This is a genomic window from Serratia sp. LACPHL-BACT-2024-00286 (assembly GCF_043109535.1).
Lineage (GTDB): Bacteria > Pseudomonadota > Gammaproteobacteria > Enterobacterales > Enterobacteriaceae > Serratia > Serratia sarumanii.
The window spans coordinates 1-57671 of record NZ_JBICNA010000004.1 but is presented as its reverse complement, the minus strand read 5'-3'; the positions used below and the strand labels follow the sequence as shown (position 1 = coordinate 57671).

Annotated in this window: 48 protein-coding genes (1 of these 48 running past the window's edge); 34 read left to right on the top strand and 14 right to left on the bottom strand. The window is 59.8% G+C overall.

The features are described from left to right. Positions 1–1112, bottom strand: the 5' portion of a protein-coding gene (locus tag ACF8MC_RS12945; RefSeq protein ID WP_072627069.1) for an MFS transporter. It extends 127 nt beyond the left edge of the window; the window shows 1112 of its 1239 coding nt (coding positions 1–1112); it begins with the start codon at positions 1110–1112; its stop codon lies off the left edge, out of view. A 177-nt stretch (positions 1113–1289) separates the two neighbouring features. Here ACF8MC_RS12945 and ACF8MC_RS12940 point away from each other — a divergent pair, with 177 nt between their 5' ends. The 5 genes from ACF8MC_RS12940 (at position 1290) to ACF8MC_RS12920 (ending at position 11453) form a co-directional block, all read left to right on the top strand. Beyond that, complete coding sequence (locus ACF8MC_RS12940; protein WP_033654135.1) at positions 1290–1616, top strand: YqcC family protein; 327 nt, start codon at positions 1290–1292, stop codon at positions 1614–1616. A 146-nt stretch (positions 1617–1762) separates the two neighbouring features. Further along, positions 1763–7738 carry an alpha-2-macroglobulin gene (locus ACF8MC_RS12935; RefSeq protein ID WP_164105743.1) on the top strand — a complete coding sequence of 1992 codons (5976 nt, stop codon included), beginning with the start codon at positions 1763–1765 and terminating at the stop codon, positions 7736–7738. 49 nt (positions 7739–7787) lie between these two features. Next, positions 7788–10136: a penicillin-binding protein 1C gene (gene pbpC / locus ACF8MC_RS12930; RefSeq protein ID WP_041036487.1), complete on the top strand. Its 2349-nt coding sequence runs from the start codon at positions 7788–7790 to the stop codon at positions 10134–10136. 60 nt (positions 10137–10196) lie between these two features. Continuing rightward, positions 10197–10967, top strand: coding sequence for a tRNA pseudouridine(65) synthase TruC (truC, locus tag ACF8MC_RS12925; RefSeq protein ID WP_033635741.1), 771 nt, complete (start codon positions 10197–10199; stop codon positions 10965–10967). Positions 10968–11000: 33 nt separating this feature from the next. Then, positions 11001–11453 (top strand): flavodoxin, encoded by a 453-nt coding sequence (locus ACF8MC_RS12920; protein ID WP_016929894.1) that lies wholly within the window; start codon positions 11001–11003, stop codon positions 11451–11453. 57 nt (positions 11454–11510) lie between these two features. Here the strand turns inward: ACF8MC_RS12920 and ACF8MC_RS12915 are convergent, their stop codons facing one another. The 4 genes from ACF8MC_RS12915 to map all read right to left on the bottom strand — a co-directional run bounded on the left by ACF8MC_RS12915 (position 11511) and on the right by map (position 16428). Beyond that, positions 11511–11900, bottom strand: a complete 390-nt coding sequence (locus tag ACF8MC_RS12915) for a DUF3461 family protein (protein WP_004931929.1) — start codon at positions 11898–11900, stop codon at positions 11511–11513. Between the two features lie 129 nt (positions 11901–12029). Then, entirely contained in the window at positions 12030–12854 is an 825-nt protein-coding gene (gene dapD / locus ACF8MC_RS12910; RefSeq protein ID WP_004931932.1) for a 2,3,4,5-tetrahydropyridine-2,6-dicarboxylate N-succinyltransferase, read from the bottom strand. A 42-nt stretch (positions 12855–12896) separates the two neighbouring features. After that, positions 12897–15560 carry a bifunctional uridylyltransferase/uridylyl-removing protein GlnD gene (gene glnD / locus ACF8MC_RS12905; RefSeq protein ID WP_033649826.1) on the bottom strand — a complete coding sequence of 888 codons (2664 nt, stop codon included), beginning with the start codon at positions 15558–15560 and terminating at the stop codon, positions 12897–12899. 73 nt (positions 15561–15633) lie between these two features. Then, on the bottom strand, positions 15634–16428 hold the full coding sequence (gene map / locus ACF8MC_RS12900; protein WP_004931936.1) for a type I methionyl aminopeptidase: 795 nt from the start codon (positions 16426–16428) through the stop codon (positions 15634–15636). A 345-nt stretch (positions 16429–16773) separates the two neighbouring features. On the opposite strand from map, the gene rpsB reads away from it, so the two are divergent. From rpsB to ACF8MC_RS12810, 18 genes are all read left to right on the top strand, one after another. Further along, on the top strand, positions 16774–17499 hold the full coding sequence (gene rpsB / locus ACF8MC_RS12895) for a 30S ribosomal protein S2 (RefSeq protein WP_016929891.1): 726 nt from the start codon (positions 16774–16776) through the stop codon (positions 17497–17499). Positions 17500–17628: 129 nt separating this feature from the next. Continuing rightward, a complete protein-coding gene (gene tsf, locus ACF8MC_RS12890; protein WP_033635739.1) occupies positions 17629–18480 on the top strand; it encodes a translation elongation factor Ts in 852 nt (283 codons plus the stop codon). 148 nt (positions 18481–18628) lie between these two features. Continuing rightward, positions 18629–19354 (top strand): UMP kinase, encoded by a 726-nt coding sequence (gene pyrH, locus ACF8MC_RS12885; protein WP_004931940.1) that lies wholly within the window; start codon positions 18629–18631, stop codon positions 19352–19354. A gap of 119 nt (positions 19355–19473) precedes the next feature. Further along, the gene (frr, locus tag ACF8MC_RS12880; protein WP_004931943.1) at positions 19474–20031 is read left to right on the top strand and encodes a ribosome recycling factor; all 558 of its coding nucleotides are present in this window, start codon (positions 19474–19476) and stop codon (positions 20029–20031) included. 157 nt (positions 20032–20188) lie between these two features. Further along, on the top strand, positions 20189–21385 hold the full coding sequence (gene ispC, locus ACF8MC_RS12875; RefSeq protein ID WP_164105741.1) for a 1-deoxy-D-xylulose-5-phosphate reductoisomerase: 1197 nt from the start codon (positions 20189–20191) through the stop codon (positions 21383–21385). Positions 21386–21662: 277 nt separating this feature from the next. Next, entirely contained in the window at positions 21663–22421 is a 759-nt protein-coding gene (gene ispU, locus ACF8MC_RS12870; RefSeq protein ID WP_063990764.1) for a (2E,6E)-farnesyl-diphosphate-specific ditrans,polycis-undecaprenyl-diphosphate synthase, read from the top strand. Positions 22422–22430: 9 nt separating this feature from the next. Beyond that, positions 22431–23273, top strand: a complete 843-nt coding sequence (gene cdsA, locus ACF8MC_RS12865; RefSeq protein ID WP_063990765.1) for a phosphatidate cytidylyltransferase — start codon at positions 22431–22433, stop codon at positions 23271–23273. 27 nt (positions 23274–23300) lie between these two features. Beyond that, positions 23301–24656, top strand: a complete 1356-nt coding sequence (gene rseP / locus ACF8MC_RS12860; RefSeq protein ID WP_049235404.1) for a sigma E protease regulator RseP — start codon at positions 23301–23303, stop codon at positions 24654–24656. Between the two features lie 35 nt (positions 24657–24691). Then, the gene (gene bamA / locus ACF8MC_RS12855) at positions 24692–27118 is read left to right on the top strand and encodes an outer membrane protein assembly factor BamA (RefSeq protein WP_033635736.1); all 2427 of its coding nucleotides are present in this window, start codon (positions 24692–24694) and stop codon (positions 27116–27118) included. A gap of 156 nt (positions 27119–27274) precedes the next feature. Next, on the top strand, positions 27275–27772 hold the full coding sequence (gene skp / locus ACF8MC_RS12850; protein WP_004931958.1) for a molecular chaperone Skp: 498 nt from the start codon (positions 27275–27277) through the stop codon (positions 27770–27772). Between the two features lie 3 nt (positions 27773–27775). After that, on the top strand, positions 27776–28798 hold the full coding sequence (gene lpxD / locus ACF8MC_RS12845; RefSeq protein ID WP_033635735.1) for a UDP-3-O-(3-hydroxymyristoyl)glucosamine N-acyltransferase: 1023 nt from the start codon (positions 27776–27778) through the stop codon (positions 28796–28798). Positions 28799–28958: 160 nt separating this feature from the next. Continuing rightward, positions 28959–29414 carry a 3-hydroxyacyl-ACP dehydratase FabZ gene (gene fabZ / locus ACF8MC_RS12840; protein WP_004931962.1) on the top strand — a complete coding sequence of 152 codons (456 nt, stop codon included), beginning with the start codon at positions 28959–28961 and terminating at the stop codon, positions 29412–29414. Positions 29415–29417: 3 nt separating this feature from the next. Next, complete coding sequence (gene lpxA / locus ACF8MC_RS12835; protein WP_004931964.1) at positions 29418–30206, top strand: acyl-ACP--UDP-N-acetylglucosamine O-acyltransferase; 789 nt, start codon at positions 29418–29420, stop codon at positions 30204–30206. Between the two features lie 3 nt (positions 30207–30209). After that, positions 30210–31358: a lipid-A-disaccharide synthase gene (gene lpxB, locus ACF8MC_RS12830; RefSeq protein ID WP_033635734.1), complete on the top strand. Its 1149-nt coding sequence runs from the start codon at positions 30210–30212 to the stop codon at positions 31356–31358. Next, on the top strand, positions 31355–31948 hold the full coding sequence (rnhB, locus tag ACF8MC_RS12825; RefSeq protein WP_060438376.1) for a ribonuclease HII: 594 nt from the start codon (positions 31355–31357) through the stop codon (positions 31946–31948). The genes lpxB and rnhB overlap by 4 nt, the downstream gene beginning before the upstream one ends. Positions 31949–32030: 82 nt before the next feature. Next, positions 32031–35519, top strand: coding sequence for a DNA polymerase III subunit alpha (dnaE, locus tag ACF8MC_RS12820; protein ID WP_060388404.1), 3489 nt, complete (start codon positions 32031–32033; stop codon positions 35517–35519). A gap of 12 nt (positions 35520–35531) precedes the next feature. Next, on the top strand, positions 35532–36491 hold the full coding sequence (gene accA, locus ACF8MC_RS12815; protein WP_004931972.1) for an acetyl-CoA carboxylase carboxyl transferase subunit alpha: 960 nt from the start codon (positions 35532–35534) through the stop codon (positions 36489–36491). Between the two features lie 111 nt (positions 36492–36602). After that, positions 36603–38741, top strand: coding sequence for a lysine decarboxylase LdcC (locus ACF8MC_RS12810; RefSeq protein WP_164105739.1), 2139 nt, complete (start codon positions 36603–36605; stop codon positions 38739–38741). A gap of 27 nt (positions 38742–38768) precedes the next feature. Here ACF8MC_RS12810 and ACF8MC_RS12805 read toward each other — a convergent pair whose 3' ends face one another. Continuing rightward, positions 38769–39221: an SgcJ/EcaC family oxidoreductase gene (locus ACF8MC_RS12805; RefSeq protein ID WP_197803296.1), complete on the bottom strand. Its 453-nt coding sequence runs from the start codon at positions 39219–39221 to the stop codon at positions 38769–38771. Positions 39222–39448: 227 nt separating this feature from the next. On the opposite strand from ACF8MC_RS12805, the gene ACF8MC_RS12800 reads away from it, so the two are divergent. The 7 genes from ACF8MC_RS12800 (at position 39449) to ACF8MC_RS12770 (ending at position 48649) form a co-directional block, all read left to right on the top strand. Continuing rightward, a complete protein-coding gene (locus tag ACF8MC_RS12800; protein WP_164105737.1) occupies positions 39449–39838 on the top strand; it encodes a VOC family protein in 390 nt (129 codons plus the stop codon). Between the two features lie 89 nt (positions 39839–39927). Continuing rightward, positions 39928–41481 (top strand): lysine decarboxylation/transport transcriptional activator CadC, encoded by a 1554-nt coding sequence (gene cadC / locus ACF8MC_RS12795; protein WP_041036473.1) that lies wholly within the window; start codon positions 39928–39930, stop codon positions 41479–41481. A gap of 368 nt (positions 41482–41849) precedes the next feature. Then, on the top strand, positions 41850–43193 hold the full coding sequence (cadB, locus tag ACF8MC_RS12790; RefSeq protein WP_041036471.1) for a cadaverine/lysine antiporter: 1344 nt from the start codon (positions 41850–41852) through the stop codon (positions 43191–43193). Between the two features lie 95 nt (positions 43194–43288). Further along, the gene (cadA, locus tag ACF8MC_RS12785) at positions 43289–45427 is read left to right on the top strand and encodes a lysine decarboxylase CadA (protein WP_043139919.1); all 2139 of its coding nucleotides are present in this window, start codon (positions 43289–43291) and stop codon (positions 45425–45427) included. A gap of 68 nt (positions 45428–45495) precedes the next feature. Further along, the gene (dtpD, locus tag ACF8MC_RS12780; protein ID WP_049213637.1) at positions 45496–46947 is read left to right on the top strand and encodes a dipeptide permease DtpD; all 1452 of its coding nucleotides are present in this window, start codon (positions 45496–45498) and stop codon (positions 46945–46947) included. Positions 46948–47003: 56 nt separating this feature from the next. Continuing rightward, positions 47004–48335 carry a tRNA lysidine(34) synthetase TilS gene (tilS, locus tag ACF8MC_RS12775; RefSeq protein ID WP_049213635.1) on the top strand — a complete coding sequence of 444 codons (1332 nt, stop codon included), beginning with the start codon at positions 47004–47006 and terminating at the stop codon, positions 48333–48335. Continuing rightward, a complete protein-coding gene (locus ACF8MC_RS12770; protein WP_033635721.1) occupies positions 48335–48649 on the top strand; it encodes a c-type cytochrome in 315 nt (104 codons plus the stop codon). Before tilS ends, ACF8MC_RS12770 begins: the two co-directional genes overlap by 1 nt. 50 nt (positions 48650–48699) lie before the next feature. Here ACF8MC_RS12770 and rof read toward each other — a convergent pair whose 3' ends face one another. Beyond that, on the bottom strand, positions 48700–48963 hold the full coding sequence (rof, locus tag ACF8MC_RS12765) for a Rho-binding antiterminator (RefSeq protein WP_004931991.1): 264 nt from the start codon (positions 48961–48963) through the stop codon (positions 48700–48702). Continuing rightward, positions 48950–49150 (bottom strand): YaeP family protein, encoded by a 201-nt coding sequence (locus tag ACF8MC_RS12760; RefSeq protein WP_004931993.1) that lies wholly within the window; start codon positions 49148–49150, stop codon positions 48950–48952. The genes rof and ACF8MC_RS12760 overlap by 14 nt, the downstream gene beginning before the upstream one ends. Before the next feature lie 213 nt (positions 49151–49363). Between ACF8MC_RS12760 and ACF8MC_RS12755 the strand changes: the two genes are divergently transcribed. The 3 genes from ACF8MC_RS12755 to nlpE are packed head-to-tail and all read left to right on the top strand — an operon-like array spanning position 49364 to position 51042. Continuing rightward, positions 49364–49912: a YaeQ family protein gene (locus ACF8MC_RS12755; protein WP_033655311.1), complete on the top strand. Its 549-nt coding sequence runs from the start codon at positions 49364–49366 to the stop codon at positions 49910–49912. A 3-nt stretch (positions 49913–49915) separates the two neighbouring features. Then, positions 49916–50329: an alternative ribosome rescue aminoacyl-tRNA hydrolase ArfB gene (arfB, locus tag ACF8MC_RS12750; protein ID WP_028127523.1), complete on the top strand. Its 414-nt coding sequence runs from the start codon at positions 49916–49918 to the stop codon at positions 50327–50329. Between the two features lie 29 nt (positions 50330–50358). Continuing rightward, complete coding sequence (gene nlpE / locus ACF8MC_RS12745; RefSeq protein ID WP_049213632.1) at positions 50359–51042, top strand: envelope stress response activation lipoprotein NlpE; 684 nt, start codon at positions 50359–50361, stop codon at positions 51040–51042. A gap of 60 nt (positions 51043–51102) precedes the next feature. Here nlpE and proS read toward each other — a convergent pair whose 3' ends face one another. The 6 genes from proS to metN form a co-directional block, all read right to left on the bottom strand. Then, positions 51103–52821: a proline--tRNA ligase gene (gene proS / locus ACF8MC_RS12740; protein WP_033655309.1), complete on the bottom strand. Its 1719-nt coding sequence runs from the start codon at positions 52819–52821 to the stop codon at positions 51103–51105. A 120-nt stretch (positions 52822–52941) separates the two neighbouring features. Next, a complete protein-coding gene (tsaA, locus tag ACF8MC_RS12735; RefSeq protein ID WP_033655308.1) occupies positions 52942–53649 on the bottom strand; it encodes a tRNA (N6-threonylcarbamoyladenosine(37)-N6)-methyltransferase TrmO in 708 nt (235 codons plus the stop codon). Next, positions 53646–54050, bottom strand: coding sequence for an Rcs stress response system protein RcsF (gene rcsF / locus ACF8MC_RS12730; RefSeq protein WP_025304011.1), 405 nt, complete (start codon positions 54048–54050; stop codon positions 53646–53648). Before rcsF ends, tsaA begins: the two co-directional genes overlap by 4 nt. Positions 54051–54164: 114 nt before the next feature. Continuing rightward, positions 54165–54980, bottom strand: coding sequence for a MetQ/NlpA family lipoprotein (locus ACF8MC_RS12725; RefSeq protein ID WP_033635716.1), 816 nt, complete (start codon positions 54978–54980; stop codon positions 54165–54167). Positions 54981–55019: 39 nt separating this feature from the next. Continuing rightward, positions 55020–55673, bottom strand: a complete 654-nt coding sequence (locus ACF8MC_RS12720) for a methionine ABC transporter permease MetI (protein ID WP_004932010.1) — start codon at positions 55671–55673, stop codon at positions 55020–55022. Beyond that, a complete protein-coding gene (metN, locus tag ACF8MC_RS12715) occupies positions 55666–56697 on the bottom strand; it encodes a methionine ABC transporter ATP-binding protein MetN (protein ID WP_004932012.1) in 1032 nt (343 codons plus the stop codon). The genes ACF8MC_RS12720 and metN overlap by 8 nt, the downstream gene beginning before the upstream one ends. Positions 56698–56885: 188 nt before the next feature. On the opposite strand from metN, the gene gmhB reads away from it, so the two are divergent. Next, the gene (gmhB, locus tag ACF8MC_RS12710; protein WP_033635715.1) at positions 56886–57449 is read left to right on the top strand and encodes a D-glycero-beta-D-manno-heptose 1,7-bisphosphate 7-phosphatase; all 564 of its coding nucleotides are present in this window, start codon (positions 56886–56888) and stop codon (positions 57447–57449) included. Positions 57450–57671: the final 222 nt, after the last annotated feature.

Here is a 57671-nt window from a genome sequence, read left to right as displayed (position 1 = left end):
ACCAGCGCACCGATCACTAATGGTCCCAGGCCGCCGACGCCGCGCCCGAGATTGAACAGGATGTTCTGCGCGGTGGCGCGCGCCTGCACCGGATAGGTATCGGAAATCAACGCGCCGTAGCCGCCGATCATGCCGTTGACGAACATGCCCATCACGGCGCCGGCGAACAGCATCAGCATCGGATCGCTCAACTGGGCGTAGCCGATCACCATCACCACGGCGCCGATCTGATAAAGCACGAAGATCTTCCAGCGGGCGAAGCGATCGGCCAGCACGCCAAACAGCCAGATGCCGAACGTCATGCCGACCACCGTCACCGCCGTCCACAGGCCGGATTTGGTGAGCGAGAAGCCGAAGTTTTTCGCCAGGTAAGTCGGCATCCAGATCATCAGGCCGTAGTAGCCGAAGTTCTGCACCGAACAGAGAATGAAGATGCCGATGCTGGCCTTGCTGGTGGCGCGATCCTTAAACAGCAGGCGCAGACGCTGCAGGAAGGAGAGCGGTTGCCCGGCGTCTTTCTGCCGTACGAATTCCTCCGGCTCGCCCAAGGTACGGCGGATCAGGAATGACGCCAGCGCCGGCAGCAGGCCGACCAAAAACATGCCGCGCCAGCCGATGTGTTCCAGCAGCAGCGGCGTCAGGAAGGCGGCTGCCAGTACACCCAACTGCCAGCCCATGCCGACGTAAGCCGAAGCGCGGTTGCGCTTCTCTGCCGGCCAGGCTTCGGCGATCAGCGCCATGCCGATGCCGAATTCGCCGCCCAGCCCGATGCCCGCCAGGGTGCGATAGGCCAGCAGATCCCAATACCCTTGCGCCACGGCGCACAGGCCGGTGAACAGTGAAAACATCAGGATGGTGATCGTGAGTACCCGGATACGGCCGAAGCGATCGCTGAGGTGGCCGAAGATCACGCCGCCCAGCACCGCGCCGATCAGCGTCCAGGTGACCAGTGAACCGGCGGCCGATGAGGTTAATCCCAATTCGATGCTGATGGCCGGCAGCATAAAGCCGAGGATCAGCAGGTCAAACCCGTCCATGGCGTAACCGGTGACCGAAGCCAGCATGGCCTTACCGGGCGTCGCGTGGTTTTTTTTCTCTGTTATTACGGACATGAATCTTTATCTGTGTGGTAACTCGGTGGACCTATTGTGCCGCGCGGCGGCGAACGCCACCAGATAAAAACGGCGGGCTGTCTCAGGCGCGCCGAATTTGGGCTATAAAAATGCTATGCTTTGCCGCCTTTCAGCCAGCGCGCTGAATACCATGATGAAAAGAGATCGGGAATGCAGATGAGTATACATAACCAGGTGCGCCGCAGTTTGCAGGCGATTGAACAATCCATGCGCGATCTGGCGCTGTGGCAGGCCGCGCCGCCTGATCATGAGGCCTTCTCCAGCACCGAGCCGTTCTGCATCGACAGCATGTCGGCCGAAGCCTGGCTGCAGTGGGTGTTCTTGCCGCGCATGTATGCGTTGCTGGACGCCGAAGCGCCGCTGCCGACGCGCTTCGCCATTACGCCTTATTTTGAAGAGGCGTTGAAAGATCGTGAACCGAGCAGCCTGCCGCTGCTGGTGTTGCTGCAACAGCTGGATTTGATGTTGAATAAAGCGCCGTAATTCGCCGGCGGCGCGCAGATTTTTGCCGCCCGGCAGTGTAGAGTACTCGCGCGGATGCCGGGCAGGAGAGCCGAAGGCGTCTTTCGGCTCGGTTGAACCGCGGCGGTTGACCGGGGGCTGCATTAGGATGATGAGGTGCTGCAATAATGGATTTATTAAGGTTTATCCTGCGTTTGCCTTTTACCCTGGTTAAGGGCGTTTGCCGCCTGCTGGGCGGGATTTTGTCGCTGTTGGGGCGGTTGCTGAGACCGCTGGTCGGCAACCTCAGCTGGCGTGCGCCGGCCTGGTGGGCTGCGCTGCCGCGCGGTTTTTTGCGGCTCGAAAGCGGCGTGGATAAACACCCGAAAGCGATCGGTTTGGGCTTGCTGCTGTTGGCTGGCGCCGCAGGCGGCGCGTTTTACGGCTGGCACTGGTGGCAAAACCGGCCCCAGCCCATCGAACCGGCGCCGATAGCGGTTCAGGAGATCAGCGCCGAGTTGGCCAACCCCGAGCCGATAGACTACGCCGCCGCCCGGCAGGCGCCGCAAACGGTGAGCCTGACCTTCAGCGGCTCGGCCGCGGCAATAAGCGCGGTGGGTAAAACCGTGAGCGCCGGCATCATCCTCAAACCGGCTGCGGAAGGGCAGTGGGCGTGGCGCAATGAGTCGACGCTGGTGTTCACGCCGAAAAAACCGCTGCCGATGGGCGCGAAATATGACGTAACCCTCGAGCCCGCCACCTTGCTGGCGCCGCAGGTCAAGCTCGCCAAAACCCGCTATGCCTTCACCGTGCCCGCGTTCGATTACCGCCTGGGGCAGGCCGAGTATTACCGCGATCCGCAAGATGCGCAGAAACGCAGCGCGATTTTCAATTTGCAGTTCAATGCGCCGGTCGACGTCGCCAGCTTTGAAAAACAGATTTCGCTGGGATTGAAGGAGGGCAGCGCTTCCTCCGAGAAAAAGCTGAACTTCTCCCTGGTCTATGACGAGAAAAAACTGAACGCCTGGGTGCATTCCGAGCCGCTGCAGGCGCTGGATCAGGGCGGTGCTGTGCATCTGACCGTCGGCAAAGGCGTTAAATCGACGGCGGCCGGCAATGCGGTCGCTGAGGCGAAAAGCAACTGGGTCAAAGTACCGACGCTGTACAGCCTGGCGCTGAGCGACGCCAGCGCCCAGGTGGTGGATACCGACGGCGGCCAAGGGCAGCGTGCGCTGGTGGTCGGCTTCAGCGATGCGGTGAAGGATAAAGAGCTGGCGCGGGCCACCAAAGCCTGGCTGCTGCCGCAGCACGATCCGAGCGATGCCGAGACCGCCAACGATGCTGAAGATTTCTATCAATGGACGGTCGACAGCGTCGGCAAAAACGTGCTGGCGCAGGCGACGGCATTGCCATTGACGCTTAACGAGGCGGAAGAGGCCTACCAGCCGCAGTTCAGCTTCCGCTTTGAAGCTCCGGCGCACCGCTTCGTGCTGATCGAGATAGACAACCAGCTTGTCTCCGTCGGCGGTTACAAAATGCCGAAGAAGGTTTATCGAGTGGTCGAAGTGCCGGAGTTCCCGAAATCGCTGCAGTTCATGTCCGCAGGCTCGCTGCTGTCGGTCAACGGCGACAAACAGATCAGCGTGGCGGCGCGCAACGTGGCGGGCCTGCGGCTGGACATCAAGCGGGTGATCCCGAGTCAGCTGCAGCACATCGTCTCCTTCAAAAGCCGGGAATACTCGTCAACGGAATTCAACCGGCTCAACGATGAGTATTTCACCGAGCATTTCAAATACCAGACGGCGCTCAACAACGAGCGGCCGGGGGAAGTGAACTATCAGGGCATCGATCTTTCCCGCTATCTCTCCACCAACGCCAGTTCGCATCGCGGAGTATTCCTGCTGACGCTGTCCGAATGGCAGCCGAACCGGAAACCGGCGGCGGAAGAGGCGGGCGCCGAGCCAGAACAGGAACCGGACGAGAGCACCGGGGAAGATCAGCCCGACGTCGGCGATTCGCGCTTTGTGGTGGTGACCGATCTGGGCATCGTCGCCAAGAGCTCGCAGGATAAGACGCGCGACGTCTTTGTGCAGTCGATTCAAAGCGGCGCGCCGGTCAGCGGCGCCAACGTGTCGGTGGTGGCCAAAAATGGCGTGACGCTGCTCAGCCAAATCACCGGAGCCGACGGCCACGTGCGTTTCCCGGCGCTCGACGTGTACACCAACGAGCGCCAGCCGGTGATGTTCCTGGTGGAAAAGGAGGGGGATGTCTCCTTCCTGCCGACCGGCAGCTATAACGATCGCGGGCTGGACTTCTCGCGCTTCGACGTTGCCGGTGAACAAACGCCGACCGATCCGCGCACGCTCGGCAGTTACCTGTTCTCCGATCGCGGCGTTTATCGGCCGGGGGATACCTTTAACATCGGCCTGATCACCCGCGCCGCCGACTGGGGCGTTGGCCTGGCCGGCGTGCCGGTGCGCGCCGAAATCCGCGATCCGCGCGACAAGCTGATGACCACCGTGCCGCTGACGCTGGGCGCCAGCGGTTTCAATGAGCTGAGCTATACCACCGATGAAAACTCGCCTACCGGCGAGTGGAACGTCTATCTGTATCTGATCGGCAAAAACAACGATACCTCCACGCTGCTCGGCCATACCGCGGTCAATGTGAAGGAGTTCGAACCGGATCAGCTGAAAGTGAAGCTGGCGCTGACGCCGAACCGCCAGCAAGGCTGGGTCAAACCGTCCGAGCTGAAGGCCAGCATCGATGTGCAGAACCTGTTCGGCACTCCGGCGCAGGATCGCCGCGTGAGCACCAGGCTGACGCTGCGGCCGATGTATCCGAGCTTCGATCGCTTCCCGGATTATGCGTTCTATGAAAATCGGCAAAACAGCGACGGGTTCGAAACCGAGCTGGAAGATCGCACCACCGATGAGCACGGCGCGGCCGATATCCCGCTCGATCTGAAATCCTACGCCGACGCCACTTATCAGCTGCAGCTGCTGTCGGAGGCGTTCGTCGCCGGCGGCGGGCGCTCGGTGGCGGCGACCGCCCGCACGCTGGTTTCGCCTTACGATTACCTGATCGGGGTGAAGGCGGACGGCGATCTGGGCTACATCAACCGCGACGCGGAGCGGCATCTGAACGTGATCGCCATCGATCCGGACCTGAAACAGATCGCCATGCCGAACCTGAAGCAGGTGTTGATCGAGCAGAAATACATTTCGGTGCTGACCAAACAGGATTCGGGCGTTTACAAATACCAGTCGAAGATGAAGGAAGTGCAGCTGTCGGAACAGCCGCTGGCGCTGAGCGCGCAGGGCGCGGATCTGCGGCTGGCGACCGATAAGCCGGGCGACTTCGTGCTGGTGATTGAAGATGCGCAGGGCAAGACGCTCAACCGCGTCGCCTACAGCGTGGCCGGCAACGCCAACCTGAGCCGTTCGCTGGATCGCAACGCCGAACTGAAGCTGAAACTGAACCAGGCGGAATACCAGCCGGGCGAAGAGATCGAGGTGGCGATCAACGCGCCTTATACCGGCAGCGGCTTGATCACCATCGAGAAGGACAGGGTTTACGCCTGGCAGTGGTTCCACACCGACACCACCAGCTCGGTGCAGAAGATCCGCGTGCCGGCCGGCATGGAGGGCAACGGCTACATCAACGTGCAGTTCGTGCGCGATATCAACTCCAGCGAGATCTTCATGAGCCCGCTGAGCTATGGCGTGATGCCGTTCAAGATCAGCACCAAGGCGCGGCAAAACAGCCTCGAGGTGACGGCGCAGGAGGTCATCAAGCCGGGTGAAAACCTGACGATGACGGTCAAGACCGACGCGCCGCAGCAGGTGGCGCTGTTCGCCGTCGATGAGGGCATTCTGCAGGTGGCGCGCTACCGCCTGAAGGATCCGCTGGAGTTCTTCTTCAGCAAGCGCGAACTGAACGTGAGCAGCTCGCAGATCCTCGATCTGATCCTGCCGGAGTTCAGCAAGCTGATGGCGCTGACCGCGGCGCCGGGCGGCGATGCGGGCGAGGGGCTGGATCTCAACCTCAACCCGTTCAAGCGCAAGCGCGACAAGCCGGTGGCCTATTGGTCCGGCATTACCGAGGTCAGCGGCGAGAAGCAGTTCGTCTACCCGGTGCCGGACTACTTCAACGGCAAGATCCGCGTGATGGCGATTTCGGTGACCCCGGAGAAAATCGGCAAGGCGCAAACCGCCGCCACGGTGCGCGACAATTTCATCATGACGCCGAACGTGCCGGCGATGGTGGCGCCGGGTGACGAGTTCGACGTCAGCGTGGGCGTCAGCAACAACCTCGACGGGCTGAACGGCCAGTCGGTGGCCATCAACGTTCTGTTGACGCCGCCGCCGCAGTTGGAGGTGGTGGGCAACGCGACGCAAAGCCTGACGCTGGCGGAAAAACGCGAAGGCGTGATCGCTTTCCGCCTGCGCGCCAAAGCCGTGCTGGGCGATGCGCCGCTGGTGTTCGACGCCCGTTACGGCGACCAGGCCAGCCGCCGCACTGTCAGCACCTCGGTGCGGCCGGCGGCGCCGTACCGTACCCAGTCGGTGATGGGGCGCATGAGCGGCGGCAGCCAGAACGTCGATGGCCTGCGCCAGATGTTTGACGCTTTCGCGCAGCGCCGGGCGGCGGTGTCGAATTCGCCGCTGGTGCTGACCAGCGGGCTGGCGCAATACCTGGCGGATTACCCGTATTACTGTTCCGAGCAGATCGTCAGCCGCTCCATTCCGCTGATGCTGCAGAGCCGCCACCCCGAGATGAAAAGCAGCCTGAGCCAGGCGGAAGTCAGCAAGCAGCTGCGCAACCTGCTTGGCGTGCTGCGCGCGCGCCAGAACGACAGCGGAGCGATCGGCGCCTGGCGTTCGTCGCCGGATGCCGATCCTTTCGTCACGCCTTATGTGGTGCAGTATCTGCTCGAAGCCAAAGCGGCGGGCTACGCCCTGCCGGAAGGCATGCTGGACGAGGCCAACGGCGCATTGCGCGAGCTGGCGGCCAGCGGATTCGACGATCTGTATCTGCTGCGCCTGCGCAGCTGGGCGGTTTACCTGCTGACGCTGCAGGGCGAAGTGACCACCAACTCGCTGGCGGCGGTGCAAGATACGCTGCAAAAACGCTATGGCGAAGGGTGGAAAACCGATCTGAGCGCGCTGTATCTGGCTTCTTCCTATCGGTTGTTGAAGATGGACGACGAAGCCGCCGCGCTGTTGCAACCGAGCTGGCAGCAGCTGAGCAAGGCGTATGACAGCGCCTGGTGGACGCAGAACTATTTCGATCCGCTGGTGCAGGATGCGACGCGGCTGTATCTGATTACCCGTCACTTCCCGGAGAAGGTGGCGTCGATCCCGCCGCAGGTGCTGGAGAATATGGTCAAGGCGCTGAAAGAAGAGCGTTACACCACCTACTCCTCCGCGATGAGCATTCTGGCGCTGGAAAGCTATTCGGCCCAGGTGGCGGCGCAATCCGCCAATGCGGATGCATTGGGCATCGTGCAGGTAGGCAAAGCCGGCGGCGAGCCGCAGCGCATCAGTGAGCTGCAGGGGTTGTTCGTTCAGGGGCAGTTCAACGCCGATGCCACCGCGGTGCGCTTCACCAACGGTGGCAATGCGCCGGCCTGGTATGTGGTGACGCAGGCCGGTTACGACCTGAATGCGCCGCAAAAAGCGCTGTCGCGCGGCATTGAGATCGTCCGCGATTACACCGACGAACAGGGCAAACCGGTGACGCAGGTGACGCTGGGGCAGAAGATCAACGTCCATCTGAAGGTGCGCGCCAACTCGAAAGAGGGGCAGAGCAACCTGGCGATCGTCGATCTGCTGCCGGGCGGGTTCGAAGTGGTGCAGCAAACGCCGCCGGAACCGGCCGACGCCGGCGAGGAGAGCGAAGGCCGCGGCGGTTGGCAGTCGCCGCTGGCCGCCTCTGGCTCCACCTGGGCGCCGGATTACAGCGATATCCGTGAAGATCGGGTGATTATCTACGGCAGCGCCGGCACCGAGGTGCAGGAGTTCGTCTATCAGATCAAGGCCACCAATACCGGCAGCTTTATTGTTCCACCGGCCTACGGCGAAGCCATGTATGACCGTGAAGTGCAGGCGATGTCGGCCGGCGGCGGCAAGCTGGTGGTGGTGCCGGCGGGCAACGACTAGGCCGGCTCCGGCGCCAGGCCAGCGTCTGGCGCCGGGGTGGTGAGAACGTATGAAGATCCTGACCGGGCGCGTGCTGCAAAACGGCTTGATGGCGGTGTTTTTACTGGCGCTGCTGCTGGCCGCGATTCGGCTGTGGCCGCATCCGCCCCTGTGGCAGGGGCTGCCGCAGTCTTCCGTCTATTACGACAGGCACGGCGCGCTGCTGCGCATCACCCTGGCCAACGACGACCGCTACCGGCTGTGGACGCCGCTGGAGCAGGTGTCGCCGTTGGCGGTGCGCGGGCTGCTGCTGCACGAAGACCGCTGGTTCTACTACAACCCCGGTTTTAACCCCGTCAGCCTGATGCGCGGCTTCTGGCGCAGCTATGTCGCCGGCGGCAAAATGCAGGGCGGATCGACCATCAGCATGCAGCTGGCGCGCATGCGCTGGCATCTCAACACCCGCACGCCGGGCGGCAAGCTGCTGCAGGTGCTGCGTGCGGTGCAGCTGGAACTGAGCTACTCCAAGCGCGATATCCTGGAAGCCTACCTGAATTACGCCCCTTACGGCCGCAACATCGAAAGCATCGGCGCCGCCAGCCTGATCTATTTCGCCAAGTCGCCGAAGGATTTGACCCTGCCGGAGGCGCTGACGCTGGCGGTGCTGCCGCAGTCGCCCAGCTACCGTCTGGAGCCGAAAACCGGCGTGCTCGGCGCCGCGTTGACGCAGGCGCGCAACCGTCTGTTCCAGCGCTGGCAGCGGGTTTATCCCACCGACGCCAGCCAGCAAACGCTGTTCCGCCTGCCGCTGGCGCTGCGCCAGCCCGAACAAGTGCCCTATATCGCGCCGCACTTTATCGAACAGCTGCGCCAGCAGACGCAGCAACTGGTGCAGCGCGATACCCGCGTCGACACCACGCTGGACGCCGGGTTGCAGCGGCTGGTTGAGCGGCAGGTCAATGCCTTTATTGCCCGCAACCGCAGCCGCGGCATCCAAAACGCCGCGGTGCTGCTGGTGGACAGCCGCGATATGGGGGTGCGCGCGCTGGTGGGATCGGCGGATTATTACAATCGGCCGATCCAGGGGCAGGTGAACGGCACCAACGCCAAACGCTCGCCGGGTTCGACGCTCAAACCGTTCATCTACGCGCTGGGCATGGAGCAGGGCGTGCTGCATCCGATGACCATCCTGAAGGACGTGCCTTCGTCGTTCGGCGCCTATGCCCCGGAAAATTTCGACCGGCGCTTTCTCGGCCCGGTGACCGCCACCGACGCGCTGAATTTCAGCCGCAACATCCCGGCGGTGTATGTTGCCTCGCAGCTGCGCCAGCCGACCTTTTATCAGTTTTTGCGCCTGACCGGCGTCGCCAATATGGCCAACGAGAGCCACTACGGGCTGTCGCTGGTGCTGGGCGGCGGCGAGGTGACGGCGCAGGAATTGGCGAAGCTGTATGCGCTGCTGGCGAACCGCGGCGAGCTGCGGCCGCTTCGTATGCAGCTGAAAGAGGCCGAATCGACGCCGGTGCGGCTGCTGAGCGAGGAGGCCAGTTTCATCACGCTGGATATGCTGCGTCAGCACCGGCGGCCGGGCGATACGCTGGCGCAGCGTTCTTCTTCGCTGCCGGTGTACTGGAAGACCGGCACTTCCTGGGGCTTTCGCGACGCCTGGAGCGTCGGGATTTTCGGTCCTTACGTGCTGGTGGTGTGGGAAGGCAACTTCGACGGGCGCGGCAACAATGCGTTGGTCGGCGCCGAGGCGGCCGCGCCGCTGTTCTTCAACATCATCGACAGCGTCAATGCCAGCTACCCCGGCCTGCGGGAACCGAAGCACCCGTTCCCCCAACGGCTGCGGCGGGTGGATATTTGCCTCGCCAGCGGCGATCTGCCGACGCCGTGGTGCCAGCAGAAGGGCAAGACCTGGTTTATTCCCGGCAAGTCGCCGATCAAGGTCGACAGCGTCTATCGGCCGGTGGTGCTGGATATTCACAGCGGCGAGGTCGTTTGCCCGCCGTATGACGCGGCGCAGACCCGCACCGAAATCTTTGAGTTCTGGCCTTCCGATCTGGCCAACGTGTTCGCCCAGGCCGGGCTGCCGAAGCGGGCGCCGCCGGTCAACCGCTGCAAGGACAACGGCATCGCCGTCGGCGGCAACGCGCCGCGCATCACTTCGCCGCTGAAAAACACCACCTATACCCTGCGCCAGTCGCAGCAGGGGCGAGATAAAATCGCCTTCAACGCGGTGACGGACGCCGACAGCAAGACGGTGTACTGGTTCGTCGACGATATCTATCTCGGCAGCAGCGCCAGCAAAAAGCCGATCGATTGGCGGCCGATCGACAACGGGCGCTACCGCATTCGGGCGGTGGACGATCGCGGCCGCGCCGATACGCGGCTGGTGACCATCGAATGGGTGAACTAGCGCTGAGCCGCACGCCTGTTATACTCGCGCCCGAAACGGCTATTTACCTGGGAAAGCGATGTGATTGAGATTTTGTATCAGGATGAACACCTGGTGGCGGTGAACAAGCCGTCGGGTTGGTTGGTGCACCGCAGTTGGCTGGATCGTCATGAGACCCGCTTTATGATGCAGACGGTGCGCGATCAGCTCGGGCAGCACGTCTTTACCGTGCACCGTCTCGATCGCCCGACTTCCGGCGTGCTGCTGATGGCGCTCTCCAGCGAGGTGGCGCGTCTGCTGTCGCTGCAGTTCGAGCAGCATCAGGTGCAGAAAACCTACCATGCGGTGGTGCGCGGCTACGTGCAGGAGGGGGCGACCCTCGACTACCCGCTGACGGCGGAGCTGGACAAAATCGCCGATAAACATGCCGATGCCGATAAAGGGCCGCAGCCGGCGGTGACGCACTACCGGCCGCTGGCGCAGGTAGAGATGCCGGTGGCCGTCGGCCGCTACGACAGCGCGCGCTACAGCCTGGTGGAGCTGCAGCCGGAAACCGGCCGCAAGCACCAGCTGCGGCGCCACATGGCGCATCTTCGCCATCCGATCATCGGCGACAGCAAGCACGGCGATCTGCGGCAGAACCGCGGCATGGCGCAGCATTTCGGCTGCCCGCGCCTGATGCTGCACGCCAGCCATTTGCAGCTGACGCACCCGGTGACCGGTGAGGCGCTGCGGGTGACGGCGCGCTGGGACGAAGACTGGCAAGGGGTGATGACGCAGTTCGGCTGGGCGGGAGTATTCCCTGAACTTGCCGGGGTTGAGTTTAGCGCGGCTAACGGTCAGGATAGCTGACAATTTTTAAAGGTAATGAAGGGAGTTGGAGCCATGGCTCAGGTTGGTATCTTCGTGGGAACGGTCTACGGCAATTCGCTGCTGGTGGCGGAAGAGGCGCAAAACATCCTCAGCGAACAGGGCCATGAGGTCAAACTGTTCGAAGAGGGCACGCTGGAGGCCTGGCAGTATTATCGTCAGCACTACGCGCTGGTGATTACCTCCACCACCGGGCAGGGCGATCTGCCGGACAGCATCGCGCCGCTGTTCCACGCCATTCGCGATCAGGTTGGCTATCAGCCGGAGCTGCGCTATGGGCTGATCGCCCTCGGCGACAGCAGCTATGACAACTTCTGCGGCGCCGGGCGCGCGTTCGACGCGCTGCTGCAGGAGCAGGGCGCCACCCGCGTTGGCGAAGTGCTGGAGATCGATGCGATGGAACAGCCGGAGCCGGAAGTGGCCGCCTGCCCGTGGGTCGAGCAGTGGGGCACGCTGCTGCAATCGTAAAGTAAAAAGGCGCCGCGAAAGGGCGCCTTGGCGATGATGCGGATCAACCGATCCGCATTACTTACCGCGGGTGAGTTTTTCCAGATCGGCTTCGATCTCGGCAATCTTGTGCGACACCACGCCTTCGAGATGGCGCAGGTCGTCGAGGATTTTACGCTTCAGATCCACTTCCACCTGATCGCGTTGGCACAGCTGATCCAGTTCGTCGATCACGTAACGCAGGTTCGGGTTGATCTCGTGAATTTCCTTGTAGCCCTGGCCGGCGTTGTCCGCCACCACGGTTTTACGCTGACGCGGGTACTTGAACTTCACGCTCTTGGCGAAGAACTCGCCCTTGTCCTTGCGGAAATAGATCTTGAGGATGTCGTTGTTGGCCTCTTGACGCAGGCTATAGCGATCGACGTCTTCCGGTTGATTGATGCCCAAACTCTTCAAGTTATCGTACATACTGCGCCCTCTTTAGATGTGATCGTTATATTCCACGACTGCGATTATGGCGGAAAGCGAGGTCTGCGACTGTGACTGCCAGCGAAACGCAGACAAAAAAATAGCGGGTGAATCACCCGCTATTTCAATTTAGTCGATAGTGCGCAATAACTCATTAATGCCGACTTTACCGCGCGTTTTGGCGTCGACTTTCTTGACGATCACCGCGCAGTACAGGCTGTAGGAACCGTCTTTCGACGGCAGGTTGCCGGAAACCACCACCGAACCCGCCGGCACGCGGCCGTAATGGATTTCGCCGGTCTCGCGGTCATAAATGCGGGTGCTCTGGCCGAGGTATACGCCCATCGAAATCACCGAGCCTTCTTCCACGATCACGCCTTCCACCACTTCGGAGCGCGCGCCGATGAAGCAGTTGTCTTCGATGATGGTCGGGTTGGCCTGCAGCGGCTCCAGCACGCCGCCGATGCCGACGCCGCCGGACAGGTGAACGTTTTTGCCGATCTGAGCGCAAGAACCGACGGTGGCCCAGGTGTCGACCATGGTGCCTTCGTCGACGTAGGCGCCGATGTTAACGTAAGACGGCATCAGCACGGTGTTGCGCGCGATGAACGCGCCCTGGCGCACGGTGGCCGGCGGCACGACGCGGAAACCTTCCTTCTGGAAGCGCGCTTCGTCGTAGTCGGCGAACTTCATCGGCACCTTGTCGTAGTAGCGGGTTTCCGCGCCGTCCATCACCTTGTTGTCGTTGATGCGGAAAGAGAGCAGCACGGCTTTCTTCAGCCACTGATGGGTGACCCATTGACCGTCGATCTTCTCGGCGACGCGCAGGGCGCCGCTGTCCAGCAGGCCGATCACCTGGTTTACCGCTTCGCGCGTTACGGTGTCTACGTTCGCCGGGGTGATGTCCGCACGGCGCTCGAAGGCGCTTTCAATAACGTTCTGTAATTGCTGCATGCTGTTCTCTTTCCTGATGTTGTCGGTAAAAAGTTACTTGTATCACATTTTATCGTTTGGGGTGAGGGCCTCTGTCAACCGTTGCTCCAACTTTCTGCGCGTTTCCTGGTCGAGCGCGCGCCGCTCGCCGTCGGCCAGGATAAACAAGTCCTCGACCCGCTCGCCGATGGTGGAAATGCGCGCGCCGTGCAGCGACAGCCCCAGGTCTGCGAACACTTCGCCCACCCGCGCCAGCAGGCCGGGCTGGTCGAGTGCGGTCAGCTCTAGGTAGCTGCGGCGATCGGTATGGGTCGGCAGGAAAGTGACCTCGGTCGGCACGCTGAAGTGACGCAGCTTGGAAGAGGGCCGGCGCACGCGCGGCGGCTGATACTCCCGCTGGGTGATGGCCTGCAGCAGCGCCTGGCGGATCGCCGCGTGGCGATCCTGCGCCAGCGGGCTGCCGTCCGGCTCCAGCACGATAAAGGTGTCCATTGCCATACCGTCGCGGTTGGTGAAGATCTGGGCGTCGTGCACGCTCAGGTTGCGGCGATCCATCTCCCCGGCGACGGCGGCGAACAGATAAGGGCGGTCCGGACTCCAGATGAAGATCTCGGTGCCGCCGCGCGTCGCCTGGCGGCTGACCAGCACCAGCGGCTGGGTGGAATCGTGGGCCAGCAGGTGGCGGGCGTGCCAGGCCAGCTGATTCGGCGAGTGGCGCAGGAAATAGTCGGCTCGGCAGCGGCTCCAGATGCGGTGCAGCGCCTCTTCGTCGATGTTGTCCATGCGCAGCAGCGCCAGCGCCTGCAGGCGGTGATGGCGCACGCGTTCGCGCAGATCCGGGCTGTTTTGCATGCCGCGGCGCAGCTGCTTCTCGGTGGCGAAATACAGCTCGCGCAGCAGGCTCTGCTTCCAGCTGTTCCACAGGGTTTCGTTGGTGGCGCAGATGTCGGCCACCGTCAGGCATACCAGATAGCGCAGGCGGGTTTCGCTCTGCACTTCGCTGCTGAACTGCTGGATCACCGTCGGATCCTGGATATCGCGGCGCTGCGCGGTGACCGACATCAGCAGGTGGCAGCGCACCAGCCAGGCCACCAGCTGGGTTTCACGCGAGTTGAGGCCGTGAAGTTCGGCGAACTCCACCACGTCTTCCGCGCCGAGGATCGAGTGGTCGCCGCCGCGCCCTTTGGCGATATCGTGGAACAACGCCGCCAGCAGCAGCAGTTCCGGGTGCGGCAGGCGCGGATACAGCTCCACGCACAGCGGATGGCGCGGCCGAGTCTGGTCGTCAGCGAAACTCTCCAGCTTCTGCAGCACGCGGATGGTGTGTTCATCGACGGTATAGGCGTGGAACAGGTCGAACTGCATCTGCCCGACGATCTTGCCCCACTGCGGCATATAGGCCCACAGCACGCTGTGACGGTGCATCGGCACCAGTGCGCGCGATACCGCGCCGGGATGGCGCAGGATGGCCATAAACAGATCGCGCGCTTCCGGAATGGTGCACAGCGGCTGCTTCAGGTGGCGGCGCGCGTGACGCAGCTGGCGCACGGTGGTGGAATAAATGCCCTTGATCTCGCGGTTGCGCACCATCAGGTAGAACATGCGCATGATGGCCTGCGGCTCGCGGATAAACAGCGTTTCGTCGCGCAGGTCGATCAGATCGCCGCGCAGCTGGAAATCGTCGTTCAGCGGGCGCGGCTTCTCGGTAGCGTCCAGCGCCAGGATGGCCTCGTCGAACAGCTGCAGCAGCATGTGGTTCAGTTCGCTGACGCGCCGCGTCATGCGGTAGAAGTCTTTCATCATGCGCTCGACCGGCTCGTTGCCTTCGCCTTCATAGCGCAGCAGCTGCGCCACGCTGAGCTGGCGATCGAACAGCAGGCGGTTGTCGTAACGCGGCAGCACCAAGTGCAGCGCGAAGCGGATGCGCCACAGGAAGCTCTGGCACTCGTTCAGCTCGTTGCGCTCGGCCTGGGTGAGGAAACCGAAGCCGACCATTTCGTCCAGCGAGGTGGCGCCGAAGTGGCGCCGCGCCACCCACAACAGCGTGTGAATATCGCGCAGGCCGCCGGGGCTGCTTTTGATATCCGGCTCCAGGTTATAGCTGGTGCCGTGGTAGCGCTGATGGCGCTCCTGCTGCTCGTTGATCTTGGCGTGGAAAAACTGCGGCGAAGGCCAGAAGCCGTCGCTGAAGATATGTTTTTGCATCTGCAGGAACAGCGCGACGTCGCCGCAGATCATGCGCGATTCGATCAGGTTGGTGGCCACGGTCAGATCCGCCAACCCTTCCAGCAGGCACTCTTCCAGAGTGCGCACGCTGTGGCCCACTTCCAGCTTGAGATCCCACAGCAGGGTGATGAATTCGCCGACCCGCTGCGACTGCTGTTCCGTCAGCCGGCGCTGGCTGAGCACCAGCACGTCGATGTCCGACAGCGGGTGCAGTTCGCCGCGGCCGTAGCCGCCGACCGCCACCAGCGCGGTTTCCGGGATATCTTCGAAGCCGTAGAACGTCCACAGCCGGCGCAGCAGGCGATCGATAAAGTCGCTGCGCGCCGCCACCAGGCTTTCGGCGCTGGAGCCGGCGTCGAACGCCGCCGCCAGCCACAGCTGGAACTGCTCCAGCCGCTGTTTCAGCATCGGGCAGGTGAGCTCTTCGTCGCCGTAGGTGCTGGGGGAAGCGGGCGGCATCGGCACGGCCGGGGCCGCCTGTTGAAGGAGATTGTCAGACATAGTGCGCAGCCCATAAAAAAGGCCGGCAAAAGCCGGCCTGGTGATATTCTGCACGCGGCGTTCGCCGCGGTGCTTACATCTCGTGCGTAATGATGTTGGGGATGGTGTCATCCTTGCGCAACGTCATTATCTCGCAGCCGTTATCAGTGACCACAATAGTATGCTCATACTGCGCCGACAAGCTGCGATCTTTGGTTTTTACCGTCCAGCCGTCTTTCATGGTGCGAATGCGGTAGTCACCGGCGTTAACCATCGGTTCGATGGTGAAGGCCATGCCCGCCTGCAGCACCACGCCGCCGTCGTCGGCGTCATAGTGCAGCACCTGCGGCTCTTCGTGGAACACTTCGCCGATGCCGTGGCCGCAGTACTCGCGCACCACGGAGAACTTCTCGGCCTCGACGAATTGCTGGATAGCCTTGCCCAGGGTGCGAAGGCGGATGCCCGGCTTGACCATCTTCAGCGCCAGATACAGGCTTTCCTGAGTGACGCGGCACAGGCGCTCGCCCAGAATGGTCGGTTTGCCGACGATGAACATCTTCGAGGTATCGCCGTGGAAGCCGTCTTTAATTACGGTCACGTCGATATTGACGATGTCGCCGTCTTTCAGCGTTTTGTCGTCGCTCGGGATGCCGTGGCACACCACTTCGTTCACCGAGATGCACACGGATTTCGGGAAGCCGTGGTAGCCGAGGCAGGCGGAAATGGCCTGTTGCTCGTTGGTGATGTACTCGTGACAGATACGGTCCAGTTCGCCGGTGGTCACGCCAGGTTTGACGTGCGGCTCGATGATTTCCAGCACTTCGGCGGCCAGGCGGCCGGCCACGCGCATTTTTTGGATGTCATCAGGTGTTTTAATTGAGATTGCCATGAAATTCGTCCGCAGGTGTCGTTATCGTCGACAATAAGAAGCAGTGACTTATGGTATCAGCCCGGCCGGAGGCTGCCAAATTTCATTTCCCGATGCCCGGCGCAAAGCAACAAAAGTTGGTGTCGGCAGCGGGTTTATGGTATAAAGCGCGCCGGCGATCCGCGACTTGGTTCTTGTGACCTGGCAGGAATTGGCCGAAAATACTTTAACTGCACTCATTTTGTGTAAATAACACACACGTATCGGCACATCCGCCGGGGTGCCCTGAGGTGACTTGTCGCCGCCAGGGTCGGCGTTATGGGATACGTGGAGGCATAACCCCAATTAATCTATAGAGGTTTAATCATGGCAACTGTTTCCATGCGCGACATGCTCAAGGCTGGTGTTCACTTCGGTCACCAGACCCGTTACTGGAACCCGAAAATGAAGCCTTTCATCTTCGGCGCTCGTAACAAGGTTCACATCATCAACCTGGAGCAGACCGTACCAATGTTCAACGCCGCTCTGGCTGAACTGAGCAAGATCTCTTCCCGTAAAGGCAAGATCCTGTTCGTTGGTACCAAACGCGCAGCAAGCGAAGCGGTAAAAGACGCTGCGAACAGCTGTGACCAGTTCTTCGTGAACCACCGCTGGTTGGGCGGCATGCTGACTAACTGGAAAACCGTTCGTCAGTCCATCAAGCGTTTGAAAGATCTGGAAATCCAGTCTCAAGACGGCACCCTGGACAAGCTGACCAAGAAAGAAGCGCTGATGCGCACTCGTGAACTGGCCAAGCTGGAAAACTCCCTGGGCGGTATCAAAGATATGGGCGGTCTGCCAGACGCACTGTTCGTTATCGATGCCGATCACGAGCACATCGCGATCAAAGAAGCCAACAACCTGGGTATCCCGGTATTCTCTATCGTTGATACCAACTCCAACCCAGACGGCGTTGACTTCATCATCCCTGGTAACGACGACGCAATCCGTGCAGTAAACCTGTACCTGACTGCCGTTGCTGCCGCTGTGCGTGAAGGTCGTTCTCAAGATCTGGCCGTTCAGGCGGAAGAAGGCTTCGTAGAAGCTGAATAATAAGGCAAGCTCGTCACTGAGCCCTTATTAACCAGGTATTGACATATGTTGGTTAGGGGGGCCTGTAAAGGCCCCCTTTGCTTATCTGAATGAGAACTGTCTCCACGCGAGATAACCGAGGAAAAATAAATGGCTGATATTACCGCTGCCCTGGTAAAAGAACTGCGCGAGCGTACCGGCGCTGGCATGATGGATTGCAAGAAGGCGCTGGTTGAATCCAACGGCGACATCGAACTGGCAATCGAAAACATGCGTAAGTCCGGTGCGATCAAAGCCGCTAAAAAAGCAGGCAACGTAGCTGCTGACGGCGTGATCAAAACCAAGATCGAAGGCAACTACGGCATCATTCTGGAAGTTAACTGCCAGACTGACTTCGTAGCGAAAGACGCCGGTTTCCAGGCGTTCGCCGACAAAGTGCTGGATGCGGCCATGGCCGGCAAAATCACTGACGTTGACGTGCTGAAAGCACAGTTCGAAGAAGAGCGCGTAGCGCTGGTGGCAAAAATCGGCGAAAACATCAACATTCGTCGCGTTGCTTCCCTGGAAGGCGAAGTGCTGGGCAGCTACCTGCACGGCGCGCGTATCGGCGTACTGGTTGCGGCTAAAGGCGCTGACGAAGAGCTGGTTAAGCAAATCGCAATGCACATTGCGGCGAGCAAGCCAGAGTTCGTGAAGCCAGAAGACGTGTCTGCTGAAGTGGTAGAAAAAGAGTACCAGGTTCAGCTGGACATCGCCATGCAGTCCGGCAAGCCGAAAGAAATCGCAGAGAAAATGGTTGAAGGCCGCATGAAGAAATTCACCGGCGAAGTTTCTCTGACCGGTCAGCCTTTCGTTATGGATCCGAGCAAATCCGTTGCTCAGGTGCTGAAAGAGCACAACGCTGACGTGACCAACTTCATTCGCTTCGAAGTGGGCGAAGGCATCGAGAAAGTCGAAACCGACTTCGCTGCTGAAGTTGCCGCGATGAGCAAACAGTCTTAATGACTGTCGATGGAACCGCCGTCTGGCGGTTCCATACTATCCAGCCAGAATTACACCGGTGGCAGGTCCTGCAGCGTGATACTCACCTCAGGCGCGTTTCATCGGCTGAAATCCCCAATACTAATACTGCTTCTTAGGACAGAACACCATGGCAACCAATGCAAAACCCGTATATCAGCGTATTCTGCTTAAACTGAGTGGCGAAGCCCTGCAAGGTGCAGAAGGTTTTGGTATCGACGCCAGCGTTTTGGATCGCATGGCTCAGGAAGTGAAAGAGCTGGTCGAACTGGGAATTCAGGTCGGTGTAGTTATTGGCGGCGGGAACCTGTTCCGCGGCGCGGGCCTGGCGCAAGCCGGCATGAACCGCGTAGTGGGCGACCACATGGGAATGCTGGCTACCGTGATGAACGGCCTGGCTATGCGTGATGCACTGCACCGTGCCTATGTGAACGCCCGCCTGATGTCGGCGATCCCGCTGAACGGCGTATGTGACAATTACAGTTGGGCAGAGGCTATCAGCCTGCTGCGCAACAACCGCGTGGTGATCTTCTCCGCCGGTACCGGCAACCCGTTCTTCACCACCGATTCCGCCGCTTGCCTGCGCGGTATCGAGATCGAAGCGGACGTGGTGCTGAAAGCCACCAAAGTGGATGGCGTATACTCCGCCGATCCGGTGAAAAACCCGGATGCGACGCTGTATGAACAATTAACCTATCAGGACGTGCTGGAGCGCGAGCTGAAAGTGATGGATCTGGCTGCGTTTACGCTGGCCCGCGATCACGGCTTGCCGATCCGCGTGTTCAACATGAACAAGCCTGGCGCGCTGCGCCGTGTGGTGATGGGTGAGAACGAAGGTACGCTGATCAGCAAATAAGGCTGTTCACACCCCTTTTTCGGCGCGCGTGACGCCAGGCGCCGCGCGCTCTCCGAGTACGATTACGGGCTATACTTGAGTATCGCCTGCCAAGTAACCAGCTTCCAAGGGTTTGCAACGTGACTAATGAAATCAGAAAAGATGCTGATTCACGCATGGAAAAAAGCGTAGAAGCATTCAAAAACCAAATCAGCAAGATCCGTACCGGCCGTGCTTCTCCAAGCATTCTGGACGGCATCATGGTGGAATACTACGGTGCCGCTACGCCGCTGCGTCAGCTGGCCAACGTGACCGTGGAAGACTCCCGCACGCTGAAAATCAACGTGTTCGACCGCAGCCTGAGCCAGGCCGTTGAGAAAGCGATCATGAGCTCCGATCTGGGCCTCAACCCGTCTTCCGCCGGTTCTGACATTCGCGTTCCGCTGCCTCCGCTGACCGAAGAACGTCGTAAGGATCTGATCAAGATCGTGCGCGGCGAAGCCGAGCAGGGCCGCGTAGCGGTGCGTAACGTGCGTCGCGACGCCAACGACAAGGTCAAGGCGCTGCTGAAAGACAAAGAGATCAGCGAAGACGAAGAACGTCGTTCACAAGACGAGATTCAGAAAATGACCGACGCTTACATCAAGCTAGTCGACGCCGCGCTGGCGGAGAAAGAAAAAGAGCTGATGGATTTCTAATCAGCATCGCGCAGAAAAAAAGCGTCGCCTGGGCGGCGCTTTGTTTTTTGTGGCGCAGATCCCGTTTCATCGTACTGAAAGATCATGGACAAGCGGTGTCCAAGGTTCCACACTGGAACACCTCCGATCTCATCAGACAGTTATTCAGAGTGAACTCATGAAGCAACTGACCATTCTTGGCTCGACCGGCTCGGTAGGGACCAGCACCCTGGCCGTGGTCAGGGCGAATCCCGACCGTTTTGCGATCAAAGCGCTGGTGGCCGGCCGTAACGTCGCGGTCATGGCGCAGCAATGCATGGAATTCCGGCCCGCCTTCGCCGCGATGGCGGATGAAAGCGCCGCGCGTGAGCTGCGTGCTGTTCTGGCGGAAAACGGCGTCGCTACCGAAGTCTTGGCCGGAGAACAAGCGGCCTGCGAGCTGGCCGCTTTGGACGATGTCGATCAGGTGACGGCGGCGATCGTCGGCGCTGCGGGGCTGTTGCCGACGCTGGCGGCGATCCGCGCAGGCAAGCAGGTACTGCTGGCCAACAAAGAGTCGCTGGTCACCTGCGGCCGTCTGTTTATGGATGCGGTGCGGCATAGCCAGGCGCAGTTGCTGCCGCTCGACAGCGAGCACAACGCGATTTTTCAGAGTTTGCCTGAGAGTATTCAGCGTCAGTTGGGATACTCTTCCCTGGACAGTCATGGTGTTTCGCGCATCGTGCTTACCGGCTCCGGCGGCCCGTTCCGCACCACGCCGCTGGAGCAGTTCGCCGCGATGACCCCGGATCAAGCCTGCGCCCACCCGAACTGGTCGATGGGCCGCAAGATCTCGGTGGACTCCGCCACCATGATGAACAAAGGTCTGGAATACATTGAGGCCCGCTGGCTGTTTAACGCCTCGGCCGAGCAAATGGAAGTGATCCTGCATCCGCAGTCGGTGATTCACTCGATGGTGCGTTACGCCGACGGCAGCGTGCTGGCGCAGCTGGGTACGCCGGATATGCGCACGCCGATCGCTCACGCGATGGCGTATCCGCAGCGCGTGAACTCCGGCGTCGAAGCGCTGGACTTCTGCCGCATCGGTTCGTTGACCTTCGCCGAACCGGAGCGCGAGCGTTATCCTTGCCTGTATCTGGCGATCGAAGCGTTCGATGCCGGCCAGGCGGCGACCACTGCGCTGAACGCGGCCAACGAAATCGCCGTGGCGGCATTTTTGCAGCAGCAGATTCGCTTCACCGACATCGCGGCGGTCAACCGCCAGGTGGTGGAGGGTCTCGCGCTGCAGGAACCGACCTGCATCGAAGCGGTCTTAGACATTGACCGCCAGGCGCGCGCCGCCGCCGAGGAGCGCGTTCGCGCGCTGCGCGGTTGAGCACGGCGATTATCCGATTTTGCTCGTAATTCACGCGTGCCGCAGCGGGGCCGTTTGTTCATGCCCCGCTGAGGTGGTATAGTCTGCGCCACCTGTCAGCGGTTATACCGTTGAATTATGGCCCGATTGGCGCCTTGTGCGTCAATAGCGACCCGGCTGCGCCGGGCATCGCGAGGGCAGGCTGAAAGCCGTGTCGGGCACACGGCTTTTTTTGCGCGTAAGGGCCTGATGTTCCGGAAAGGCAGTTATATTTCTATTGAGGAAATAAGTACGAGTTATGTCGTCCGCAAACCAACAAGAGGCTAATCCATCTTCCCCGGGGCCGCGTCATGTCGCCATCATCATGGACGGTAACGGACGCTGGGCCAAACGTCAGGGCAAGTTACGTGTCTTCGGTCATAAAGCAGGGGTGAAATCGGTTCGCCGCGCGGTCAGTTTTGCCGCCAGCCACCATTTAGATGCGCTCACGCTTTATGCCTTCAGCAGCGAAAACTGGAACCGTCCGGTGCAGGAAGTCTCCGCCCTGATGGAGCTTTTTGTCCGCGCTCTGGATAGTGAAGTAAAAAGCCTGCATAAACATAACGTCAGGCTGCGGGTGATCGGCGATATCAGCCGCTTCAGCGCGCGTTTGCAGGAGCGGATCCGCCGCTCTGAAGCACTGACGGAAAATAACGATGGCCTGACGCTCAATATCGCTGCCAACTACGGTGGCCGTTGGGATATCATTCAGGGAGTAAAGGAACTGGCCGAACAGGTACGGGTAGGGGAGTTGCACCCGGATCAGATCAGCGAGGAATTATTGAGCGAGCGGGTTTGCATGAGCGACCTGGCGCCGGTGGATCTGGTTATCCGCACCGGTGGCGAGCATCGCATCAGTAACTTCCTGCTGTGGCAAATCGCCTATGCTGAACTTTACTTTACTGATGTGCTCTGGCCTGATTTCGATGAACTTGTCTTTGAAGGTGCGCTGAATGCATTTGCACAACGTGAGCGCCGCTTCGGGGGAACAACACCTATCGGCGCCGATGCGTCCTAGGGAGAACTTTTGCTGAAGTATCGCCTCATAACTGCTCTGATTTTAATCCCGATCGTTATCGCGGCGCTGTTCCTGTTGCCGCCGCTGGCCTTTGCTCTGGTAACGCTCGTCGTGTGCATGTTAGCAGCCTGGGAGTGGGGCCAACTGGCCGGTTTTACCTCCCGTTCGCAGCGCATCTGGCTGGCGATACTGTGCGGTTTTCTGCTGGCGCTGATGATGCTCAGCGTCCCCGCTTACCATCAATCCGTGCCGCAGATAAGCGGCTCGCTGTGGCTGTCGCTGGCCTGGTGGCTGGCGGCGCTGCTGCTGGTGTTGTTCTATCCAGGCTCGGCCGCCATCTGGCGCAATTCTCGCCCGCTGCGCCTGCTGTTCGGCCTGCTGACCATCGTGCCGTTCTTCTGGGGCATGCTGGCGCTGCGCCAGTTCGGCTACGAGCAAAACCCGTTTACCGGCGCCTGGTGGCTGCTGTACGTGATGCTGCTGGTGTGGGGCGCGGATTCCGGCGCCTACATGTTCGGCAAGCTGTTCGGCAAGCATAAGCTGGCACCGAAGGTCTCGCCGGGTAAAACCTGGGAAGGGCTGATTGGCGGGCTGCTGACGTCGGCGGTCATTTCCTGGCTGTTCGGCCGCTACGCGCCACTTAACGTGGTGCCGACCACGCTGTTGGCCTGTTCGGTGCTCGCCGCGCTGGCTTCGGTGCTGGGCGATTTGACCGAAAGCATGTTTAAACGCGAAGCGGGCATCAAGGACAGCGGTCATTTGATCCCCGGTCACGGCGGCATATTGGATCGTATCGACAGCCTGACTGCGGCGGTGCCGGTGTTTGCCTGCCTGATGCTGTTGGTGTTTTAATCCGTCGATGACGGAAAGTGAGGGATGATGGTCAGCGTGCTTTGGAACCTGGTGGCGTTTCTGATTGCGCTCGGTATTTTGATTACCGTGCACGAGTTCGGACACTTTTGGGTTGCCCGTCGTTGCGGCGTGCGCGTTGAACGCTTCTCCATCGGCTTTGGCCGGGCGCTGTGGCGCCGTACCGATCGCCAGGGTACCGAGTACGTCATCGCTTTGATTCCGCTTGGCGGCTACGTGAAGATGCTGGACGAGCGCGTGGAGTCGGTGGCGCCGGAAATCCGCCATCAGGCCTTCAACAACAAAACCGTCTGGCAGCGCGCGGCCATCATCAGCGCCGGCCCCATCGCCAACTTCCTGTTTGCTATCCTTGCCTATTGGCTGGTGTTCATCATCGGCGTGCCGAGTTTCCGCCCGGTGATCGGCGAAATCGCGCCGCAATCCATCGCCGCCAAGGCCGAAATTTCGTCTGGCATGGAACTAAAGTCGGTTGACGGCATCGAAACGCCTGATTGGGAATCAGTTCGTCTGGCGCTGGTGGCGAAGATTGGCGATGCGCAAACCGAAGTCGGCGTCGCGCCGTTCGGTTCTTCGCAGGTGGTGACAAAAACCCTGGATTTGCGCCAGTGGAACTTTGAACCGGACAAGCAGGATCCCGTTGTCGCGCTGGGCATTATGCCGCGCGGCCCGCAGATAGAATCCGTGTTGGCGGAAGTGCAGCCTAACTCGGCGGCGCAAAAGGCGGGTTTACAAGCGGGGGACAGGATCGTTAAAGTCGATGGTCAGCCGTTGGGTCGTTGGCAGACGCTGGTGAAGCGTATCCACGATGGCCCGGGGCAGCCGCTGGCTTTGGAGATTGAAAGAAACGGCGCCCCCTTGTCTTTGACGCTGATACCGGATACAAAGCCGGTGGGAAAAGACAAATCGGTGGGTTTTGCAGGCATCATTCCAAAAGTGCTGCCGCTGCCGGACGAGTATAAGACGATTCGCCAGTATGGACCGTTCCCGGCGCTGTATCAGGCCGGCGACAAGACCTGGCAGCTGATGCGGCTGACGGTCAACATGCTGGGCAAATTAATAACCGGTGATGTTAAGCTGAACAACCTGAGTGGCCCGATCTCGATTGCACAGGGAGCTGGGGCGTCAGCCGGAGTCGGGTTCGTGTATTATCTGATGTTCCTGGCGTTGATTAGCGTCAACCTGGGTATCATCAACCTGTTCCCATTACCGGTGTTAGATGGTGGGCATCTCCTCTTCCTGGCGATAGAAAAGCTGAAGGGTGGGCCGGTTTCCGAGCGAGTACAGGACTACAGCTACCGCATAGGTTCTATCGTGCTGGTGTTGTTGATGGGTCTTGCACTTTTCAATGATTTTTCCCGCCTCTAGGGGCGGGGATAGGTTAGGAAGAACGCATAACAACGATGGCGATGAAAAAGTTGCTCATAGCGTCGCTGCTGTTTGGCAGCGCCACCGTATACGGTGCAGACGGGTTCGTAGTGAAAGATATTCATTTCGAAGGCCTGCAGCGAGTCGCCGTCGGTGCGGCGTTACTCAACATGCCGGTTCGCGTCGGCGATACCGTCACTGACGATGACATCAGTAATACCATTCGTGCCTTGTTTGCCACCGGCAACTTCGAGGACGTGCGCGTACTGCGCGATGGTAATACCTTGATCGTGCAGGTGAAGGAACGTCCTACCATCGCCAGCATCACTTTCTCCGGCAACAAGTCGGTGAAAGATGACATGCTCAAGCAGAACCTGGAAGCCTCCGGCGTCCGGGTGGGCGAGGCGCTCGACCGCACCACGATCTCCAGCATTGAAAAAGGGCTGGAAGACTTCTACTACAGCGTCGGTAAATACAGCGCCTCGGTGAAAGCCGTAGTCACGCCGCTGCCGCGCAACCGTGTCGACCTGAAACTGGTGTTCACGGAAGGGGTCTCCGCCAAGATTCAACAAATCAACATCGTCGGCAACCATGCCTTCACCAACGACGAACTGATCTCGCGCTTCCAGCTGCGTGACGAAGTGCCGTGGTGGAACCTGGTCGGCGATCGCAAATACCAGAAGCAGAAACTGGCGGGCGATCTCGAAACCCTGCGCAGCTTCTATCTGGATCGCGGCTATGCCCGCTTCAACATCGATTCTACCCAGGTGAGCCTGACGCCGGATAAAAAAGGCATCTACATCACCATCAACATCACCGAAGGCGATCAGTACAAGCTTTCCGATGTTGTCGTGAACGGCAACCTGGCCGGCCACTCGGCGGAAGTCGCTCAGATCACCAAAATCGAACCGGGCGAGCTGTACAACGGCAGCAAGGTGACCAAAATGGAAGACAACATCAAAACGATGTTGGGCCGTTATGGTTACGCTTACCCGCGCGTCGGCACTCAGCCTGAGATCAACGACGCGGATAAAACCGTCAAACTGCACGTCAACGTCGACGCGGGCAACCGCTTCTACGTGCGTCGCATCAAGTTCGAAGGCAACGACACCAGCAAGGATTCCGTACTGCGTCGCGAAATGCGCCAGATGGAAGGCGCCTGGCTCGGCAACGAGCAGGTCGAGCAGGGCAAGGAGCGTCTGAACCGTCTGGGCTACTTCGAAACGGTTGACGTGGAAACCCAGCGCGTGCCGGGCACCGCCGATCAGGTCGACGTCACCTACAAGGTGAAAGAGCGCAACACCGGTACCTTCAACTTCGGCGTCGGTTACGGCACCGAGAGCGGTGTCAGCTTCCAGGCGGGCGTGCAGCAGGATAACTGGTTGGGTACCGGCTACTCGGTGGGCATCAGCGGCACCAAGAACGACTACCAGACTTATACGGAACTGTCGGTCACCAACCCGTACTTCACCGTTGACGGTGTGAGCCTGGGCGGCCGCATCTTCTACAACGACTTTAAGGCGGATGACGCGGATCTGTCGGACTATACCAACAAGAGTTACGGTATCGACGGCACGCTGGGCTTCCCGATCAACGAAAACAACTCGTTGCGTACCGGCCTGGGCTACGTCCACAACGGCCTGTCGAACATGCAGCCGCAGATCGCCATGTGGCGTTACCTCGACTCGATGGGCGTGGATGCGAACAAGACCGACCGCGCCAGCTACTCGACGGACGACTTTACGTTGAACCTGGGTTGGACCTACAACAACCTAGACCGCGGCTACTTCCCGACGTCGGGTAACCGCACCACGTTGAACGGCAAGGTCACCATTCCGGGCTCGGACAACGAATACTACAAGGTGACGCTGGACAGCGTACAGTACGTGCCGATCAACGACGATCGCACCTGGGTGCTGTTGGGCCGTGGCCGTCTGGGTTACGCGGATGGCTTGGGCGGCAAGGAAATGCCGTTCTACGAGAACTTCTACGCCGGTGGTTCTAGCACCGTGCGTGGCTTCCAGTCCAACACCATTGGTCCGAAGGCGGTGTACTACAATTCCAACTCGTACCAGTGTCAGTTCAACGCCGGCAGCACGACCACGCGTCAGAACATCTGTAGCTCGGATGACGCGGTGGGCGGTAACGCCATGGCGGTCGCCAGCCTGGAGCTGATCACCCCGACGCCGTTCATCAGCGAGAAATACGCCAACTCAGTGCGGACGTCGCTGTTCATCGATGCCGGTACCGTGTGGGATACCAAGTGGAAGAATACCAACGAAACGCTGATGTACGGCGTGCCGGACTACAGCAAGGCCAGCAATATTCGTTCTTCCGCCGGTATCGCGCTGCAGTGGATGTCGCCGCTGGGGCCATTGGTGTTCTCTTACGCCAACCCGATCAAGAAATACGAAGGCGACAAGTCCGAACAGTTCCAGTTTAACATCGGTAAGACCTGGTAACGGGTCTCGCCTCTGGGCATAAAAGTTATTAAGAATCGCAATGGCCAGGCGCCCGCCGGCAGAGGGAGATGATTCTCATTGTTTGGTGGGATAAGTCTGGCAAATTGTGTACTTCAGTGTCATATGACACAAATGGGTGATGGTAAGGAGTTTATAGTGAAAAAGTGGTTGTGTGCCGCAGGCCTCGGTTTAGCAATGGCTGCTTCAGCTGGCGTTCAGGCAGCAGATAAGATCGCTGTCGTTAACGTCTCCAGCATTTTCCAACAGCTGCCGGCCCGCGAAGCGGTCGCTAAACAGCTGGAAAACGAGTTTAAAGGCCGTGCAAGCGAACTCCAGAACATGGAACGTAGCCTGCAGACCAAAATGCAACGTCTGCAGCGTGACGGCGCTACCATGAAAGCCAGCGATCGCAGCAAGTTGGAAAAAGACGTGATGGCGCAGCGCGAGCAGTTCTCTCAGAAAGCCCAGGCTTTCGAGCAGGACAACCGTCGTCGCCAGATGGAAGAGCGTAACAAGATCCTGAGCCGCATTCAGGACGCTGTGAAATCTGTCGCCAGCAAAGGCGGTTATGACGTGGTGATCGACGCCAACGCCGTTGCCTATGCAGACTCTTCCAAAGATATCACTGCTGACGTGCTGAAACAGGTTAAATAACACATGCTTTCAATTCGACTGGCTGATTTAGCGCAGCAGTTGGATGCACAATTGCACGGTGATGGCGATCTCGTCATCACCGGCATTGCTTCTATGCATTCGGCACAGCCTGGCCAAATCACGTTTTTGTCAAACAGCCGCTATCAAGAGCAGCTGTCTTCCTGCCAGGCAAGCGCCGTGGTGCTTACCGAAGCGGATTTACCACACTGCCGTACTGCGGCGCTGGTGGTTAAAAACCCTTACCTGACCTACGCGCGCATGGCGCAGCTGATGGACACCACGCCGGCGCCGGCGCAGGATATTGCGCCAAGCGCGGTTGTCTCGCCTGAAGCGCAACTGGGGCAGAACGTCGCCATTGGGGCGAACGCGGTGATTGAGTCGGGTGCGGTGCTTGGCGATAACGTGGTTATCGGCCCGGGCTGCTTCATCGGCAAACACGCGCGCATCGGCGCGGGAACGCGTCTGTGGGCGAACGTTACGATTTATCATGCGGTTGAAATCGGCCAGCGCTGCCTGATCCAGTCCGGCACCGTGATCGGCGCGGACGGTTTCGGCTATGCGAACGAGCGCGGCGAGTGGATCAAAATCCCTCAGTTGGGCACGGTGATTATCGGCGATCGCGTCGAAATCGGCGCCTGCACCACCATCGACCGCGGCGCTTTGGATAACACCCAAATCGGGAATGGTGTTATCATCGACAACCAATGCCAGATTGCACATAACGTCGTGATTGGCGACAATACCGCCGTCGCCGGCGGTGTGATCATGGCCGGCAGCCTGAAAATCGGCCGCTACTGCCAGATCGGCGGTGCCAGCGTGATCAACGGTCACATGGAAATTGCCGACAAGGTTGTTGTTACCGGAATGGGAATGGTTATGCGACCAATCACCGAACCTGGGGTATACTCTTCGGGCATTCCGTTGCAGCCTAACAAGGTTTGGCGTAAAACCGCTGCGTTGGTGATGAATATCGATGAGATCAGCAAACGCTTGAAAGCTGTCGAACGTAAAGTCGGAAAAGACTAATCATTGCCGCCCGCCTTCGCGGGTACAAAACGAAACGCGTTGGTCGTGAGACCAAAAGCGCAAAGAGATGTTAATTTGCGGCCTGCATGATGATCTCCTTTTGGGGTCAGCGCAGGCCGTGTTGTTGATGCCATCAGTTTTTAGAGACAGGAAGAGTATTTTGACTACTGACACTCATACTCTGGATATTGCAGAAATTTTGGATCTGCTTCCTCACCGTTACCCGTTCTTGCTGGTCGACCGCGTCCTCGAGTTTGAAGAGCACAAATATCTGCGTGCGGTGAAGAACGTATCGGTGAACGAACCGTTTTTCCAGGGCCACTTCCCTGGCAAACCGATTTTCCCAGGCGTATTGATTCTGGAAGCCATGGCGCAGGCCACCGGTATCCTGGCGTTTAAAAGCGTCGGCAAACTGGAGCCGGGCGAGCTGTATTACTTCGCCGGTATCGACGAAGCACGCTTCAAACGCCCTGTGGTGCCAGGCGATCAGATGGTCATGGAAGTCACCTTCGAGAAAACTCGCCGCGGCCTGACTCGCTTCAAAGGCGTGGCGACCGTTGACGGTAAAATTGTCTGCGAAGCAACCATGATGTGTGCCCGCAGCCGGGAGGCTTAATCCGTGATTGACCAAACCGCCTTTATCCATCCTAGCGCGATAGTCGAAGAAGGCGCCGTGATCGGCGCCAACGTGCATATCGGCCCTTTCTGCTACGTCGGCTCCCAGGTGGAAATCGGCGCCGGCACGGTGCTGAAATCCCACGTGGTGGTGAACGGCATTACCAAGATTGGCTGCGATAACCAGATTTATCAGTTCGCTTCCATCGGTGAAGTGAACCAGGATCTGAAATACGCGGGCGAACCGACGCGCGTTGAAGTGGGCGATCGCAACCGCATCCGCGAAAGCGTGACCATTCACCGCGGCACCGCGCAGGGCACCGGCCTGACCAAAGTGGGCAATGACAACCTGCTGATGGTCAACGTGCACGTCGCCCACGACTGCGTGGTCGGCAACGCTTGCGTGCTGGCCAACAACGCCACGCTGGCGGGGCATGTGGAAATCGACGATCACGCCATCATCGGCGGCATGACGGCGATCCACCAGTTCTGCATTATCGGCGCGCATGTGATGGTAGGCGGTTGTTCCGGCGTCGCTCAGGACGTGCCTCCATTCGTCATCGCTCAGGGTAACCACGCGACGCCGTTCGGCGTCAACGCGGTCGGCCTGAAGCGTCGCGGTTTCGACAAGGATGAAATGCAGGCGATCCGCAACGCCTACAAGATCCTGTATCGCAGCGAGAAAACGCTGGATGAAGCGAAAGCGGAAATCGAAGCCCTGGCCAAAGAACAGCCGGTGGTGCAGCAATACCTCGATTTCTTTACCCGTTCCACCCGCGGTATCATTCGCTGAGTTATGTCGAATCGTCCATTGACTATCGGATTGGTCGCCGGAGAAACCTCCGGTGACATTCTCGGCGCCGGTTTGATCCGCGCGCTCAAGGCGCAGATACCCGACGCGCGTTTTGTTGGCGTCGCCGGCCCGCTGATGCAGGCCGAAGGCTGTGAAGCCTGGTACGAAATGGAAGAGCTGGCGGTCATGGGCGTGGTGGAAGTGCTCGAGCGTTTGCCACGCCTGTTGAAGATCCGCAAGGATCTTACCCGCCGCTTCGGCGAGCTGCGGCCGGACGTGTTTGTCGGCATCGACGCGCCGGACTTCAACATCACGCTGGAAGGCCGCCTCAAGCAGCGCGGTATCCGTACCATTCACTACGTCAGCCCTTCCGTGTGGGCCTGGCGGCAAAAGCGCGTTTTCAAAATTGGCAAAGCCACCGATCTGGTGCTGGCCTTTCTCCCTTTCGAAAAAGCGTTTTACGATCGTTTCAACGTGCCCTGCCGGTTTATCGGCCACACCATGGCGGACGCCATGCCGTTGCAGCCCGATCGGCTGGCGGCGCGCGCTCAGCTTGGCATCGATCCGCAGGCGCGCTGTCTGGCGTTGCTGCCGGGCAGCCGCGGCGCCGAAGTCGAGATGCTGAGCGCCGACTTCCTCAAGACCGCGCAGCTGCTGCGCACCCGTTATCCCGAGCTGGAAGTGGTGGTGCCGCTGGTCAACGCCAAACGGCGCGAGCAGTTTGAGCGCATCAAGGCGGAAGTGGCGCCGGATCTGACCGTACACCTGCTGAACGGCCAGGGGCGCGAGGCGATGATCGCCAGCGACGCGGCGCTGCTGGCATCCGGCACGGCGGCGCTGGAGTGCATGCTGGCCAAGTGCCCGATGGTGGTGGGCTATCGCATGAAGCCGTTCACTTTCTGGCTGGCGCAGAAGCTGGTGAAAACGCCTTACGTTTCGCTGCCGAATCTGCTGGCGGGGCGCGAGATCGTTACCGAGCTGCTGCAGCATGACTGCGTGCCGGACAAACTGGCCGCCGCCGTGATGCCGCTGCTGGAAGAGAGCCCGCAAACCGAAGCGCTGAAACAGACTTTCCTTACCTTGCACCAAAGCATCCGTTGCGGTGCGGACGAACAGGCCGCTCAGGCTGTGTTGGAGCTGGCGAAAGCATGATTGAACCCTTTATCTATCCCGCTGCCACGCTGATTGCCGGCATGGACGAAGTGGGCCGCGGGCCGTTGGTCGGCGCGGTGGTCACCGCCGCCGTGATCCTCGATCCGGCGCAGCCGATCGTCGGGCTGGCGGATTCCAAGAAACTCAGTGAAAAACGCCGCCTGGCGCTGTATGACGAAATTGTCGCCAAGGCGCTCTCCTGGAGCCTGGGGCGCGCCGAGCCGGCGGAAATCGACCAACTGAACATATTGCACGCCACCATGCTGGCGATGCAGCGGGCGGTGGCCGGGTTGCATATCGCGCCGGACATGGTTTTAATCGACGGTAACCGTTGCCCGAACCTGCCGATGCGTTCGCAGGCGGTGGTGAAGGGCGACAGCCGCGTGGCGGAGATCAGCGCGGCGTCCATTCTGGCGAAGGTCACGCGCGATCGTGAAATGGCCGCGCTGGACAGCGAGTTCCCGGACTACGGTTTCGCGCAGCATAAGGGTTACCCGACCGCCTTCCACCTGGAGCGGCTGGCCGCGCTGGGCGCCACCGAGCATCACCGCCGCAGCTTCGCGCCGGTGAAAAGGGCGCTGGCGCTGTAGCCTGCGGGCCTGGTTGACCAGGCCCGACGATAGCATTAACCCGGGTTCAGCCTGCTGAGCCCCTTCAATCAGGTATCTGGAGATGGCCGAACCTCGTTTTATTCACCTGCGCGTCCACAGTGACTATTCCATGATTGATGGATTGGCCAAGACGGCGCCGCTGGTGAAAAGAGCCGCCGCGTTAGCCATGCCTGCTCTGGCAATCACCGATTTCACCAACCTGTGCGGATTGGTGAAGTTCTACGGCAGCGCGCACGGCGCCGGGATCAAACCGATCATCGGCGCGGATTTCCATGTGCAAAGCGAAGAGCTGGGCGACGAGCTGGCTCAGCTGACGGTGCTGGCCAGCAACAACGAAGGCTACCAGAACCTGACGCTGCTGATTTCCCGCGCCTATCAGCGCGGCTACGGCGCCGCCGGCCCGATCATCGATCGCGACTGGCTGATTGAACATCGCGAAGGGCTGATTCTGCTCTCCGGCGCGCGTCAGGGCGACGTCGGCAAGTTTCTGCTGCGCGGCAACCAGGCGCAGGTGGATCAGTGTCTGGACTTCTACCAGCAGTACTTCCCGGACTGTTACTATCTGGAACTGATCCGCACCGGCCGCCCGGACGAAGAGAACTACCTGCATGCGGCGGTGGCGCTGGCCACCGAGCGCGGTTTGCCGGTGGTGGCCACCAACGACGTGCGCTTCCTGGTGGAAGATGACTTCGACGCCCATGAAATTCGCGTCGCCATCCACGACGGCTTTACGCTGGACGATCCCAAGCGGCCGCGCAACTACAGCCCGCAGCAATACATGCGCAGCGAAGACGAGATGTGCGAGCTATTCGCCGACATCCCCGAAGCGCTGCTGAACAGCGTCGAAATCGCCAAGCGCTGCAACGTCACCATTCGCCTCGGCGAATACTTCCTGCCGCAGTTCCCGACCGGCGACATGAGCACCGAGGACTTCCTGGTACTCAAATCGAAAGAGGGGCTGGAAGAGCGTCTCGAGTTCCTGTTCCCCGATCCTGAAGTGCGCGCGCAGCGCCGCCCGGAATACGACGAGCGTCTGGACGTCGAGCTGAAGGTGATCAACCAGATGGGGTTCCCCGGCTACTTCCTGATCGTGATGGAGTTTATCCAGTGGTCGAAGGACAACAACGTGCCGGTGGGCCCGGGGCGCGGTTCCGGCGCCGGTTCGCTGGTGGCCTATGCGTTGAAAATCACCGACCTCGATCCGCTGGAGTTCGACCTGCTGTTCGAACGTTTCCTGAACCCGGAACGTGTCTCGATGCCCGACTTCGACGTCGACTTCTGCATGGAGAAGCGCGACCAGGTAATTGAGCACGTGGCGGAGATGTACGGCCGCGAAGCGGTATCGCAGATCATCACCTTCGGCACCATGGCGGCGAAAGCGGTTATCCGCGACGTGGGCCGCGTGCTGGGGCACCCGTACGGCTTCGTCGATCGCATCTCCAAGCTGGTGCCGCCGGATCCGGGCATGACGCTGGAAAAAGCCTTCGCTGCCGAACCGCAGCTGCCGGAAATTTACGAGGCAGACGAAGAGGTCAAGGCGCTGATCGACATGGCGCGCAAGCTGGAAGGGGTGACGCGTAACGCCGGTAAACACGCCGGGGGCGTGGTGATAGCGCCGACCAAAATCACCGACTTCGCGCCGCTGTACTGCGACGCCGAAGGGCAGCACCCGGTGACCCAGTTCGATAAGAACGACGTGGAATACGCCGGGCTGGTGAAGTTCGACTTCCTCGGTCTGCGCACCCTGACCATCATCGACTGGGCGCTGGAGATGATCAACGCCCGGCGCGCCAAGACCGGGCTGGAGCCGATCGACATCGCCGCCATTCCGCTCGACGACAAGAAAAGCTTCGACATGCTGCAGCGCTCGGAAACCACGGCGGTGTTCCAGCTTGAATCGCGCGGCATGAAAGACCTGATCAAACGTCTGAAGCCCGACTGCTTCGAAGACATGATCGCACTGGTGGCGCTGTTCCGTCCGGGGCCGCTGCAGTCGGGGATGGTGGATAACTTCATCGACCGCAAGCACGGCCGCGAAGAGATCTCCTACCCGGACATCCAGTGGCAGCACGAGTCGCTCAAGCCGGTGCTGGAACCCACCTATGGCATCATTCTGTATCAGGAACAGGTGATGCAGATTGCCCAGGTGCTGGCGGGCTATACGCTGGGCGGCGCGGACATGCTGCGCCGTGCGATGGGTAAAAAGAACCCGGTCGAAATGGCCAAGCAGCGCGGCGGCTTTGAAGATGGCGCCAAAGCGCGCGGCATCGATGGCGAACTGTCGGTGAAAATCTTCGACCTGGTGGAGAAATTCGCCGGATACGGCTTCAACAAATCGCACTCCGCCGCCTATGCGCTGGTGTCGTATCAGACGCTGTGGCTGAAAGCGCACTACCCGGCCGAGTTTATGGCGGCGGTGATGACCGCCGATATGGACAACACCGATAAGGTGGTGGGGCTGGTGGACGAATGCTGGCGCATGGGGCTGAAGATCCTGCCGCCGGACATCAACAGCGGCCTGTATCACTTCCACGTCAACGACGACGGCGAGATCGTTTACGGCATCGGCGCCATCAAGGGCGTGGGGGAAGGGCCGATCGAAGCCATCATCGAGGCGCGCAACAGCGGCGAGCAGGGTTACTTCAAAGACCTGTTCGATCTCTGCGCGCGCTCAGACATCAAGAAACTGAACCGCCGCATTCTGGAAAAACTGATCATGTCCGGCGCGTTCGATCGCCTCGGGCCGCACCGCGCCGCGCTGATGAATTCGCTCGGCGACGCGTTGAAAGCGGCGGATCAGCATGCGAAAGCCGAAGCGATCGGCCAGGTGGATATGTTTGGCGTGCTGGCGGAAGCGCCGGAGCAGGTGGAGCAATCCTACGCCAATATCGCGCCCTGGCCGGAGCAGGTGGTGCTGGACGGGGAACGGGAGACGCTGGGGCTGTACCTGACCGGCCACCCGATCACCCAGTACCTGAAGGAGATCGAACGTTACGCCGGTGGCCAGCGTTTGAAAGACATGCACCCGACGGATCGGGGCAAAATGACCACCGCCGTCGGGCTGGTGGTCGCCGCGCGGGTGATGGTGACCAAGCGCGGCAACCGCATCGGCATCTGTACATTGGATGACCGTTCGGGCCGCCTGGAAGTGATGTTATTCACCGAAGCGTTAGAAAAATACCAGCATTTGTTGGAAAAAGACCGTATCCTTATCGCCAGTGGACAGGTCAGCTTTGATGACTTTAGCGGCGGGCTTAAAATGATGGCCCGCGAGGTAATGGACATCAGTGAAGCCCGGGAAAAATACGCTCGCGGGCTTGCTATCTCGCTGACTGACAGGCAAATTGATGACCAGCTTTTGAACCGTCTCCGTCAGTCGTTGGAACCCCATCGCTCGGGGACGATTCCAGTGCATCTCTACTATCAACGGGAAGATGCACGAGCCAAGCTGCGTTTTGGCGCAACCTGGCGCGTGACGCCCACCGACCGCTTGTTGATCGACTTGCGGACGTTGGTAGGCAATGAGCAGGTGGACTTGGAATTTGACTAAAATAGGAATGCTATGAGTCTGAATTTTCTTGATTTTGAACAGCCGATTGCAGAGCTGGAAGCGAAAATTGACTCGCTGACTGCAGTCAGCCGTCAAGACGAAAAATTAGATATTAATCTGGACGAAGAGGTTCAGCGCCTGCGTGAAAAGAGCGTTGAGCTGACGCGCAAGATTTTTGCCGATCTTGGGGCCTGGCAGATTGCCCAATTGGCACGCCACCCGCGCCGTCCTTATACCCTGGATTATATCAAACACATCTTTACCGACTTCGAAGAGTTGGCGGGCGATCGCGCTTACGCCGACGACAAAGCGATCGTCGGCGGTATTGCGCGCCTGGATGGCCGCCCGGTGATGATCATCGGGCACCAGAAAGGCCGTGAAACCAAAGAGAAGATCCGCCGCAACTTCGGCATGCCGGCGCCGGAAGGCTACCGCAAGGCGCTGCGCCTGATGGAAATGGCCGCGCGCTTCAAGATGCCGATCATCACCTTTATCGATACCCCGGGCGCTTATCCGGGCGTGGGCGCGGAAGAGCGCGGCCAGTCCGAAGCCATCGCGCGCAACCTGCGTGAGATGTCGCGCCTGAACGTGCCGGTCATCTGCACCGTCATCGGCGAAGGCGGCTCCGGCGGCGCGCTGGCGATCGGCGTGGGCGATAAGGTGAACATGCTGCAGTACAGCACCTACTCGGTGATTTCGCCGGAAGGCTGTGCCTCCATTCTGTGGAAGAGCGCCGATAAGGCGCCGCTGGCCGCAGAAGCGATGGGCATCACCGCGCCGCGTCTGAAAGAGCTGAAGCTGATCGACTCGGTGATCCCGGAGCCGCTGGGTTCCGCGCACCGCGACGTGCCGGCAATGGCCGCCGCGCTGAAAGCGCAGCTGCTGGCCGATCTGAAAGATCTGGACGGCCTGAACGACGAAGAGTTGCTCAACCGCCGCTACCAGCGTCTGATGAACTACGGCTACTGCTGAGTTCTGTGCTTCGCTGCAAGAAACCGCCTCCGGGCGGTTTTTTTTTGGCTACACACCGCCGGATTTTCGTGGTGTTATAGAGACTTGGCCGTTAACTGACAGGAGCTGCCGATGAATATCATCGCCATCATGAGCCCGACGGGCGTCTACTACAAAGATGAGCCGATCCGCGAGCTCCACGCGGCGCTGGCCGCCATGGGATTCCAGCTGGTGTACCCCAAAAACAGCGGTGATCTGCTGAAGCTGATCGAAGCCAATGCCCGCATTTGCGGGGTGATCTTCGACTGGGACGACTACAGCCTGGAGCTGTGCAGCGAAATCAACGAGCTGAATGAATACCTGCCGCTGTACGCCTTTATCAATACCCATTCCACCTTCGACGTCAGCCTGCATGAAATGCGCATGGTGCTCTATTTCTTCGAGTATGGCCTGAATGCGGCGGACGATATCGCGCAGCGCATCCAGCAGTACACCGCGGAATACATCGATACCATTACGCCGCCGCTGACCAAGGCGCTGTTCAACTATGTGCGCGAAGGGAAGTACACCTTCTGCACGCCGGGCCACATGGCCGGCACCGCGTTTCAAAAAAGCCCGGTGGGCTGCCTGTTCTATGACTTTTTCGGCGCCAATACCCTGAAGGCCGACATCTCGATTTCGGTTACCGAGCTCGGTTCGCTGCTGGATCACACCGGGCCGCACCTGGAGGCCGAAGAGTATATCGCGCGCACCTTCAACGCCGAGCAGAGCTATCTGGTCACCAACGGCACCTCCACCGCCAACAAGATCGTCGGCATGTATTCGGCGCCGGCCGGCAGCACGGTGCTGATTGACCGCAACTGCCACAAATCGCTGTGCCACCTGCTGATGATGAGCGATATCGTGCCGATCTATCTGCGCCCGCTGCGCAACGCCTACGGCATCCTCGGCGGCATTCCGCAGCGCGAGTTCACCCGCGAAAGCATCGCCGCCCGGGTGCAGGAGACCGAGAACGCCACCTGGCCGGTGCATGCGGTGATCACCAATTCCACCTATGACGGCCTGCTGTACAACACCGACTACATCAAGCAGACGCTGGAGGTGCCATCGATCCACTTTGACTCCGCCTGGGTGCCTTACACCAACTTCCATCCGATTTACGACGGCAAGAGCGGCATGAGCGGCGAGCGGGTGCCCGGTAAGGTTTTCTACGAAACCCAGTCTACGCACAAGCTGCTGGCGGCCTTCTCGCAGGCCTCGATGATTCATATCAAGGGCGACTACGACGAGAGCACCTTCAACGAAGCCTACATGATGCACACCACCACCTCGCCGCACTACGGCATCGTGGCGTCGATGGAGACCGCGGCCGCCATGCTGCGCGGCAACCCGGGGCGCCGCTTGATCAACCGCTCGGTGGAGCGCGCGCTGCATTTTCGCCGTGAAGTGCAGCGGCTGCGCGAGGAGAGCGATAGTTGGTTCTTCGACATTTGGCAACCGGAAGAGATCGATGAAGCGCAATGCTGGCCACTGGATCCGGACGACAACTGGCACGGTTTCGGCCAGACCGATCGCGATCACATGTACCTCGATCCGATCAAGGTGACGATCCTGACGCCGGGCATGAACGAGCTGGGTGCGCTCGAGGAGGAGGGGATCCCGGCGGCGCTGGTGGCGAAGTACCTCGACGAGCGCGGCATCGTGGTGGAGAAGACCGGGCCGTACAACCTGCTGTTCCTGTTCAGCATCGGCATCGACAAAACCAAGGCGATGAGCCTGCTGCGCGGCCTGACCGACTTCAAGCGCGCCTACGATCTCAACCTGCGGGTGAAGAACATGCTGCCGGATCTGTACGCCGAGGATCCGGATTTCTATCGCAACATGCGCATTCAGGATCTGGCCGCCGGCATTCATCGCCTGATCTGCCAGCACGATCTGCCGCGCCTGATGCAGCGGGCGTTCGACGTGCTGCCGGAAATGAAGCTGACGCCGCACCAGATGTTCCAGGAGCAGGTGCGGGGCAACGTGGAAACCTGTGAGCTGGATCAGCTGGTGGGCAAGGTGGCGGCCAATATGATCCTGCCGTATCCGCCGGGCGTGCCGCTGGTGATGCCGGGGGAAATGATTACCGAAGAGAGCCGGGCGGTGCTCGATTTTCTGCTGATGTTGTGCTCGATCGGCGAGCGCTATCCCGGTTTTGAAACCGACATCCACGGCGCCAGGCTGACGGAGGACGGGCGCTATCTGGTGAAGGTGTTGAAGCCTTCCTGATATCGGGCGTAGCGCGGTTTCTGGCGGTCAGCTTTCCGGCATGACGGAGGAGTGATGAGTGGAGATTTTCCACTCGTCACCGTCCCAGGCATAGGTAAAGGTATAACGCGCCGATACCGTCGATTTGTCTGCGAACGTAAAGGCATAGATACCGGTATCTATCGCGGTGTTGCAGCCAAGGCGTATGGTGCGGCTTTTAATGTTGCCCACCGGTCTTTTCGCCAGAAAATGTCTGAAGTAATCCACCCGTTCGGCATTCGTCAGCCGCATCTTGTTGGAAAGCGTGGGGAGCAACACCGCATCGTCTAGATAAGTATTTGCGACTTTTCGCGCTTCTCCACTCTGTAAAGCGGTATTCCACTGCTCGAACAACCCCTCGATTTGGAGCCGGTCTGTTTTTACGCAAACGGGCGCCGTCGTTGCCCAAACCGAAGTGGAAATACACATTAACGAACCGATGACGCCGGGGCGCATTTTCATACCTGTTCCTTTATTCAGGTGAGTTTTGTTGCCGTCATGGCGTGAATAGGCGGCAAATAAATTCAATACTAATATAATTTCGCATTGTAATTATCAAAAATAATTTGAATGTTACGGCGGGATTGTATGAGAGCGCAAATGGGGGAGAACAGCAGAAAAGATTGACCGTTGACGGCATCACCGCCGCCGGATACCTTGCCTCATCAGACCGAACAGGAGAGGCCGCCATGCTGGCGTTACGTCAGGTACACCATATCGCGATCATTGGCGCGGATTACGCCGCCAGCAAGCGTTTTTACTGCGACATTCTCGGATTCACCCTGCTGAGCGAGGTCTACCGCGAGGAGCGCGACTCCTGGAAAGCGGATCTGGCGCTCAACGGGCAATACGCCATCGAGCTGTTTTCTTTCCCTTCGCCGCCGGCTCGCGTCAGCCGCCCGGAGGCCTGCGGCCTGCGCCATTTGGCGTTCAGCGTTGACGACATCGAACAGGCCATCGCCCATCTGCAGGCGGCCGGCGTCGCCTGCGAACCGGTACGCGTCGATCCTTACACCCAATCCCGCTTTACCTTTTTCAGCGATCCCGATGGTTTACCGTTAGAATTATACGAGAGTTAACGGCTTAATCGCCTCCCGGCGGCCACAGCCGGGGGCGGTTATGCTATGATCGCGCCCTTGCCCTACATGCCTACAGAGTTATTTCCGCCATGCAAGAGCCTGCTTTTCGCGTCGGGGAGTGGCTGGTTACCCCTGCCGACAACACCATCAGCCGCGACGGACGCCTAAAAACGCTGGAACCGCGCCTGATAGACATGCTGTGCTATTTCGCCCGCCATCCCGACGTGGTGCTGAGCCGCGACGAGCTGATCGACAACGTCTGGAAGCGCAATATCGTCACCAACCACGTGGTGACCCAATGTATTTCGGAGCTGCGCAAATACCTGAAAGACGGCGACAGCGACAGCCCGGAATACATTATCACCGTGCCCAAGCGCGGGTATAAGCTGGCGACGTCGGTGATCTGGTGTGAAGAGGGGGAGACGCAACCCGCTCCCGCACCGGCGCCGCAGATTGCGGTGATCATGCATGAACCGGAAGACGGCAGCGAGGAAGACGAGACGCCGTATGTGCCGCCGCGCCGGGCAAGCGCGCCGGTTGCCGCGCCCGGCGAAAAGAAGCCGCGCTTTTATCGCCGCTCGACCTTCTGGGTGTGGCTGGCGTTTCTGGCGGCGCTCAGCGTCTGCGTGGCGTTTGTCGGCATCGCCACGCTGTCGCAGCGCGTGCCGGTATCGACCATGCCGGTGCTGCTCAACCCGCGCGATATCGATATTCGCATCCAGGGCGGCGAGAGCTGCAGCAACTGGATGCCGCAGCTCTCCTATGTGGTGGGCGTCAGCGAGCTGATCACCGATTCGCTGAACACCTACTCGACCTTCCTGGTGCACGACCAGACCAACTACAACTATTCCGGCCCCAGCAACTCGGGCAAGTCGCTGTATATCGAGTTCGTCAATCAGCGCCACTACCGCGCCCAGCAGTGTTTCCTGTCCGTGCGGTTGGTGGATAACGCCGACAGCTCAGTCATGCTGGACAAGCGTTACTTCATTACCGCCGATAACCAGCTGAAGATCCAGACCGACTTCCTCTCCAGCCTGTCCGCAGCGCTGAAGCAGCCCTGGCCGCCACAGCTGGAGCAGCGTCTGGCGCAGCTGCTGCCCGACAACGGGCCGCTGCTGCAGCGTTTCTACCAGGCGCATCAGTTGCTGATCCACGGCGACGCCGATTCGTTGACCCGCGCCAGCGCCCAGCTGAGCGAGTTGATTAAAAGCGCGCCGAACTTCCACTACCTGCTGGCGGAAAAAGCGCTGGTGGACCTGCTGCGCAATTCTTATCAACCGTTCGACAGCCAGGCCTTGGCGCAACTGCGCGCCGATATCAGCCATCTGGCGACCATCCCGGAATTGAAAAACACGCCAATCATGCAGCAAGTTCTGGCGGTAGATGCATTGACGCAGGGGCGCATTGACGAGGCGCACCGGGCGATCGATCTGGGGATTGAATTGCAAATGTCGTGGCTGAATTATGTGCTGCTGGGGAAAGTGTATGAAATGCAGGGGCAGAACCATTTGGCGGCGGATTCTTATATTACCGCATTCAATCTTCGCCCCGGCGAAGACACATTGCATTGGATCACCAATGGCGTATTCCAGACGTCATTGACCAACGTGGTGCCTTATTTAAATAACTATCAGCGCCAATAATTAACCGCTATCACGCTGCCATTATTCTCCGGGATCATGGCGGCGTTATTTATTGGTAAAGCCATGTTGCATGAATGTATTATTTTTCTGCGCAATATTGCTCTTTTTTTGCCGTTTGTTATGCGTGATTAACCTCGCTATTTTGCTGTTTTTAAATGATGTTTATCTTTTCTTTAGCTTACCTTTTTATCTTGATGTGTTAATGAAAAACCTCAGGTTATCATTTGTATGATCATGAGCGTAATCTCACTTTATCTTTAGGACTTTATTCCCCCCGATGGTTAGCATCCTGACTATCAAGCCGGCTCATTAAAATCTTTCATTTATGGGTGTGGCTTATAAGAAACGTAAATCAGGAGAAACTGACCATGGCTTCACCCAAGAAAATAGGGCTTATTGCCTGCACCGGCGTCGTCGCCGGTAATATGATGGGGAGCGGGATTGCCTTATTGCCCGCCAACCTGGCGAGTCTCGGATCTATCGCCATTTGGGGATGGGTGATCTCGATTATCGGGGCGATGTCGCTGGCCTATGTGTATGCCCGCCTCGCCACCAAAAACCCGCAGCAGGGCGGCCCTATCGCCTACGCGGGTGAAATTTCCCCGGCCTTCGGTTTCCAGACCGGCGTGCTTTATTACCATGCCAACTGGATCGGTAACCTGGCCATCGGCATTACCGCCGTTTCTTATCTCTCCACCTTCTTCCCGGCGCTGAATAACCCGGTACCTGCCGGCATCGCCTGTATCGCCATCGTATGGATCTTCACCTTCGTGAACATGCTGGGCGGAACCTGGGTCAGCCGTTTGACCACCCTGGGCCTGGTGCTGGTGCTGATCCCGGTGATCGTGACTGCCACCCTCGGCTGGCACTGGTTTGACGTCGCCACCTACCAGGCTAACTGGAATACCTCCGGTACCACCGACAGCCATGCGGTGATTAAAAGTATCCTGCTGTGCCTGTGGGCATTTATCGGTGTGGAATCCGCAGCGGTCAGCACCGGCATGGTGAAAAACCCGAAACGCACCGTGCCGCTGGCGACCATGCTCGGCACCGGCCTGGCGGGCATTATCTACATCGCCGCCACTCAGGTGATCAGCGGTATGTTCCCGGCGTCTGAAATGGCCGCCAGCGGCGCGCCGTTCGCCATCAGCGCCTCGGCGATTATGGGCAACTGGGCAGCACCGATGGTTTCCGCCTTCACTGCCTTCGCCTGCCTGACGTCGCTCGGTTCGTGGATGATGCTGGTCGGCCAGGCCGGGGTACGCGCCGCCAACGACGGCAACTTCCCGAAAGTGTACGGCGAGCTGGATAAAAACGGCATTCCGAAGAAAGGCCTGCTGCTGGCCGGCTGCAAAATGACCGCGCTGATGGTGCTGATCACCCTGATGAGCTCCGCCGGCGGCAAAGCGTCCGACCTGTTCGGCGAACTGACCGGCATCGCGGTGCTGCTGACCATGCTGCCTTACTTCTACTCTTGCGTAGACCTGATCCGCTTCGAAGGGGTCAACGTGCGCAACCTGCTGAGCCTGATCGCTTCGGTGTGCGGCTGCGGTTTCTGCTTCATCGCGCTGATGGGCGCCAACTCATTCGAACTGTCCGGCACCTTTATCATCAGCCTGATTATCCTGATGTTCTACGCCCGGAAAATGAATACCCGCCAGGCTGCCAACGCCGCGGCGGTCGATGAAAACACCACGGCCAAAGCGCACTGATTCGCGTCCGCTGACCGACTGAATTTACCCAGCCCCTTTCTTTCCGACCTGTCAGCCGCGACGGGAAGGGGCTTGCTTTGCCAGGAGAAATGCATATGAACGTTATCGCCATCATGAATCACATGGGTGTCTACTTCAAAGAAGAGCCTATCCGTGAACTGCATCAGGCGCTGGAAAGTCTGGATTTCCGCATCGTTTACCCTAACGATCGCGAAGACCTGCTGAAACTGATCGAGAACAACGCCCGCTTGTGCGGGGTGATCTTCGACTGGGACAAATACAACCTGGAGCTGTGCGAAGAGATCAGCCAGCTGAACGAATACATGCCGCTGTACGCGTTCGCCAACACCTATTCGACGCTGGACGTCAGCCTGAACGATCTGCGCATGCAGGTGCGCTTCTTCGAATATGCGCTCGGCGCGGCAACCGACATCGCCGCCAAGATCAAACAGAACACCGACGAGTACATCGACACCATCCTGCCGCCGTTGACCAAGGCGCTGTTCAAATACGTGCGCGAAGGCAAATACACCTTCTGTACGCCGGGCCACATGGGCGGCACCGCATTCCAGAAAAGCCCGGTGGGCAGCCTGTTCTACGATTTCTTCGGCCCGAACACCATGAAGTCGGATATCTCGATTTCGGTGTCCGAACTGGGATCGCTGCTGGATCACTCCGGCCCGCACAAAGAGGCGGAAGAGTACATTTCCCGCGTGTTCAACGCCGAACGCAGCTACATGGTCACCAACGGTACCTCCACCGCCAACAAGATCGTCGGCATGTATTCGGCGCCGGCGGGCAGCACGGTGCTGATTGACCGTAACTGCCACAAGTCACTGACTCACCTGATGATGATGAGCGACATCACGCCGATCTACTTCCGCCCGACCCGCAACGCCTACGGCATCCTCGGCGGCATTCCGCAGAGCGAGTTCCAGCGCGCCACCATCGCCAAACGCGTGAAGGAGACCCCGAACGCCACCTGGCCGGTACACGCGGTGATCACCAACTCCACCTATGACGGCCTGCTGTACAACACCGACTTTATCAAGAACACCCTGGACGTGAAGTCTATCCACTTCGATTCCGCCTGGGTGCCTTACACCAACTTCCACCCGATCTATAAAGGCAAGTGCGGCATGAGCGGCGGCCGCGTGGAGGGCAAGGTGATCTATGAAACCCAGTCCACCCACAAACTGCTGGCGGCCTTCTCGCAGGCTTCGATGATTCACGTGAAGGGCGACATCAACGAAGAAACCTTCAACGAAGCCTACATGATGCACACCACCACCTCGCCGCACTACGGCATCGTGGCGTCGACCGAAACCGCCGCGGCGATGATGAAAGGCAACGCCGGCAAGCGCCTGATCAACGGCTCTATCGAGCGCGCGATCAAGTTCCGCAAAGAGATTAAACGCCTGAAAGTCGAGTCCGACGGCTGGTTCTTCGACGTCTGGCAGCCGGAGCATATCGATGAGCCGGAATGCTGGCCGCTGCGTTCCGACAGCGCCTGGCACGGCTTCAAGAACATCGATAACGAACACATGTATCTCGACCCGATCAAGGTCACCATTCTGACGCCGGGGATGAGCAAGGAAGGCGAGATGCAGCCGTTCGGCATCCCGGCCAGCATCGTGGCGAAATACCTCGACGAACGCGGCATCATCGTCGAGAAAACCGGGCCGTACAACCTGCTGTTCCTGTTCAGCATCGGCATCGACAAAACCAAGGCGCTCAGCCTGCTGCGCGCGATGACCGACTTCAAACGCTCGTTCGATCTGAACCTGCGGGTGAAAAACATGCTGCCTTCGCTGTATCACGAAGCGCCTGATTTCTATGAAAACATGCGCATTCAGGATCTGGCGCAGAACATTCACCGCCTGGTGGAGCAGCACAACCTGCCGGACCTGATGTACCGCGCGTTCGAAGTGCTGCCAACCATGGTGATGAACCCATACCAGGCGTTCCAGAAAGAGCTGCACGGCGAAGTGGAAGAGGTTTATCTGGAAGAGATGGTCGGCAAGGTCAACGCCAATATGATCCTCCCATACCCACCGGGCGTGCCGCTGGTGATGCCGGGCGAAATGCTGACCGAGGAGAGCCGGCCGGTGCTGGAGTTCCTGCAGATGCTGTGCGAAATCGGCGCGCATTATCCGGGCTTTGAAACCGATATTCACGGCGCCTATCGTCAGGCGGACGGACGTTATCGGGTGAAAGTGCTGAAGGCGAAATAACCGCAGCCAATAACAGGGGAGGCGCTCGCGCTTCCCCTTTGCCGTTCACCGACTGATGGGAGACCTCCATGAAAACACCCTCACAGCCGCGCGCAATCTACTATGTCGTAGCCATACAAATTTGGGAATATTTCAGCTTTTACGGCATGCGTGCGTTACTGATTCTCTATCTGACCCACCAACTCGGCTATACCGACAGCCACGCCATCGATCTCTACAGCGCTTACGCTTCGTTAGTTTACGTCACTCCTATTTTGGGCGGCTGGCTCGCCGACCGCCTGCTGGGCAATCGCGTCGCGGTGATCGCCGGCGCGGCGCTGATGACGCTGGGGCATATCGTACTCGGCCTGAGCGCGGTCTCCGCCCAGTCGCTCTATCTGGCGCTGGCCATCATCATCTGCGGCTACGGCCTGTTCAAATCCAATATCAGCTGCCTGCTGGGCGAACTGTATCCGGCGCACGACTCGCGCCGCGAAGGGGGCTTCTCGCTGCTGTACGCCGCCGGCAACGTCGGTTCCATTTTGGCGCCGATCGCCTGTGGGTTGGCGGCCGAGCGCTATGGCTGGCACGTCGGCTTTGCGTTGGCCGGGATCGGCATGTTCGCCGGCCTGGCGATCTTCCTGCTCGGCGGGCGCCACTTCCGCCATACCCGCGGCGTGAATGCACCGCTGATGCGCGCCAAAAGCCTGGGTTTGCCGCACTGGGGTTGGCTGCTGGCGGCGCTGCTGGCATCGCCGCTGTTCTTCACGCTGCTGTTTGTGCACGACTGGGCCGGCTATTTGCTCGGGCTGGTGTGCGTGGCGGCGGTGGCGCTGGTGGCACGCATTATGCTGCGTGCGGACGCCGGCCAGCGCCGGGGGCTATGGCAGATTGTTGTGCTGATGCTGCTGGGCACGCTGTTCTGGGCTTTCGCCCAGCAGGGCGGCAGCTCCATCAGCCTGTTTATCGATCACTTCGTCGATCGGCGCTGGTTCGGCTGGACGGTGCCGACCGCGCTGTTCCAGTCGGTTAACGCCTGCGCGGTGATGCTGGGCGGCGTGGCGCTGGCATGGCTGGCGAACGGCGACGGTACGGGCGATCGCACGCTGCGCATCTGGTGCAAGTTCGCCTTCGGTCTGCTGTTGATCGGCGTCGGCTTTACGCTGATGGCACTCAATACGCGGCTGCACGGGCCGGGATCGATGGGGCTGATGATCGCCGGCCTGGCGGTGATGGGCTTCGCCGAACTGTTTATCGATCCGGTGGCGATGGCGCAGATCACCCGGCTGAATATCCCCGGCGCCACCGGCGTGCTGACCGGCATCTATATGCTGGCGACCGGCTCGATCGCCAACTATCTGGCGGGCATCATCGCCAACCAGACCGCCGAGGATCACGTCGAGGGGGCGGCGATGCAGGCGTATGGCCGCATTTTCGCCCAGATTGGCTGGGGAGCGGCCGGATGCGCGCTGGCGGTGATCGCGGTGCTGGGCGGTTGGTGGCTGCTGACGCGGCGCCAGGCACGGACGGTTAATGCTTGATTGATGACGGTAGGCGGGGTTAACGTGCAGCTATGTAGAAGTGACAAAGCCGACCGATGAATACTGATCAATTAACGACGCGGGTGGCAGACCAGTTGGGCGCGCAGCAGCGGCTGCTGGTGGCGTTCAGCGGCGGCCTGGATTCCAGCGTACTGCTGCATGTGCTGGCGGCGTTGCGCCGCCGGCGTCCGGGAATGCAACTGCGCGCGCTGCATGTGCATCACGGCCTGAGCGCCTTCGCCGACCGCTGGGTTGAGCATTGCCGCAGCCGCTGCGCCGACTGGCAGATCCCGCTGACGGTGACGCACGTGCAGGTGGACGCCCGCCAGGGCGGCATCGAAGCGGCGGCGCGCGCGGCGCGCTATGCCGCCTTCAGCGCCGCGCTAACGGAGGGCGAAGCGCTACTCACCGCCCAACACCTCGACGATCAAAGCGAAACCTTCCTGCTGGCGCTCAAGCGCGGCAGCGGGCCGGCGGGGCTGTCGGCGATGGCGGCGCGCACCGCGTTGGGCGAGCACCTGCTGTTGCGGCCACTGTTGGGTTGCTCACGCCAGACGTTGGAAAACTACGCGCAACGCCACGCCTTAACCTGGATAGATGACGACAGCAATCAGGACACGCGCTTCGATCGCAATTTCCTGCGGTTGCAGGTGTTGCCGCAGCTCAACCAGCGCTGGCCGCACTTCGCCTCGGCGGTGGCGCGCAGCGCCGGCCTGTGCGCCGAGCAGGAGCAGCTGCTGGACGAACTGCTGGCAGAACCGCTGCAAAGCCTGTTGGCGGCGGATCGCTCATTGGCGATCGACGGCCTGACGGACTGTTCGCCGGTGCGGCGCTTCGCCTTGCTGCGGCGCTGGATCGCGTTGTTTAACGTCACCATGCCGGCGCGTGAGCAGCTTCAGCGCCTGTGGGAGGAGGTGGCGCTCAGCCGGGAGGATGCCGAACCGCAGCTGCAGCTCGGCGCCTATCAGATTCGCCGTTTCCGCGGCCGGTTGCACCTGTTGCCGCCGCTGGCGGCGCTGCGCGATGTGCATCTGCCCTGGCAGCCTGATCAGCCGCTGGCGCTGCCGGACGGGCTGGGGCGGCTTGTCGCGGGTGAGGGCGAGCTGGCGCTGCGCGCGCCGCAGCCGTCGCAGCGGATCAGCATTCGTTTCGGCGGCGTGCAGGGCGCGGTGCGCATCGTGGGGCGCGCCCATTCGCGGCCGATAAAAAAATTGTGGCAGGAGCTGGGGATCCCGCCCTGGCAGCGTGAACGCATCCCGTTGATTTATTATGATGAGCAGCTGATCGCCGCGCTGGGCGTATTCGTCTGTGAGGCGGGGCAGGTGCCGGAAGGCGAACGTCCGTGGCGGCTGCGCTGGGAAAAAAATCATAATCGCGAGGAGCAATAATGAAGTTTGTGGGGATCACGCTGTTGGCCGCCGGCCTGTTCAGCCTGCCGGCGTTGGCGGCGGGGGATGCGGCGGCCGGCCAGGCGAAAGCCGCCGCCTGTGCTGCGTGCCACGGCGCGCAGGGCAAGGTGACGGTGCCGATGTACCCGAATCTGGCCGGGCAGAATGCCATGTACCTGCAGCACGCGCTGCAGGCGTACAAGAAAGGGGAGCGCAACGGCGGCCAGGCCGAGGTGATGAAGGCCTACGTGTCGGGGCTGTCGGATGACGATATCGCCGATCTGGCGGCCTTTTACGCCAGCCTGAAGCCGTAAATGACGAGGGCAGCCGTTGGGCTGCCCTGTTGGGATGGGGTTACCGCTGCTCAGTCCGACAGACTGACGACCACGGTACCGATTTCCGGATGACTGAAACTGCTGATATGGTCCAGACGCAGGTCGCGCTGTTGGCCATTCTGTTCGATGGTCAGATACTCAACGCGTTTCTTTTGCAGCAGGTCGATCGCCTTGGCCTCGATCACTTCTCCGTCGCGTAACTCCAGCTTCAGAATAAGTTTATGCTGACAGGCGAGTTCCAGGTTGTCGTAGTCATCGCAATTGATGGGTTGGTACTCATCATTCATCAACATAGTCGCTCACCAATAAGTTAGCGGCGGCAAAGGCCGCCTGTTCCCTAACGGAGGACGGTAGCGCATCGTTCGCTGCGACATCGTCCAATGCCTTTAACGCACAAGCCAGCGCATCGGGCACGTAGCCAAGATCTCCACTGCCAATCTCGGCGTAAGTACGGCGTACTAACTCACAGTATTGTTGCACAGTTTCCTCCCTTAAGAACCTCTGCATCATCAAGACTACTATCGCGATGAGGCGCAGGCTCTTGGAGTTTTATCCTATCCCAGACGACTATAGCACAGCTGTTATGGAGTTATCAGCACCCCGGCACGCCTTTCGCACTGCCGCGGCCGGGCCGCGCTGGCGGCGTTCGGCCCTGATCAAGTACACTGTCGCCGGATAATAACGAGGTCACCCATGGCGCTGAAAGCAACCATTTATAAAGCCGCGGTCAATATCGCTGATATGGATCGTCACTTCTACCACGACGCCGCATTGACGCTGGCGCAACACCCGTCCGAAAACGAGCAGCGCATGATGCTGCGCCTGTTGGCCTGGATCTGCCATGCCGACGAGCGGCTGGTGTTCACCAAAGGGCTGAGCGCCGACGACGAGCCGGAGATCTGGCAGCGCAACGACCACAATGGGCTGGAAATGTGGATCGAGATGGGGTTGCCCGACGAAAAACGTATCCGCAAGGCCTGCAACCAGTCGCCGCGCGTGGTGCTGTACGCCTACGGCGAGCGCGCCGCGCACGTGTGGTGGCAGGGAATGCAGGGCAAGGTGGCCGGCTACAAGAACCTGAGCGTGCGTTTCCTCGACGACGAACAGCTGGCGCGCCTGACTGCGCTGGCCAGCCGCACCATGACGCTGCAGGCGACGTTGCAGGAGGGAACTATTTGGCTGTCCGATGCTCAGAATAGTCTGGAAATCCAGTTTGCCGAGTGGCAGCAGGCACAGGTGTAACCGGTGCTGGAACTGTCAAGAAACGTCGCCATACCGGATAATGAGCTGGAATTGACGGCGATCCGCGCGCAGGGCGCGGGCGGCCAGCACGTGAACAAAACCTCAACGGCGATCCATTTGCGCTTTGACATCCGGGCATCCAGCCTGCCAGAGTATTATAAGGAAAGGCTGCTGGCGCTGAATCATCATCTCATTACCGCCGATGGCGTGGTGATTATCAAGGCGCAAGAGTATCGCAGTCAGGAATTGAATCGCGAAGCGGCGTTGGCCAGGCTGGCCGCGCTGATTCGGCAGGCGATGGTGGTGGAAAAAACGCGCAAGGCGACCAAGCCCACAAAAGGGGCCAAACTGCGTCGCCTGGAAGGCAAGGCGCGTAAAGGCGCCACCAAGGCGCTGCGTGGCAAGGTTCGCACTTAGGAATACATGAACACAGTAGGAGAATAACTGTGAAAAAAATTACGGTAGCCCTGTTCCTCGCGGCAGGCGCACTCTCGTTGTTGGGATGCAACAATCATTATCAGCCGAAGGAACAACCGCTGCAGCCAATGCCGCAGAGCTATCAAGGGGGGTTGCCTTGCGCCGATTGCGGCGGTCTGGAGACGGCGCTGTTCCTGGATGAGGACGGCACCTTCGTGCTGCAGGAAACCTATCGCGGCACCAAAGACGGCGATCAGACCTTTGCCGACTACGGCAAATGGGCGCGCACCGCGGATAAGCTGGTGCTGACCGACAGCAACGGCGAGAAACGCTATTTCCGCCCGGTGGGCAAGAGCCTGGAAATGCTGGATCGCAGCGGCGTGCCGATCGAGTCCAAGCTGAATTACCGTCTGGATCCGGTTGAGAAGCCGTTGCCTAAAACGCCGATGACGCTGAAAGGCAGCTACACCTATATGGCGGACGCGGCGGTCTTCAAGGACTGCGCTACCGGCAAAACCTTCCCGGTGGACAACAACATCGCGCTGGAGCAAGGTTACGCCAAAGCATACAAGACCGCCGGCGAGCCGGTATTCCTGACGTTCAGCGCGCACTTCAGCGTGCAGCCGTCGATGGAGGAAGGTCTGACCGAGAAGGCGCTGGTGCCGGACGGCAAAATCGTGTTTGACCGCAGCAAGAACTGCAGCAGCAAATAAGCGATTTCGGATATAAAAAAACCCGCCTAGGCGGGTTTTTTACTTTCTGGCATTCGTCGCTTAGCGTTTGATCTGGCCCAGCAGGAAATCAACGATTTCGCCGGTTTTGATCATTTGCTTCTCGCCGACGCGGCGGTTCTTGTACTCGATCTCTTCGTTGTCGAGATTGCGGTCGCCGATAACGATAGAGTGCGGCACGCCGATCAGCTCCATATCCGCGAACATCACGCCCGGGCGCTCTTTGCGGTCATCGAGGATCACGTCGATGCCGTGGGAGCGCAGGGTGTTGTACAGCTCTTCGGCCAGCGCCTGCACGCGGAACGACTTGTGCATGTTCATCGGCAGGATAGCGACCTGGAACGGCGCGATGGCGTCCGGCCAGATGATGCCGCGTTCGTCGTGATTCTGCTCGATGGCGGCGGCCACGACGCGCGTGACCCCGATGCCGTAGCAACCCATGGTCAGCACCTGGTTGCGGCCGTCTTCGCCCTGCACGGTCGCTTTCATCGCTTCCGAGTACTTGGTGCCGAGCTGGAAGATATGGCCCACTTCGATGCCGCGTTTGATCAGCAGCGTGCCCTGACCGTCCGGGCTGGCGTCGCCGTCCACCACGTTACGGATATCGGCCACCTGTGGCAGCGGCAGATCGCGCTCCCAGTTGATGCCGAAGTAGTGTTTGCCGTCGACGTTGGCGCCGGCGCCAAAGTCGCTCATCGCCGCCACGCTGCGGTCGGCTACCACCGGCATCGGCAGGTTGACCGGGCCGAGTGAACCCGGGCCGGCGCCGACGATGGCGCGAATTTCTTCTTCAGTGGCGAAGGTCAGCGGCGTGGCAACCTGCGCCAGCTTCTCGGCCTTGACTTCGTTCAGCTCGTGATCGCCGCGCACCAACAGGGCAACCAGCTTGTGGCCGCTCTCTTCGGTGGCGCGCACCATCAGCGTCTTCACGGTTTTTTCCACCGGCAGCTGGAACTGATCGACCAGCTCAACGATGGTTTTGGCGTTCGGCGTATCCACCAGACGCAATTCTTCGCCGGCCGCGGCGCGAGGCGCCGCCGGCGCGACCGCTTCCGCCAGCTCGATGTTGGCGGCGAAGTCGGAACCGGTGGAGAACACGATATCGTCTTCACCGCTGTCTGCCAGCACCTGGAATTCGTGCGAGGCGCTGCCGCCGATCGAGCCGGTATCGGCCTGCACCGGGCGGAAATCCAGACCCATGCGGCTGAAGATTTTGCTGTACGCTTCGTACATCGCGTCGTAAGTCTCTTGCAGAGACTCCTGCGAGGTATGGAAGGAGTAGGCATCCTTCATCAGGAACTCACGGGAACGCATTACGCCGAAACGCGGGCGCACTTCATCACGGAACTTGGTCTGGATCTGGAAGAAGTTCAGCGGCAGCTGTTTGTACGAGCTGATCTCGTTGCGGATCAGATCGGTGATCACTTCTTCATGCGTCGGGCCCAGCACGAACGGACGATCGCCGCGGTCGACGAAGCGCAGCAGCTCGGGGCCGTATTGCTCCCAACGGCCGCTTTCCTGCCACAGATCGGCAGGCTGAACCACCGGCATGGACACTTCGATCGCGTTAGCATTGTTCATTTCTTCGCGAACGATGTTTTCAACCTTTTTCAGAACGCGCAGGCCGGTCGGCAGCCAGGTGTAAAGACCGGAGGCCAGCTTGCGGATCATCCCGGCGCGCAGCATCAGCTGGTGGCTGATCACTTCGGCGTCGGCAGGTGTCTCCTTCAATGTGGAGAGCAGATATTGGCTAGTACGCATGGTGTTTTGGTTCCGTTAGAACTGCAAATTGCATCGGGCTGCCAGAGTGGCGGCCAAAAGTGACAAAAGTGGTTTAGTTTACCAGCGCGAGCGGGTCGCCAAAAGAGAGGCGGCGGAATTTTAACGCGGGTCGAGCGCCAACACTTCGGTATGACCGTCCACGACGCGCCAGCGCACGTTGAAATCCAGCAGCCAGACGGCGTAATCCCGTTCGACGTCCTCTCCTTTACGATAGGCGGGACGGGGATCTTGCGCCAGCACCTGGCTGATAAAACGCCTTAATTGCGGATAACGCGCCTGATGTTGCTGCAGCTGCTGCTCGGCCTGAGGCGCGAAATGCACCGGCATATCGCCGGCGGGCGCGGCCTGGGCAAAACCGGCGCGGGCCTGCGGTTGGCTCTCGGCGAACGGCAGATAAGGCTTGATGTCCACCACCGGGGTGCCGTCGACCAGATCGAGGCTGCCCAGCTCCAGCACCACTTCGCCGTTTTTCACCCGCACGCCTTTCAGTTCGATCAGGGACATGCCGAGCGGGTTGGGGCGGAAGGTGGAGCGGGTGGCGAATACGCCCATGCGGGCATTGCCGCCTAAACGCGGCGGGCGCACCGTCGGCCGCCAGCCGCCTTCCAGGGTTTGATGGAAAATGAACATCACCCACAGATGGCTGAAATCGCTGAGGCCGCGTACCGCCTCCGCCTGGTTGTAAGGTGGCAGCAGCAGCAGTTCGCCGCCACCGTCTTCGACCAGCCCCGGCTGGCGGGGAACGGCGAATTTTTCTTTATATGGCGAGCGGATCACGCCGATCTGCTCGAAAACGAATTCGGTCATTTGGACGAGACGTTAAGCGCCGAGCCCTGGCAGACGGCCTGCTGGTAACAACCGGCGACGCCGCTGACAATCTGGCAGTCGTGCAGCAGCACGGCGTTGGCCTTCATGTAAGACGCGCGGATCTGCATGCGTTTACGGGCGGTAGCCAGATTCGGTGGGGAGTCTTGTACGGTGGTTTGGCACGATTCGCCGGACACTTCACCCAGATCGCGGAATGGCTTGCCCACGAGCTCTTCTGCACTTTTGTACAGTTTTACCGGAGCGGGGCGGGCGGCCGGCGTGGTCTTGGCCGGGGCGGTGGTGGTCGGCTTGCTGGTGCTGTTTGTTGAGGACGGCGCGATACGTTGCGATGAACATCCGGCCAGCGCGAGCGCTAACAAACAGAGAGGTAAAACACGCATTGAGATTCCTCTGCCTTAATGAAAGTGGCGCTATTGAAGCAATCTATGGCGGAAATAACAAGACGGGCCTTGGCCCGTCTTGCAATTATAGGAATAAAATTGGCGAATAAGCGCTTACCAGCCTTTCACCGCACCGCCGTTGAAGATTTTGTTGGCGGCGGCGTCCACTTCGTCAGACTGATAGGCCTGCACGAATTTTTTCACGTTTTCCGCATCTTTGTTATCTTCGCGCGCAACCAGCAGGTTGACGTAAGGCGAGTCTTTATCTTCCACGAACAGGCCGTCTTTCGCCGGCGTCAGACCGATCTGGCTGGCGTAGGTGGTGTTGATCACCGCCAGCGCGATCTGCTGATCGTCCAGAGAACGCGGCAGCTGAGGCGCTTCCAGCTCAACCAGCTTCAGGTTTTTCGGGTTCTCGGTCACGTCCAACACGGTCGGCAGCAGGCCAACGCCGTCTTTCAGTTTGATCAGGCCGACTTTCTGCAGCAGCAGCAGCGAACGGCCCAGGTTGGTCGGATCGTTAGGCAGTGCGATCTGAGAACCCTCTTTCAGCTCGTCCAGCGATTTGATTTTCTTGGAGTAACCGGCGATCGGGTAAACAAAGGTGTTGCCGACCGGCACCAGCTTGTAGCCGCGATCTTTGATCTGCTGATCCAGATATGGCTTGTGCTGGAAGGCGTTCAGATCGATATCGCCTTTGCTCAACGCTTCGTTAGGCAGCACGTAGTCGTTGAAAGTGACCAGCTCAACGTCCAGACCGTATTTCTCTTTCGCCACTTTCTGAGCCACTTCGGCCACTTGCTGCTCAGCGCCGACGATCACGCCGACCTTGATGTGGTTCGGATTCTTTTCATCCTGGCCGCAGCCCGCCAGAGCCAGAGAGCCGATCAGTGCGCCAATTGCCGCGATGGATTTAAATTTTAACGACATATCCCTTCCTCATTAGACTCGCATTAACATGCTGTGAAACTATTTATGGGTAACGGCTTTGACGATGCGATCGCCGCAGAATTGGATCAGATAAACCAAAACTACCAGTAATACTAATACGGTATTCATCACTGTGGCGTTATAACCGATATAACCGTATTGGTAACCGATTTGGCCCAGACCGCCGGCGCCGACCGCGCCGCCCATGGCGGAGTAGCCCACCAGGGTGATCAGCGTGATGGTCGCGGCGTTGACCAGGCCCGGCAGGGCTTCCGGCAGCAACACTTTCTTGATGATCTGCATCGGCGTGGCGCCCATGGCGCGCGCCGCTTCCACCAGACCGGACGGGATCTCCAGCAGGGCGTTTTCCACCATGCGCGCGATGAACGGCGCGGCGCCCACGGTCAACGGCACGATGGCCGCCTGCAGACCGATAGAGGTGCCGACGATCATGCGGGTAAACGGAATCATCCAAACCAGCAGGATAATGAACGGGATAGAACGGAAGATGTTCACCAGCCCGGACAGGATTTTATACAGCGAGTTGTTGGCGATGATCTGCCCCGGGCGGGTGACATACAACAGCACACCTACCGGCAGGCCGAGCACGAAACCGAAGAAGCCGGAGACAAAGGTCATCATGACGGTTTCCCACACGCCACGCGCCATCAACCACATCATTGCCTCAGACATAACCCAGAACCTCTACTTTTACCTGATTTTCCTGCAGGAACTTAATAGTCGCCAGCGCGTCTTCGTCGCTGCCGTGCAGCTCCGCCAGCATCACGCCGAATTTCACGCCGCCGGCATAATCCATCTGGGCGCTGATAATGTTGTTGTTCACGTTGAAGCGGCGAGCGGCTTCAGACAGCAGCGGCGCATCGACCGACTGGCCGGTGAACTCCAGGCGCAGCAGCGGTTGGCGGTCGCCCTGACGCTCCGGCGACAGGCGCGCGGCGTAGTCGTCCGGGATATCCAGATGTAATGTGGACTGAATGAACTGCTGGGCCAGCGGGGTTTTCGGGTGCGAGAACACTTCGCTGACGCTGTCTTTTTCGATCAGTTGCCCCTGGCTGATGACCGCGACCTGGTCGCAGATGCGTTTCACCACGTCCATTTCATGGGTGATCAGCAGAATGGTCAGGCCCAGCCGGCGGTTGATGTCTTTCAGCAGTTCCAGGATGGAACGGGTGGTGGCCGGATCCAACGCGCTGGTGGCTTCATCGCACAGCAGCACTTTAGGATTGCTGGCCAGCGCGCGGGCGATCGCCACGCGCTGTTTCTGGCCGCCGGACAGATTGGCCGGGTAGGCGTCGTGCTTGTCCGCCAGGCCGACCAGCTCCAGCAGTTCGGTCACGCGCTTTTTGATCTCGGCGCGCGGCGTATTGTCCAGCTCCAGCGGCAGCGCCACGTTGCCGAACACCGTGCGGGAAGAGAGCAGGTTGAAGTGCTGGAAGATCATGCCGATTTGGCGACGGGCGCGCGTCAGTTCGCTTTCCGACAGCGAGGTCAGATCCTGACCATCGACCAGCACCTGGCCGGACGTTGGGCGCTCCAGCATGTTGGCGCAGCGAATCAGCGTGCTTTTACCGGCGCCGGAGGAACCGATGACGCCATAGATTTGCCCGGCAGGGACGTGAAGGGTCACGTCAGAGAGCGCGGTAATGGTGCGCGAACCCTGCTGGAACACTTTAGTGATGTTAGAAAGTTTAATCATATTCTTCTTATTTTAGCGTGGTTGCCCGTGGCTAGATAAAAGTAAACCTCGGCGTGGAACCAAGGTATGGATCAGATGTTAAGGCGTCTAGACGTCCAAGTCAACGACCTGCGACGTTCTCCGGCGTTCTCAGCGTGGGGTAAAACATGCGATACTGTCAGCGTATACAGGCCCTCAGGAGCAAAGCGGTGACACAAAGCGTTCCAGCAATTTTTCTCGATCGTGACGGTACGATTAACGTTGACCATGGCTATGTCCATGAAATCGACAACTTCCACTTTATTGACGGCGTGATTGACGCCTGTCGCGAACTCAAAAAGATGGGCTTCGCGTTGGTGATGGTGACCAACCAGTCCGGCATTGCGCGCGGCAAGTTCAGCGAAGACCAATTTATGTACCTGACCGAGTGGATGGACTGGTCGCTGGCCGATCGCGACGTCGACTTCGACGGCATCTATTTCTGCCCGCACCATCCGGAGGCGGTAGTAGAAGAGTATCGTCAGGTGTGTGACTGCCGTAAACCGCAGCCGGGCATGCTGCTGCAAGCGCAGCAGGAATTGAACATCGATATGGCCGCTTCTTATATGGTGGGCGATAAACCGGAAGATATGCAGGCGGCGATCGCGGCCGGCGTCGGCACCAAGGTGCTGGTGCGTACCGGCAAGCCGGTGACGGAGCAGGGCGAAAAGCTGGCCGATTGGGTGCTAAATAGCCTGGCGGACCTGCCTGAAGCCATCAAAAAGCGGGTTTAATAGGCGTTACGAATGAATAGTGAGCGGTCAGATAAAAAATGCATATTATCGCTTGTCATTCTGAACCGGCTCCCTATAATGCGCCTCCATCGACACGGCGCAAGTGATTCACTTCACACAGCGGCCGGGAAGAAAGAGAAAAAATCCTGAAAATTAGGGTTGACTCTGAAAGAGGAAAGCGTAATATACGCCACCTCGAGTTAGCAAGCGAAAGCGCCTAAC

Coding starts and splice junctions, on each gene's coding strand:
- ACF8MC_RS12940 (WP_033654135.1), top strand. CDS start 1,290: ATGAGTATACATAACCAGGTGCGCCGCAGTTTGCAGGCGATTGAACAA.
- ACF8MC_RS12935 (WP_164105743.1), top strand. CDS start 1,763: ATGGATTTATTAAGGTTTATCCTGCGTTTGCCTTTTACCCTGGTTAAG.
- pbpC (WP_041036487.1), top strand. CDS start 7,788: ATGAAGATCCTGACCGGGCGCGTGCTGCAAAACGGCTTGATGGCGGTG.
- ACF8MC_RS12920 (WP_016929894.1), top strand. CDS start 11,001: ATGGCTCAGGTTGGTATCTTCGTGGGAACGGTCTACGGCAATTCGCTG.
- ACF8MC_RS12915 (WP_004931929.1), bottom strand. CDS start 11,900: ATGTACGATAACTTGAAGAGTTTGGGCATCAATCAACCGGAAGACGTC.
- dapD (WP_004931932.1), bottom strand. CDS start 12,854: ATGCAGCAATTACAGAACGTTATTGAAAGCGCCTTCGAGCGCCGTGCG.
- glnD (WP_033649826.1), bottom strand. CDS start 15,560: ATGTCTGACAATCTCCTTCAACAGGCGGCCCCGGCCGTGCCGATGCCG.
- map (WP_004931936.1), bottom strand. CDS start 16,428: ATGGCAATCTCAATTAAAACACCTGATGACATCCAAAAAATGCGCGTG.
- rpsB (WP_016929891.1), top strand. CDS start 16,774: ATGGCAACTGTTTCCATGCGCGACATGCTCAAGGCTGGTGTTCACTTC.
- tsf (WP_033635739.1), top strand. CDS start 17,629: ATGGCTGATATTACCGCTGCCCTGGTAAAAGAACTGCGCGAGCGTACC.
- pyrH (WP_004931940.1), top strand. CDS start 18,629: ATGGCAACCAATGCAAAACCCGTATATCAGCGTATTCTGCTTAAACTG.
- ispC (WP_164105741.1), top strand. CDS start 20,189: ATGAAGCAACTGACCATTCTTGGCTCGACCGGCTCGGTAGGGACCAGC.
- ispU (WP_063990764.1), top strand. CDS start 21,663: ATGTCGTCCGCAAACCAACAAGAGGCTAATCCATCTTCCCCGGGGCCG.
- rseP (WP_049235404.1), top strand. CDS start 23,301: ATGGTCAGCGTGCTTTGGAACCTGGTGGCGTTTCTGATTGCGCTCGGT.
- bamA (WP_033635736.1), top strand. CDS start 24,692: ATGGCGATGAAAAAGTTGCTCATAGCGTCGCTGCTGTTTGGCAGCGCC.
- lpxD (WP_033635735.1), top strand. CDS start 27,776: ATGCTTTCAATTCGACTGGCTGATTTAGCGCAGCAGTTGGATGCACAA.
- lpxB (WP_033635734.1), top strand. CDS start 30,210: ATGTCGAATCGTCCATTGACTATCGGATTGGTCGCCGGAGAAACCTCC.
- rnhB (WP_060438376.1), top strand. CDS start 31,355: ATGATTGAACCCTTTATCTATCCCGCTGCCACGCTGATTGCCGGCATG.
- dnaE (WP_060388404.1), top strand. CDS start 32,031: ATGGCCGAACCTCGTTTTATTCACCTGCGCGTCCACAGTGACTATTCC.
- accA (WP_004931972.1), top strand. CDS start 35,532: ATGAGTCTGAATTTTCTTGATTTTGAACAGCCGATTGCAGAGCTGGAA.
- ACF8MC_RS12810 (WP_164105739.1), top strand. CDS start 36,603: ATGAATATCATCGCCATCATGAGCCCGACGGGCGTCTACTACAAAGAT.
- ACF8MC_RS12805 (WP_197803296.1), bottom strand. CDS start 39,221: ATGAAAATGCGCCCCGGCGTCATCGGTTCGTTAATGTGTATTTCCACT.
- ACF8MC_RS12800 (WP_164105737.1), top strand. CDS start 39,449: ATGCTGGCGTTACGTCAGGTACACCATATCGCGATCATTGGCGCGGAT.
- cadC (WP_041036473.1), top strand. CDS start 39,928: ATGCAAGAGCCTGCTTTTCGCGTCGGGGAGTGGCTGGTTACCCCTGCC.
- cadB (WP_041036471.1), top strand. CDS start 41,850: ATGGCTTCACCCAAGAAAATAGGGCTTATTGCCTGCACCGGCGTCGTC.
- cadA (WP_043139919.1), top strand. CDS start 43,289: ATGAACGTTATCGCCATCATGAATCACATGGGTGTCTACTTCAAAGAA.
- dtpD (WP_049213637.1), top strand. CDS start 45,496: ATGAAAACACCCTCACAGCCGCGCGCAATCTACTATGTCGTAGCCATA.
- tilS (WP_049213635.1), top strand. CDS start 47,004: ATGAATACTGATCAATTAACGACGCGGGTGGCAGACCAGTTGGGCGCG.
- ACF8MC_RS12770 (WP_033635721.1), top strand. CDS start 48,335: ATGAAGTTTGTGGGGATCACGCTGTTGGCCGCCGGCCTGTTCAGCCTG.
- rof (WP_004931991.1), bottom strand. CDS start 48,963: ATGTTGATGAATGATGAGTACCAACCCATCAATTGCGATGACTACGAC.
- ACF8MC_RS12755 (WP_033655311.1), top strand. CDS start 49,364: ATGGCGCTGAAAGCAACCATTTATAAAGCCGCGGTCAATATCGCTGAT.
- proS (WP_033655309.1), bottom strand. CDS start 52,821: ATGCGTACTAGCCAATATCTGCTCTCCACATTGAAGGAGACACCTGCC.
- tsaA (WP_033655308.1), bottom strand. CDS start 53,649: ATGACCGAATTCGTTTTCGAGCAGATCGGCGTGATCCGCTCGCCATAT.
- rcsF (WP_025304011.1), bottom strand. CDS start 54,050: ATGCGTGTTTTACCTCTCTGTTTGTTAGCGCTCGCGCTGGCCGGATGT.
- ACF8MC_RS12725 (WP_033635716.1), bottom strand. CDS start 54,980: ATGTCGTTAAAATTTAAATCCATCGCGGCAATTGGCGCACTGATCGGC.
- ACF8MC_RS12720 (WP_004932010.1), bottom strand. CDS start 55,673: ATGTCTGAGGCAATGATGTGGTTGATGGCGCGTGGCGTGTGGGAAACC.
- metN (WP_004932012.1), bottom strand. CDS start 56,697: ATGATTAAACTTTCTAACATCACTAAAGTGTTCCAGCAGGGTTCGCGC.